This is a genomic window from Bradyrhizobium sp. NBAIM01, assembly GCF_020194115.1.
Taxonomy (GTDB): Bacteria; Pseudomonadota; Alphaproteobacteria; order Rhizobiales; family Xanthobacteraceae; genus Bradyrhizobium; species Bradyrhizobium yuanmingense.
This window is the reverse complement of sequence record NZ_JADYVU010000001.1, coordinates 904865-962535: the sequence shown is the minus strand read 5'-3', so window position 1 is coordinate 962535 and position 57671 is coordinate 904865. Positions and strand designations below refer to the sequence as shown.

Annotated in this window: 42 protein-coding genes and 1 pseudogene (1 of these 43 cut by a window edge); 21 read left to right on the top strand and 22 right to left on the bottom strand. The window is 59.1% G+C overall.

Annotated features, from left to right (window positions below; all coding sequences use genetic code 11):
- Nucleotides 1-717: 717 nt before the first annotated feature.
- The 3 genes from I6F31_RS04365 to I6F31_RS04355 are packed head-to-tail and all read right to left on the bottom strand — an operon-like array spanning nucleotide 718 to nucleotide 6456.
- Nucleotides 718-2790, bottom strand: a complete 2073-nt coding sequence (locus I6F31_RS04365) for a tetratricopeptide repeat protein (RefSeq protein WP_225184782.1) — start codon at nucleotides 2788-2790, stop codon at nucleotides 718-720.
- A 23-nt stretch (nucleotides 2791-2813) separates the two neighbouring features.
- The gene (locus tag I6F31_RS04360; RefSeq protein ID WP_225184781.1) at nucleotides 2814-4553 is read right to left on the bottom strand and encodes a serine protease; all 1740 of its coding nucleotides are present in this window, start codon (nucleotides 4551-4553) and stop codon (nucleotides 2814-2816) included.
- Nucleotides 4554-4569: 16 nt separating this feature from the next.
- Nucleotides 4570-6456, bottom strand: coding sequence for a S8 family serine peptidase (locus I6F31_RS04355; protein WP_225184780.1), 1887 nt, complete (start codon nucleotides 6454-6456; stop codon nucleotides 4570-4572).
- Nucleotides 6457-6683: 227 nt separating this feature from the next.
- Here I6F31_RS04355 and I6F31_RS04350 point away from each other — a divergent pair, with 227 nt between their 5' ends.
- The 3 genes from I6F31_RS04350 (at nucleotide 6684) to I6F31_RS04340 (ending at nucleotide 9981) form a co-directional block, all read left to right on the top strand.
- Complete coding sequence (locus I6F31_RS04350) at nucleotides 6684-7466, top strand: hypothetical protein (protein ID WP_225184779.1); 783 nt, start codon at nucleotides 6684-6686, stop codon at nucleotides 7464-7466.
- Between the two features lie 9 nt (nucleotides 7467-7475).
- Nucleotides 7476-8303: a caspase family protein gene (locus tag I6F31_RS04345; protein ID WP_225184778.1), complete on the top strand. Its 828-nt coding sequence runs from the start codon at nucleotides 7476-7478 to the stop codon at nucleotides 8301-8303.
- Between the two features lie 343 nt (nucleotides 8304-8646).
- A complete protein-coding gene (locus I6F31_RS04340) occupies nucleotides 8647-9981 on the top strand; it encodes a hypothetical protein (protein ID WP_225184777.1) in 1335 nt (444 codons plus the stop codon).
- Nucleotides 9982-10501: 520 nt separating this feature from the next.
- Here the strand turns inward: I6F31_RS04340 and I6F31_RS04335 are convergent.
- From I6F31_RS04335 to I6F31_RS04310, 6 genes are all read right to left on the bottom strand, one after another.
- Nucleotides 10502-13750: a helicase-related protein gene (locus tag I6F31_RS04335; protein ID WP_225184776.1), complete on the bottom strand. Its 3249-nt coding sequence runs from the start codon at nucleotides 13748-13750 to the stop codon at nucleotides 10502-10504.
- A gap of 2 nt (nucleotides 13751-13752) precedes the next feature.
- Nucleotides 13753-15615, bottom strand: coding sequence for a phospholipase D family protein (locus I6F31_RS04330; protein WP_225184775.1), 1863 nt, complete (start codon nucleotides 15613-15615; stop codon nucleotides 13753-13755).
- On the bottom strand, nucleotides 15605-16777 hold the full coding sequence (locus I6F31_RS04325) for a DUF6361 family protein (protein ID WP_225184774.1): 1173 nt from the start codon (nucleotides 16775-16777) through the stop codon (nucleotides 15605-15607). The genes I6F31_RS04330 and I6F31_RS04325 overlap by 11 nt, the downstream gene beginning before the upstream one ends.
- A gap of 3166 nt (nucleotides 16778-19943) precedes the next feature.
- Nucleotides 19944-20273 (bottom strand): hypothetical protein, encoded by a 330-nt coding sequence (locus I6F31_RS04320; protein ID WP_225184773.1) that lies wholly within the window; start codon nucleotides 20271-20273, stop codon nucleotides 19944-19946.
- A gap of 1158 nt (nucleotides 20274-21431) precedes the next feature.
- On the bottom strand, nucleotides 21432-21779 hold the full coding sequence (locus I6F31_RS04315; protein ID WP_225184772.1) for a hypothetical protein: 348 nt from the start codon (nucleotides 21777-21779) through the stop codon (nucleotides 21432-21434).
- A 1476-nt stretch (nucleotides 21780-23255) separates the two neighbouring features.
- Complete coding sequence (locus I6F31_RS04310; RefSeq protein WP_225184771.1) at nucleotides 23256-24125, bottom strand: outer membrane beta-barrel protein; 870 nt, start codon at nucleotides 24123-24125, stop codon at nucleotides 23256-23258.
- Between the two features lie 399 nt (nucleotides 24126-24524).
- On the opposite strand from I6F31_RS04310, the gene I6F31_RS04305 reads away from it, so the two are divergent.
- Both I6F31_RS04305 and I6F31_RS04300 read left to right on the top strand, forming a co-directional pair.
- Nucleotides 24525-25247 (top strand): AAA family ATPase, encoded by a 723-nt coding sequence (locus I6F31_RS04305; protein ID WP_225184770.1) that lies wholly within the window; start codon nucleotides 24525-24527, stop codon nucleotides 25245-25247.
- Nucleotides 25210-26160 carry a hypothetical protein gene (locus tag I6F31_RS04300; RefSeq protein WP_225184769.1) on the top strand — a complete coding sequence of 317 codons (951 nt, stop codon included), beginning with the start codon at nucleotides 25210-25212 and terminating at the stop codon, nucleotides 26158-26160. Before I6F31_RS04305 ends, I6F31_RS04300 begins: the two co-directional genes overlap by 38 nt.
- Before the next feature lie 1174 nt (nucleotides 26161-27334).
- Here I6F31_RS04300 and I6F31_RS04295 read toward each other — a convergent pair.
- Nucleotides 27335-27532 (bottom strand): hypothetical protein, encoded by a 198-nt coding sequence (locus tag I6F31_RS04295; protein WP_225184768.1) that lies wholly within the window; start codon nucleotides 27530-27532, stop codon nucleotides 27335-27337.
- 320 nt (nucleotides 27533-27852) lie between these two features.
- On the opposite strand from I6F31_RS04295, the gene I6F31_RS04290 reads away from it, so the two are divergent.
- Entirely contained in the window at nucleotides 27853-29664 is a 1812-nt protein-coding gene (locus I6F31_RS04290) for a hypothetical protein (RefSeq protein WP_225184767.1), read from the top strand.
- Between the two features lie 346 nt (nucleotides 29665-30010).
- On the top strand, nucleotides 30011-31360 hold the full coding sequence (locus I6F31_RS04285) for a DUF2235 domain-containing protein (RefSeq protein WP_225184766.1): 1350 nt from the start codon (nucleotides 30011-30013) through the stop codon (nucleotides 31358-31360).
- A 201-nt stretch (nucleotides 31361-31561) separates the two neighbouring features.
- Here the strand turns inward: I6F31_RS04285 and I6F31_RS04280 are convergent, their stop codons facing one another.
- The 6 genes from I6F31_RS04280 to I6F31_RS04255 form a co-directional block, all read right to left on the bottom strand.
- Entirely contained in the window at nucleotides 31562-31942 is a 381-nt protein-coding gene (locus I6F31_RS04280) for a hypothetical protein (RefSeq protein ID WP_225184765.1), read from the bottom strand.
- 9 nt (nucleotides 31943-31951) lie between these two features.
- Nucleotides 31952-32719 (bottom strand): hypothetical protein, encoded by a 768-nt coding sequence (locus I6F31_RS04275; RefSeq protein ID WP_225184764.1) that lies wholly within the window; start codon nucleotides 32717-32719, stop codon nucleotides 31952-31954.
- Nucleotides 32720-32860: 141 nt separating this feature from the next.
- A complete protein-coding gene (locus I6F31_RS04270) occupies nucleotides 32861-33874 on the bottom strand; it encodes a serine protease (protein WP_225184763.1) in 1014 nt (337 codons plus the stop codon).
- A 92-nt stretch (nucleotides 33875-33966) separates the two neighbouring features.
- Nucleotides 33967-34650: a matrixin family metalloprotease gene (locus I6F31_RS04265; protein ID WP_225184762.1), complete on the bottom strand. Its 684-nt coding sequence runs from the start codon at nucleotides 34648-34650 to the stop codon at nucleotides 33967-33969.
- Between the two features lie 446 nt (nucleotides 34651-35096).
- Nucleotides 35097-35453 carry an LOG family protein gene (locus I6F31_RS04260; RefSeq protein WP_225184761.1) on the bottom strand — a complete coding sequence of 119 codons (357 nt, stop codon included), beginning with the start codon at nucleotides 35451-35453 and terminating at the stop codon, nucleotides 35097-35099.
- Nucleotides 35441-35983, bottom strand: a complete 543-nt coding sequence (locus I6F31_RS04255; protein WP_225184760.1) for a hypothetical protein — start codon at nucleotides 35981-35983, stop codon at nucleotides 35441-35443. The genes I6F31_RS04260 and I6F31_RS04255 overlap by 13 nt, the downstream gene beginning before the upstream one ends.
- A 130-nt stretch (nucleotides 35984-36113) precedes the next feature.
- On the opposite strand from I6F31_RS04255, the gene I6F31_RS04250 reads away from it, so the two are divergent.
- The 4 genes from I6F31_RS04250 to I6F31_RS04230 all read left to right on the top strand — a co-directional run bounded on the left by I6F31_RS04250 (nucleotide 36114) and on the right by I6F31_RS04230 (nucleotide 40298).
- A complete protein-coding gene (locus I6F31_RS04250) occupies nucleotides 36114-37535 on the top strand; it encodes a phospholipase D-like domain-containing protein (protein ID WP_225184759.1) in 1422 nt (473 codons plus the stop codon).
- Between the two features lie 421 nt (nucleotides 37536-37956).
- Nucleotides 37957-39213 carry an endonuclease/exonuclease/phosphatase family protein gene (locus I6F31_RS04240; protein ID WP_225184758.1) on the top strand — a complete coding sequence of 419 codons (1257 nt, stop codon included), beginning with the start codon at nucleotides 37957-37959 and terminating at the stop codon, nucleotides 39211-39213.
- Nucleotides 39214-39555: 342 nt separating this feature from the next.
- Nucleotides 39556-39831: a hypothetical protein gene (locus I6F31_RS04235; protein ID WP_225184757.1), complete on the top strand. Its 276-nt coding sequence runs from the start codon at nucleotides 39556-39558 to the stop codon at nucleotides 39829-39831.
- Nucleotides 39832-39929: 98 nt separating this feature from the next.
- The gene (locus I6F31_RS04230) at nucleotides 39930-40298 is read left to right on the top strand and encodes a hypothetical protein (protein WP_225184756.1); all 369 of its coding nucleotides are present in this window, start codon (nucleotides 39930-39932) and stop codon (nucleotides 40296-40298) included.
- A gap of 103 nt (nucleotides 40299-40401) precedes the next feature.
- Here I6F31_RS04230 and I6F31_RS04225 read toward each other — a convergent pair whose 3' ends face one another.
- Complete coding sequence (locus I6F31_RS04225; RefSeq protein WP_225184755.1) at nucleotides 40402-41163, bottom strand: hypothetical protein; 762 nt, start codon at nucleotides 41161-41163, stop codon at nucleotides 40402-40404.
- Nucleotides 41164-41471: 308 nt separating this feature from the next.
- On the opposite strand from I6F31_RS04225, the pseudogene exbB reads away from it, so the two are divergent.
- The 3 genes and pseudogenes from exbB to I6F31_RS04210 all read left to right on the top strand — a co-directional run.
- Nucleotides 41472-42176: pseudogene (exbB, locus tag I6F31_RS04220) on the top strand (tonB-system energizer ExbB); the annotation flags it as partial.
- A 4-nt stretch (nucleotides 42177-42180) separates the two neighbouring features.
- Complete coding sequence (gene exbD, locus I6F31_RS04215; RefSeq protein WP_225184754.1) at nucleotides 42181-42606, top strand: TonB system transport protein ExbD; 426 nt, start codon at nucleotides 42181-42183, stop codon at nucleotides 42604-42606.
- The gene (locus I6F31_RS04210; protein WP_225184753.1) at nucleotides 42603-43355 is read left to right on the top strand and encodes an energy transducer TonB; all 753 of its coding nucleotides are present in this window, start codon (nucleotides 42603-42605) and stop codon (nucleotides 43353-43355) included. The genes exbD and I6F31_RS04210 overlap by 4 nt, the downstream gene beginning before the upstream one ends.
- A 24-nt stretch (nucleotides 43356-43379) precedes the next feature.
- Here I6F31_RS04210 and I6F31_RS04205 read toward each other — a convergent pair whose 3' ends face one another.
- Nucleotides 43380-46223 (bottom strand): TonB-dependent receptor, encoded by a 2844-nt coding sequence (locus I6F31_RS04205; RefSeq protein ID WP_225184752.1) that lies wholly within the window; start codon nucleotides 46221-46223, stop codon nucleotides 43380-43382.
- Nucleotides 46224-46775: 552 nt separating this feature from the next.
- Here I6F31_RS04205 and mntR point away from each other — a divergent pair.
- Nucleotides 46776-47252 carry a manganese-binding transcriptional regulator MntR gene (gene mntR / locus I6F31_RS04200; RefSeq protein ID WP_225184751.1) on the top strand — a complete coding sequence of 159 codons (477 nt, stop codon included), beginning with the start codon at nucleotides 46776-46778 and terminating at the stop codon, nucleotides 47250-47252.
- 662 nt (nucleotides 47253-47914) lie between these two features.
- Here the strand turns inward: mntR and I6F31_RS04195 are convergent.
- The gene (locus I6F31_RS04195; protein WP_225184750.1) at nucleotides 47915-48325 is read right to left on the bottom strand and encodes a HipA domain-containing protein; all 411 of its coding nucleotides are present in this window, start codon (nucleotides 48323-48325) and stop codon (nucleotides 47915-47917) included.
- Nucleotides 48309-49337, bottom strand: a complete 1029-nt coding sequence (locus tag I6F31_RS04190; RefSeq protein ID WP_225184749.1) for a DUF3616 domain-containing protein — start codon at nucleotides 49335-49337, stop codon at nucleotides 48309-48311. Before I6F31_RS04190 ends, I6F31_RS04195 begins: the two co-directional genes overlap by 17 nt.
- A gap of 265 nt (nucleotides 49338-49602) precedes the next feature.
- On the opposite strand from I6F31_RS04190, the gene I6F31_RS04185 reads away from it, so the two are divergent.
- Together I6F31_RS04185 and I6F31_RS04180 are read left to right on the top strand one after the other, a co-directional pair.
- Nucleotides 49603-52608, top strand: coding sequence for a DNA/RNA non-specific endonuclease (locus I6F31_RS04185; RefSeq protein ID WP_225184748.1), 3006 nt, complete (start codon nucleotides 49603-49605; stop codon nucleotides 52606-52608).
- 757 nt (nucleotides 52609-53365) lie between these two features.
- A complete protein-coding gene (locus I6F31_RS04180) occupies nucleotides 53366-53890 on the top strand; it encodes an autoinducer binding domain-containing protein (RefSeq protein ID WP_346656457.1) in 525 nt (174 codons plus the stop codon).
- A 109-nt stretch (nucleotides 53891-53999) separates the two neighbouring features.
- On the opposite strand, the gene I6F31_RS04175 is transcribed toward I6F31_RS04180, so the two are convergent.
- Together I6F31_RS04175 and I6F31_RS04170 are read right to left on the bottom strand one after the other, a co-directional pair.
- A complete protein-coding gene (locus tag I6F31_RS04175; protein WP_225184747.1) occupies nucleotides 54000-54629 on the bottom strand; it encodes an FMN-binding negative transcriptional regulator in 630 nt (209 codons plus the stop codon).
- Nucleotides 54630-54726: 97 nt separating this feature from the next.
- Nucleotides 54727-54924 carry a hypothetical protein gene (locus I6F31_RS04170; protein ID WP_225184746.1) on the bottom strand — a complete coding sequence of 66 codons (198 nt, stop codon included), beginning with the start codon at nucleotides 54922-54924 and terminating at the stop codon, nucleotides 54727-54729.
- 322 nt (nucleotides 54925-55246) lie between these two features.
- On the opposite strand from I6F31_RS04170, the gene I6F31_RS36615 reads away from it, so the two are divergent.
- The 4 genes from I6F31_RS36615 to I6F31_RS04150 form a co-directional block, all read left to right on the top strand.
- A complete protein-coding gene (locus I6F31_RS36615; RefSeq protein ID WP_346656456.1) occupies nucleotides 55247-55504 on the top strand; it encodes a thermonuclease family protein in 258 nt (85 codons plus the stop codon).
- Between the two features lie 288 nt (nucleotides 55505-55792).
- The gene (locus tag I6F31_RS04160; protein WP_225184745.1) at nucleotides 55793-55975 is read left to right on the top strand and encodes a hypothetical protein; all 183 of its coding nucleotides are present in this window, start codon (nucleotides 55793-55795) and stop codon (nucleotides 55973-55975) included.
- A 542-nt stretch (nucleotides 55976-56517) separates the two neighbouring features.
- Nucleotides 56518-57474, top strand: coding sequence for a zincin-like metallopeptidase domain-containing protein (locus I6F31_RS04155; protein WP_225184744.1), 957 nt, complete (start codon nucleotides 56518-56520; stop codon nucleotides 57472-57474).
- Nucleotides 57475-57580: 106 nt separating this feature from the next.
- On the top strand, nucleotides 57581-57671 hold the 5' end (the start) of the coding sequence (locus I6F31_RS04150) for a ParB/RepB/Spo0J family partition protein (RefSeq protein ID WP_225184743.1). Its footprint extends 2027 nt past the window's final position; the window shows 91 of its 2118 coding nt (coding positions 1-91); its start codon is at nucleotides 57581-57583; its stop codon lies beyond the right edge, outside the window.

Here is a 57671-nt window from a genome sequence, read left to right as displayed (position 1 = left end):
GGAGTGCGGGGTGCCGGGAAGCGACGTTCAAGTTCAATCCTTCAGCGGCACGAGCTCGGCCGGGACGCGTCCTTCGGGCACCGAGGCCAAGACCGAACCTGAGCCGGAGGAATCATGAGAAAGTGGAGGGTCTCGCTCAGGCTGTCGGTCCACTTCCTGGGCGACGATTCCGGGAGGATCGTCGAGATTCTGAAGGGGGTGGGCGCGAAGGCCGTCCGGACGAAGTGAGCCGAGCATCGTTATGTCAGATTGTTCCAAGCCGCTCTTACAGGCGCAGTCTCGCCTGTCCTTGCGGCGTGTGGGGCGGCACATGAGCAGGGTCGACACGGGCCACCCAGTGCCGGTAACACTGCGACGTCAGCGAACTTCAAGGTTCCAGACCTATCAGGTTTGCAGACTCAAGACCTTCCGCGTTTTCGGGCGAGCATTCGGATTTACAGTTTGTTAACAACGCCGCCGTTTTGAATGATATGAATCATCCATGGACGTAGGCGCGTGTTTCTCCGCAGCGAGTGCTATTGCCTCTGAACAACGCAAGGTATACACTGTCGGAAAGTTTCCGAGGATTTAGCTATTCGGAAACTTTCCGAGGATTTAGCTATGAAGACGATCTATTTGACAATCACGGCTTTATTCCTGGCCGCGGCGGCGGTTTCGGCAGCAAGCGTCCCTGCTAACGCCGGAAATTCGACTTGCGGCGGCGGCTCTGGCTGCTAACTAGCGCGTCGGACAGAACGTTTTCTCCAAGCCTGTTTCCCCTTCGAAGCGATCTATCAGCTGCGCGACTTCGTCCCGCTTTTTGCTGCCAAGTTGCGTGCAAACGTAGAGCCTCAACGTCGCGAAAGACCATTGCGCGACTGTAACGGGCTCCCGACCGTTGGGGCCTGTAACCCATACGATAAGCTCCGGTTTCTTGGGCGATTTGCCGAGCGATCGCTGCAACGCCTCAAGGGCGTTCTCGACGGGGCTCGACCTGATAACTTGTTGGCCTGACAGCTGGAGGAGAGCGGCTACCGGTATGTAGCGATATGTTGTTGCTTTGCTGTCCGGTCTCGGCTCCTCCTGTCCTCTCGAGTATTGAGTTGAGAAAAAGCTGCCAGCTTTCGCAGCGGCCTGAACGTACTGGCCGTCCAAAAACAGGGCCTCTGCGAGTTCAAGGACGACGAGATCGAGCTCCGGATTTTCGATATTCTTGTCCTTCTTCGTCTCGAGCGCCTTGGTAAAGAACAGAACGGCTTCTTCTGTGCTGCCAAAGCCATTGTTCTTGGACTTCGCTACTGCGACGCGACCGCGGACAAGATAGACCTCAGGATCTGGCGCTCTCTCGATGAGCGCATCGAGTGCTTTTTCAGAAGTGGGAAGATCGCGCCTTGTCAACGCGGTGGCTGCAGCTTCTTTGAGTAGCTTGACGATGCGATCACGATCACCATCACCATCATGGCTGTCCGCCAATTGCGACGAAAGACGCTCGACGGCGTCTGTCAGCTTGTTCTCACCAATATCCAGCCGAGCGAGCAGCAACTGAAGGCCCGTTGATCGTTCGCCTCGCTCGAGTGCTGAGACCGCCTTTTCCCGGGCCTCCGCGCGACGGCCCTGGGAATACAGGAGCTGAGCGTATGTTTCCGCTGCTCCGGAGGTGGTGCCGGCGCGCTCAAACTCCTTGGCAGCCTCCTCGAACTTATCTTGTTTGAAGAGAATCTCCCCAAGGTCCCGATGCGCAAGGCCATGCGCGGGATTACCCGCGATAGCCATTCTAAAGGCTCTTTCGGCCTGCCGGGGGGCGGATAGGCTCTGAAATGCTGTGCCTAATTCATAATTAAGATTGGGATTGCCGGTCGCGGCGCGCTGTAGAAATCGCAACGCAAGATGGGGGACATTCCCTCCCAAGAATCTCAGGCCCTGCTCGGACTGCACCCCTATCCCGGCGTCCCTGGAGCTAGATGCGATCTCGACGATATCTGCAGGATATTGATTGATAATGGCGCTGACACCGCGTGTGAGCAAATCATAATATTCGCCCTGATCGTCACGGAATGTGCTTGGTGTGCCGCGATAAGCTACCAGCGGAATGCGCAGCGCCAGTCTTGACAATTGCGGTTCAATCGAGATCCCGCCCTCGTCCGCCGCGATACGTCCATCGATGCGCCATTGGTTTGGGAACTGCTCCTGCGCCTCATCCGAGCAGAAGTCAGACGCAAGGTCCTGCCAATGCACTCCCGGAACCATTACGAGGCGAGACTGGAATCTATAGAAAATCTCCTGCTGGAGCCGAGGCCCCAGTTGACCCGTGCTCTTTACACAGCCGAGCGACAAGCCGGCCGAACTGCCGTCGCTCAGCGAGTTCGTGAACTGAGCGCGGACGAGCTCAGAAATCTCACTCAGCGAACCGAACCGTAAACCGTTCTCGTACAGGATCGCCACCGGACCAAGTCGCAGAGGACTCGATGTCGATGTGCGGGCGAAGCCCGTCCAGACCGTTGCTTCTCCGAGGCGATCTATCTTGCTCGCAAGAAATAACGTGCTTGGCGCAGCTTGCGGAGCGGCGCGGCCGATAGTTGCGATGGTGTCGGGGTTTGCCGATAGTATGAACCTCAAGACCTCGGCGGCCGTCTGAGGCGTGATGCCTTTGTCGGTGAGACGTGAATCAAGGATGAGGGGATCCTCGATGACGACATGTTTGGAAATGGAGGCGCCGGTTGGATTCTTCGATTGTGCGGAGGCGTCGGAAGCTTCCAGCACGAAAAGAATCGGCAGGGCGACGGCTACAGCAAGGCTTCGAAGCAAGGTCATGTTTTCCTCTGTATATCGCGCAGCTACTTTGCCCCTCGCTTCGCGCCGCTTCGAAGTTTACTCCACTCACCATTTATTGCAGTCGCCAACGCTTTCGCGATCTGTCCAAACCCGTCCCTGGCTTCTGGATTCGCCCCAGCCCTGTCGACGGCTTTCCTGAGAAAATCATCCTGTTCATCCCAGGGATGACCGGCCTGCCAATTGACGGAATTTGCACCGATCGAGACACCGATAACATACTCGGCGAGATGATCGGGCCAAGCGAAGCGATCGACTTTCCGCGACTGGGCCTCTCTGCAGATCTTCTCGTTAGCGGACATGAAGTTGACCCGACCTTCGTCTGGCTTCTCTTCGAACGTGGTTTGCAGCTGGGCTGCAAGGCTATCGGGAGCTCCGTAAAACCAATCATACTTGGTGAAGTCGAGGCCTGGGAATTTTATGCAATCGGCGAGCACCTGATTATTCTTGGCAAGGCTTGGTTCCTTGCGGATGATGGTGTGAATTAGCTCTACCGCAAGCGAATCCTGCAGGGCCGGAAAAGACTCGTTGGGGCTGAGGTCTCGCGGCGGGTAGGTTTTGTATCTGGCTTTGGGATCTACAAAGTATTGGACGTCAACGCGCTGACCGTGTTGAGTGATCACAAGCAACGCCGGCTTCAACGTGAAGTAATTTCCGTCCAGTTCCACGCGGATGATCAACAGGTATAGCCGGCTGAAGTTCAGCTTTCGAAGCCACGCCAAGTATTCTTGATCTTTCAGGAGCTCCTTTACTTTCTGCTCCTTTTGCTGGGCAGGTAACGACTGATCCTTGAAGAGCGCTTCTCCTACGTCGCCCCATTTTTCCCTTGCCTTGCTGTCGTCGAACACCTGCGGTGCTGGATTCAGCTTGCCTCTAACGTCTTTGTTGATGGCCTGCGTGAGTGGGACGATTAAATCGGACAATCTATTATTCGCCTCTGGCGCTAAGGTCTGACGAGAAAAAAAGATATCGATCCTGACCGGGGCAGGAGGAGCTTCTGTGAATTTGACTTCCTTGCCCTTGAGCCATTCTTTTATGGTAGCGGCTGGGCGTATGTAGCCCGTTTGTTGATTCGCAACGCCTTGCACGACGATTCCTACGAGGTTTCCGGAACGGTCGAATAAAGGGGAGCCGCTAACGCCCGCGTTGATTGCCGCCTTCACTTCCAGAACATCCTCCTTACCCGCAGAGATCCGGGCATCGAGGCAAACGAGCGTCTTCTCAAGTCCAATAGAGTCCGTCAGCACCCTCAGAACATCGTTGGTCGGGCTGAAGCTCGTGACAAGCTCGGGGATGTTTTCCGGTGCCACACCGCCGAGTGGCCCTTTGACCTGCAACAGCGCGAGATCGACTTTCTTGTCCGCATTCTTGTCGATCAAAGCCAGCGGAACGGATTCAGTCTGGTCCCATGGTCCAAGACGCCCGCGTACAGCGTCGGGGGGCAGCCCCTCGATGACATGCGCAGCGGTAAGCACATGGCCTTGGGGGGAGATTACGACACCGAAACCCTTTACGGCACCCTGCGCGTTCTCGATCCGAACGACCACGGGACCGCGGATCGCGTTTAAGGCCGCGTCATCCAGGATATCGGCTTTCGCCACGGCGCAGTAGAGGAAGGCCTGCGCCATCGGAATGACGAAGAGCGAAAAACGGAAAATTGCGCCTGCGCGGCGGCCTCGGGCGATGCTCCATCGACCCCGGTAATGCCGCGGGCTCTCACTTCGTACTCGACCAAAAACGGTCATTTCGCCTAAGCCTAATTTACTCGTCCAATATCAGTCCAGAAATCGCCAATGCGATCGTAGGTTGGCCGGATAGTCCGGAGCCGCCAAGCTCGACTGTCCAATCGCCCGAAACCGGGCCATCCACATCGACGCGCTGTACGTTGTCCCGTTCGTTCCACCCGGTTCGTTTCGCGCCCGCAGTCGGATTGTTCGGGTCCAACGACCAAGGGTAATGTGGAGCGCCCCGATTATCAGCTAGAAATAGTTTGATGTCCATTACTCGCGCGGGCTGGCGATCATTGAGGCCGGCTGCATTCGGTTTGCCGGCCGGATCGATCCAGGCCACTGTCACCCGGATACTCTCACCGAATGCCTTCCCCTTGAACCGCAGGGGTTGCTGGTTGACGAGTGACACCGTTAACAATTTTCCCGAATCGCCTGCCACGAGCTTGCCGGCTGCCTCGGCATCGATGGCCCCCCAGCCGATCTGGTAGGTCGGTCCCTGAAAAGGCGAAACGGCGGTGTGTATCAATGCGGCCTTCAGTTCGTCTGATCGCAGCGGCTTGTTCCGCCGCTTTTCGCTCAGCTCCACGAGCAGTGCACCGATGCCCGAAGCTGCCGGCGTGGCCTGAGAGGTTCCACTCATTTGTTGGTAGGCGTGATTGTCGAATCCTGTGACCAGCCATTGCACCGTAGGGGAGTTGAGCTGGGCGCCGTTCGCGATCAGATCAGGCTTGATCCGGCCGTCGTCGGCAGGCCCCCAACTGCTAAACTTTGTCACGCGAACGCTCTCTGCCGTCACCGTATTGACGCCGAGTGACACGTCCTCCATGGCGCCCACTGTGATGACGTTCTTGGCAAGACCGAAGCCTTCCAACGTGTCGTATCCGTCATGCTGGGCGTTGGATGGCCGCTTTGCGTTCGAATAGTCGTGCAGCTGCGGCACCCAATGTCGCCCATCCCACCCGGCAGATGCATGGGGGTCGAGAGTTTCGCTGCGTTGGTTTCCCGCCGCGACAAAGATGCTCGTATTGGGATGGCGAAGTGCAATATCGTCGATGGCAGCGGAGTCGGTCGAGTACTTCCCGAAGAGATAATCTTCGGTCTCGCTGACGGCAGGGGCACCGCACCACAACCAATTGCCGGCGGGAGACCAGCCACGGCGAGACGTATAGGAATGATTGGTAACCTGAGGAGGCGCTATTCCGCCGAGCACGCTTTCAATCTTGTTCAAGTCATTGTTGTAATCGTAAGATATAACGTGGACCTTTGGAGCCATGCCGCCGGCCTGCTGGTCCTCTGCTACGCCTGCGGCAGCGATCGTGCCGGCGACGTGGGTCGCGTGGGCATTCGGTTCTCCTGGGTCGCGCACTTCCACTCGTCCAGTGAATTCGGCATGCGATGAAAGCACTGGACCTTCGTCCCAGAGTCCGACCGTCACGCCCTCGCCAGACAGGTCGTAGAGCTTGCGAAGCGCTAATACATTGTGGGTCAGGTTCGCATTGTAGTTGAAGGGAACTACAGACGACGTGACAATTGGCTCGTTGATCCTCTCTGTGGATTCCTCGACAAATCCGACCTTCTGGTGGGCGATCAATGCTGTGAGCAGCGGCAATTGTTGCTTCGTCTCAATCGACAAGACGCTCATGGCGTGACGTGTCACCTTCGAAACCAGTGATGCCAAGTCTTGGGTTACGCCCTCGATGTTGGATGGGGACTGGAGGGTGACAAGATAGGTGCGTTCGCGAGAAGCGGCGGAAGCTGGTGCTGTATCGGGTTCCGGCGATTTCGAGGATGTGCTACTTGTCAGCTGGCGGAGTTCGGCTCGAACCGCTGCAGAAAGCTTTTTATCGGCGCTCTCCTCTGCCCGACAGTCGGTCATCAAGGCTCCCAAAAGAAGGATGAAGATGAAGAGGGTTTTCATCACTTGGCGGTCCTGAAACAGCAAATGCCTTTCTCAACTGAAGCGCCCGGCCGCAATCGCTCCTCCGCTGTCTCCGGAATCTGACATTTAGCGATGGCCGAGCTTGAATTGAGGCTTCATATAATGCGAGTATCCGGCTATATTGCAACCATAAACGTGCGCCCTATACTCTGGCCAATTTGCGCTAATCGTCAGCTTCGTGCAGCGTCTTCCGTGGCGAAAGTGCAATGAAGGTTTCACGTAGAGGGCAAGTTTACGCGAGTTTCTCCCGGTGGATGCTTGTCGCAGCCAGCGTTGCGACGAGTGAGTTTTTTACGCCTGTCGCAACCATGTCGATCGCGAACGAATCTATCAAGATCTACGGCGTAAACGTGCATTTGGGCCCCGACCCTAAATGCGAGGTCAGCAATTTTAGTCGTGAAGTCCGTACCAGGGTTGCGCCCTTTGAGCAGAGTGCCTCGCTCGGTGAAATCATTGGCGAGCTGGCGCTGCTAGCTCGGGCGCAAGGGGCGAACATGCTGCACTCGATCCGTGTCTTGTCCGCAGTACCCTATCAGGGAGCCGATGTCGCCGGCGTAGCAGTGCGGTGTGAAGATGCGGATTCAGCCCAAGCAACCACGCTGCCCACCCGGGACAAAGAACTTGCCGCAGTCGTCAAGGCAGCAACCGGTGCCGTCGTATACGCGCTACCAGATGCAGCCGACCTTGGCCCGGAACGTTCGATCGATCAATCGAGATTGGTTATGATTCGCGAGCTCGATGTCGCCGCGACTGAACAATTGCGTAACCTCATTGCTTCCGCCGATGCCGCAACCGGCCCGGTCAAATCATGCCCTTTCGCTCCGAGCATTGCTTTCAAGTTTACGGCCCTCGGCACCGAAGCTTGGTGGCTGGTTTCGTACAACTGTGAAACCGCCATCTTAGCGCGCCGCAACGACAACTGGCGGGGAATTCAGCCACTCAATCTCAAGGCAGACGTACTTGCAGCATTTCAGAAGCTGGCAAAGTAGGGGGAAACGATGACGCGAATAGTCGTTTTGATTGCGGTGTGCTGGTGCTTGTTGGCGGCGAGCGCTTCAGCTCAGACGATCCATGCCGTCCTCGTTGGGGACACGACGGACCCCACAATCGGGGTCGGGATCACCGAAAATCTCAGGAAGATGCGGAATTTTTTTCGGCAGGCGCAAACCGAGGGAGAACTGAACATTGTCGTGACGGAGGTCAAGGATGCTGCCTTCAATTGCCCGTCGATCGTGAAGGCGGTGAAGGCCTTACCCGTGCAGGCTGACGACACGGTGGTCTTCTATTACTCAGGTCATGGATTTCGACGCGTTAACACGCAGACGCAGTTTCCCGAGTTTGATTGCCGACGAACCCAGGATCCGGATCGTGCCGAACTGGCGGGCGTGGCCAACCTCGTCTTGAAGCCGCCTGCCGGTTCGACGACGCCACCGCGTCTCGTGATCGCGATTGCCGACACTTGCAATCGGCAGATCGAGTTACCTGAGCAGGCGGTGGGGCCCGCAGCTGCCGGCGTAAGACCGAGCCGCAAGGCCGCGTTTCGCCGCCTCTTTCTGCAATACAGCGGGACGTTGATGATGTCGGGATCGACGCCAGGAGAGTTCTCCTGGTACATGAATTCGGGGCTGCAAATCGGCGGATTTTTCACCAATCAGCTGCTGCGCGCGATCGACAGCAAGATGGCGACTCAAGTCGCAGACGTTCGCTGGGAAGATATCGCAACGGACGCCAGCAAGAAGATATTCATTCCCCGCCCGGAGGAAGAGACGACGCAGACGCCGCAATTTGCGATGCTGAATTTAAGCGCCCAATCGGCGCCGCGCTGAATCGTATCGAGCGGGTTGGGCGGGCGATCGCTAAGCGCCCGCTTGCATCTGGCGGCGCCGACTCCGAAGATCGAGAGGAACTTTGGAGCCGCTCATCGGCACCCAACTCATGTCGAGGTCCCTTTGTTCTGACCGCCCGGCGAGCGCAGGTTGCGAAGCTTCCTCGGTGCGCTGGTCGCAACGGAGAGGTCTTACTGCAGAAGGCAGTCCCGGTCGCTGCGAAGGACCAACATAGTAGTTGACCAAGCGGCGGCGCGTCTGGCGCGCGGCAGAAGAGAGAATCAATCGTCGGCCCCTAAAGGTGCCGACGTCCCTTAACAACTCGCAATGAAGGGGGAGGATTATGCAAGTGGTACCAACGAAATTTGGTGTACTTGGAATCACGGCTTTGTTGCTTTACTATCCTGTGGGGGTGGTGCAAGGCGCCGATAAACCCAGTAGTTATGCCGCGTTTGTTACGGCGTTGAACGCGCTCGCGGTGTCAAGCGAAGAGGCGATTCAGAACGAACGCAACGCAGCGCGTCTGGAATTTGTCAGGCAGCAACTGACAAAAAAGCTGCTGGCGGCATTTCCTTCCGATCCCGGCAAGGCGCGAACTACAGATCCGAACGATACATTATCACTTGACGGATTGAATGAGTCTGCCCTTCTGTGCAGCTTCCGCGCCGAGAAGATTGAGGTGGTAAAGGGCATATCCGGTCGTGACAGTGGCGCGTCGGTTACGATTGACCACCTCAGCACAGTCGCGCAGCAGAATTATTTGACTGCAGTTGCCGGGCAGCTGCAGGCTCTCGCCGCGCCCAGCAAGGCGGACGATATCTTTTCCGCGTTCAAAATGCTATTCGCGAACTACCAGGTTTCGGTGTCCGCCCAGCCGACAATTGCAGATGCCGATCGGATGAAGATAAAGAAGAGTTGCGAGGCCGACTTCAGGGAGTTCGATATTGCCTACTTTGGTGAGAAGATCCCTGAACCGCCCCCAACGGGCCCGCAAGCGGCCGCCGTAGCGATAGGGCCGGAGCAACTGAGCCTTTTCGGACCGATTGGCTCGTTTGCCGGAGCCATCGTAGGCCTTGTTGAGCCAATTCTTGTCGGCTTTGCGAATCTTGCTGACGAGTTTGAAAAGAAGCAAGCCATTCAGACTTTCCTGAAGAATCCATCAAACCAAAACAAGCTCCGCGAAGCCGGAGTTGGTTTGGGACGAACAGGCTCGGATTTTCTGTTTGTCAAGCGGCTCTCGTTGACCGGGACTTTCGCTGAACAGATCGCCGCAGTGAAAGGCGACTCACTCGATTTGAAGTCGAAGCCGATCCAAGAAGCCTGCCCGGCACCCTATTCGGCAATGTACGCTCGCGGTGCCGATGGATTGCCAAGTGCCCAGTTCAGGCGATGCTACCGTGCCGTATGGGGCCATTTCGAAGACGGCATTCTCGCGGCATTGAAGACGGCGACTATGTACGATCAGCTTGCTGACGCTGGCGACACTTCAACGCAACTGAATGGCTATAAGGCCATGATGGGCGATTTTTCGAAGATCGTCGATGATAGCGGTCAGGTCGATCCTTGGGGAACCGTCTCGAAAATGCTGACCTTTGCCGGCGCAGTCAAAGCTGCATCCTCCGAGGATAGTCTGAAGAAGCTAAAGGATTCGCTGGATGCGGTGGCCAAAGGAAAGTAGTTGCTTGCGTCAAGCAGGTGCGAGTGACCGTCGCCAAGAATATGGCCGGTGTGCTCACGAGAAGGATGACACTCGAGTGTTGCCCGATTCGATATCCAGCCGCTTGAGAACCTGATGTTCGAACCCAGAGGCAGAGCGCAGAGGGGGGCACCTCCCAACTTGAGGCCGGCCTTTAGAGGACCCCGAGTCGCGGTTGACACTGATTGTCCAGAATCCCCAGTCCCGCCTTGTCTACACGGTGCAACGACAAGCCCGGTCGCGATGGGGTCCGCACATAATCGAGGAATATGGCCTTGGTGGCCGTCTGCTCGGCGTTAGTGAGCCGATTAGGCCGCGTTGAAAGGTGTTCGCGAGCTAAAGCACGTTGTGCGCTTCTGAGCTCGTTAGTCCCTGCATGGATGTTCCACGCCCAGGGTTCGCTCAGCGAAAAATCAAGTGCTCCGCTGACTGATGTTCGGCAAGACGACCTTTGCGGCCAACAGCGGTCGACCGGATCGTTGAGCCGGAGCCCCGCGCTCAATCATTCGGACGGCGAAATGACCTCACCTTCACGGACTGGCGCTTCCAGGCTCCGGACTAAAATGTCGCTAATGGGCTGCTTCTCGGTAATGCGTTCTGGAGGCTCTAAACGAATTTGCAGGTCATCTAGATCGTGGACGCCTATCCCGTCACCAGCGAGCTTTGCAAGATACTCCAGTAGATCATCCTGTCGCGGCTGTCCGAATGCGAGCCGATAGATGGTCAAACTTTGCTTGAGCCACTCCAGCCGAGTGACCTCGCGGCTGAAGGGCAGCATCGGGACTCGTCGTTCGATGCGAACAGAACCCTCATAGATCCAATACGGGACGATATCAGCATGAGCTTCTGACTCCGATCTTGCCCGTTCGAACATGTAACTCCATGGATCGAGCGGAGCCGTAGCGCTCGCCCTTACGGACCCGATCTGACGTTCGGCCAGGTTCAAACGGACGGCGTGGTTTTTGAAACGATGGATGCGCCCTTCACGCTGCTCCAGGTCGACCGGATTGCTCGGCAAATTCCAGTGATAGATGCGGTAGCAATATGGATGGAAATCGAGACCTTCCTGCCCGACGGAAGTGGTAGCCAGAACGAAGGGCTTAAAGGGAGAATTGAACGCCTCCCGCACGCCACTAAGCCGAGCCACAGTGCCTTCCTCATCGCGATAGTCAGCGAGGCGCACCGCAAATCGACCACGCATCTGGAATTTTGTCAGCTTGACCAAGTCTCCGTCGAGCTGAACGTCATCCACGTCGATCTGCGAAGGCCGCACTGACAGTGCCGATGCCATTGCGCGTGATACGCCTAGGGCCCGCTCCTCGGGCCCGAGTGAACTCAATCCCTCCGCGTCGACCAGATAGTGCGCGTACTCGTCAAGGACTGCCTGGAGATTGTGATCCACGCCGTACGTCAGCACGCGATGCCAATACCGGTCGTCGGTGCCTCGGCGCAGCAGAGCGATTGCATCGGGCTGATTGAACAATGAGCGAAATGCCCAAGCAATCTCAGCGGATGCCCGCAACAAACTTGGGTGGTCCCAAGAGAGTTCGGGCGCGATCCGCCGCAAGGCACGTAGACTGCAAATGGCAGGGCTTCCCAGCGACAGGTCGACCAGCAAGTCAAGCTGATCGCTAACGACGCCTGAGAAATCGCTCCTGATGGCCGCTGCACCGAGTTCGGCAACATGCTCTCGGAAACCATCTTCGTTCGCTAGTCCGACGATGCCATCCGATGACGAGAGCCACGCGTCGACCGAAGAGCCAAGCAGGCGATCGATTATTGCAGGGGCAGCCCATTCGGGAATGAGGACTCCAGCAGCATCTTTACCGGCCGCCTGTTCGAGCGCGGCGAGCGCGGGCCGAAGCCGTTCCGCAATAGCCTCTCGCATGGCTTCTTTGGTCAACTGCTCTTGTCTTTCTGCGAAGACCACGAGGGGATCGGCCAGTTCGGCGAGCTGCGGACTAGGATAGATCAACAGGAGCGCCCGAAGGCCAGCCAGTCTGCCTTGATCCTGCCGAAACTGTAGCGGTCGCAATCTGTTTTGCTCGAAATATGGTCTGCCAGATTCTCCGACACCCATCCGTCGCTCAGCTTCGTAGGACAGGAGTGCCGCCACTGCATCCGGAACCATCGACCACGACGAGAAGACGAGTGATTTCGTGGGCGGAGGAGACGATCGTGCCGGTCCATAGTAGGGCATGGACGCCGGTATCCAGAGATGCTCCTCGAGCTTCGAGTTGAAAACGTCGTCAATCAAGGCCCTCATCCGACCGTTGGCGGGCTCCAGCGGCTCGTAAGCATCGAGGAGCTCGCGACTGAGCATTTGGGGCCGGGCGACTGCCAGAGCATCGCGCAGGGCGGCTGAAGGTTTGGCCGCCTGCTCCGCGAGAAGACGCTTCAAACTGTAATCGCGCATGAAGTTCAGGAGATAAGGCGCGGACTTCCAGTATTCGACGATTTCCGGAGCATCCAGAACGCGCGAGATGCTCGAGACCACGGCGGCCTGCGCGAGGTCTGCCGGTGCGATCGTGAGCGACATCTGCGGCTCTTCGACCATCGAGTCCCGGTCCTTCGTGCTTCCGACCCGCTCGGTCCGGGCTATGACACGCCGAAGGCGCTGCTCGATGCCAGCGCGACATTCGATGGCTGCGCCATGGGAGGCGGGCAAAGCCTGCAGCATCGTTCGGAACATCCGCATTTCTCGCGAAAGCTCCGCGGCCACGACCGATCCCCGGTCGCGACCATAGAGAAAGCTCAGCGTTTCGAGAAAATCCGCGTAATGGTCGCCATCATCGGGTGCATCGCCGGCTAGGGTCAGCATGCGGTAAGGCGTCGCCGACAAAAGCAGTGTCCTGGCAGCATGACCCTCCGGGCTAGAATAATCGAAAAGCTCCCGAGCGAGCATCGCCGCATCGGAATCCCCATGGAGAAGATCGCGGAAACGCTGAAACTCGTCCATGATGATGAGATCCGGCTGGAGCGCATCGACGCAGGCGTGAGATAGCTTAGCGCGCAGTTTAGCCACCACCGCGTTGCGTGGTTGGGTCATTTCGATAGGATATTCTTTTCTTCGACGCGGGAACATGTCGCAGACCCGCTCCAATTCCGCGAAGAGTTCGGAATCGTCGATCACCTTCCCTCGAAAGCGCTCGATTATGTGAGTGTCTACGCCTTTCAAGCTCATGTTGTCGACGGCACTGTCCCAACCATCGTCACCGGCGGTCACCTGAAGGAGATTGCAAAGTCCGCGCGGGCGTGACACGGCGTCGGCAAGCAAGCGGAAGAGCAAGGCTCGTTCCGGGGCGATGCCGGTGGACGAGCGCAGATCAAAGGTCGTTCCCGGGGTCAGACTTATGAAATTGACCTTGTTCGAGTTCAAACCTCCGTTGCCCAAGCGCGACTCAGCCTCGCTTCGCAGCTGAAGAGGCAGCAAAGTCATGCGTGTCGGCAGGGACAGCTCACGACGGCCGAGAACATTCAGCCGATTAATGTTCTGTGCGGCAATGGCCTGGTTCGAGCAGATGTAGAGAATGTCGATCCGTTCCGTCGTATCCCAGAGATGCTCGATCATGCGGGCAATTACGCCCCGAGCGACCATCGTCTTGCCGAGTCCGACCTCGTCCGCGACCAAAAATTGCAACGCGGGATCCGCCTGACTGTAGAGACGTTCGAAAACATAATCGACTGTGCGTCGCTGAAATGCCTTGAGCGGCGCCAAAGCGGACGCGGCCTTGAAGCGTTCGGTAACCATGATTAGCTCTCTACAACTTGCGCCTGGGACTTGGTACGCAAAGCAAGCCGAAAGGTTTGCCAAAGGGCGTGGAACTCCGGAGGTATTGGGCTCCCGGACCCAGAATCGGTTTCTTCCAGCCGTTCGACCAAACGCTCGATCGCCTCGAGGCGATCCTCTCTTCTACAGAAAGCGCGCACCATCTCTTCGAGCAGAGGCTTGTCGTCCTCGCTCGAGCGCCAGCCTCCGTGCCTCGCGTCCTTCTGTGCAGCCAAGGCAGCCGCGAAGGGATCGCCGAACTCGGCAAGAAGCAGACGGAGGTAGCGAAAGAAGGCATCCTGGTTGTGGATTATTGAGCGTAAGATCGCTGCATTTCGTCCAAGCGGCAGCCCTTCTAGAGTCAATCCCGTTGCAAACAGCAACGAAGCCCCCGTCTCCCGGTCGACAACATGGCAAGCCAAAAAGTGCGTGAGATCGATTAGGGGCATCGCTCCAAGATCGACGGATTCGCCACATTTCAGATTTTCGAGCGCATTCTTCTCGTGAGTTTCTCCTCGGGTGATGGGCCAGACGCGAAGTGACCCAACACCGCCAAGGAGCAGAGGCTTGGCCGGCTGCACGGTCATCTCCCACAGACCTGCAGCTTCGTCTTCCGAGCCGAGCCGCCTGCACGCTAGCTTCAATCCGCCGCCGCATATTTCGTGGCGCGCTTGATCGAGTCTTGCCTCGGCATTCCGTTGTGCTTCGTCTTCATTCCTCCACTCTTCAGGGACGAATAGGCGCGTAAGTCTGCCGAACCCTTTATCGCCAAATATACCCTCGATACTCCCCACCTGCGATCGCCTGCCGCTCAGGGTCGCAAACAGCTCGACGTTGCGCCCCGTGATCAAGGCTGGTCGGGTCGCATTTCCCGAACCAACCGTGACCTCGGTATCCCAGCCCCGTTCGACGACGAGGATTTTCGCGTGCAATCCTTGCAAGCTGCCGGAGTCGGGTTCCTCTCCATCCTCAGCCGTCGTTACTTCATCCATCACCGCGACCCGGCTGAACCTATTCAACACGTCGCTCGACAAGCGACCGAGTTCGTCCGTGCGGCCGATCAGGAGAGGAGCTTCCATGCCGGCACGGTCGGCAAGCATGGACAATGCGTCCTCGTCACAAAAAGGAGAGACAATGCCCAGCCGGGCGCCAGGGTCGGGTCGCCACGGCGTACCTCCGAAACCGTTAGCGGCGAACGAGACCCGCTCGAAGGGCTCTGGCAACAACCAATCCACCCGGCGAATGTCTTCGACAAAGCCGGCCACCAGTTCGGTGGCGCCCGATGGCAGATGAGCCACTGCCAGCCCCGGAAGGCGTCGAATGAAATCGGCAACGGGACGATTCGTCGCTTGAGGCTTTTTGGCGACCAGCCCATCGAGCGTAAGCGCTACATCCCACGAGCGATCCCGCGTCAGATTTCGAGACATCACCAGCAAGCGGACGCGCAGTGGTTTATCACCGTTCGTGGACTTGAAACGAAGAGCCCACATCTTGGGATGAAAAGCTCCGCCTTTTGGGGCTGCAACCTCGACGATGATCTTCTCCAGGAGCGAGCAGAGCCGCGAGTGCGGGCGGGTCTGCACTTGGATATGTCCATGATCTGCGAAGACTAACAGGCGTCCCGCCATACGTTCAGCTCCCTCTAGAAGAGCCAAGGGGTGATCCAGGATTTCGTCACGGCTTTCTGCCGCGGAGAGGGCCAAGCTCACCGGGACCGCCAGAGCCGTCTCGAAATCCAGCGAGAAAGTGGTGGCGATGGCCGCGTCGAGCGCATAACCCGCGGGCGGCTGTAGGCTTGCTCCATAAAGCGTGCGACAGTCGGGATCTAAACTGGCCTTACTCTGCATCGATGAGATCCTTGAGGTGAGACTTAGCCTGATTCCAACGGAAGGTAAGGCGGTTCACGCCCGAGGCTCCGGTCCAGCGATCCCTCACGGAACGATTGATATATCTCGACTGCGTGGTTTTCAGCTGTCGTTCTCGCCTTTCCACGAGCCGGCGCGCCGCCGGTAGGTCGGCGATCTGTGGTGTGCCGTCTGCAATGAGTTCGAGCCACTCCGTGACGAAGCGCTTCGCGGTCGGCTTGATGCTGTGACCTGGATGCTTGACGGCATCCCAAAATTCGCCCAGCGACCAGCCGCGTGCAAGCGTAGGCCAGACCTCTTCGCTCCAAGCGGCCATTCGCCTCCGATATTCTTCGGCCCAGTCGTCCCGCTCGCGGAGCTCGCTGAGAGTTAGGTTGTAGAGCAGGGCGGCCCCATGCATGACCTGCGAGAAGATTTCGCCGTGGCCAACTAAGCGGCGCGCGAACCCTGGAAATTCGACGAGGCGCGGGTGAGCCCAAATGTAGTCGCAATCCACTTCCATCGCTTCGCGAGCGAGAAAGGCGATCAGCGATCCCGCTTGAGCGTTCACGAGGCGGTCGACGATAAACTGCGCCTCCTCGACAGTTAGTTTGAACGCAGCTTTCTGCAATAGATCGGCTGGCGCCGCAGGTAGTGTGCGTGCCCAGACTGCATCGAGACCTTCGCTGCCTCTGATTTCATCTGATTCCTCGCGCCCTCGCTTAAGGGCCGGTAAGGATGCGAACAGACTGTCGATGGAGCCTGGAAAAGTCCGAATGCGCCACTCGCCGAGGCCAGACCAATAGACCGAACTAGGTAGTCGTTGCAGGCGGGCGCCAGCGTCTCTGCCGATGATTCCTTTTCTTTCGCCGCCCGCGCTTAGTGCATCGGCGAGCCGAACCTCCAACCCGCGAGCTTCGGTCCTCAATTGGTTTTCGGAAAGGTCACGCCCCTCAAGCATACGCAGAATCCAAGGGACGAACAGCATGTACCGAAGGCGCGTTTGAATGGTGCTGGTGCCCGGAAATAGATGATCGGCAATTGAGTCGCGTATGCTTCCTAATCCAAGCTCGTCGCGTCCCTCCCGTTCATCCAGAAGAGCCATGATGCGGAGGGCGCGCTGCCGTTCCACTTCGTCGAAATCGATCCAAGCAAGAGATGACATCCAACCTCCCGGCACCGGCCCGAAATTTCGCGCAAGGGTTAGTCGCACGCCATCGATATGGAGATCGCTAAGAGAATAATGTGCAACTATTTCGGGTTGTGCTGCGCCGACGGTATGCCCGATTCGGCGAGAAAGCCAAAGGGGGCGAGGAGAATTCTCAGTCCAGGAGCCGCTTAAGAGGGGTGTGGGAGCGCGATCATTTCTTCTTGGCTTGGCTCGGGGGCTCGAAGAGGTTTGTAATGATCAAATCAGCTCATCGCCAATTCGTTAAGGATTAGAATACCCAGCGGGAGATGAACCTCAGCTTGCCACGGCAATTGCTTTGATGCATCCATTGCCGAGAATGTGGGCTTCACTCACTATATCCTCTGTATATCCTCTGTCTTGAAGATCAGCAGCGCGCTGCGATCCTGTTGGAGTTGACCGGTCGAAATGCGGCTAGTCCGCTAAGTCAAGCGGAATCGGCTATCTGTCGCTGATCAGCGTTTAGGGTGTGCGAGCCAGAACGTGCTCACAAAAGTGGAGCATCGAGTGGTTGCAGGAGTTTCCTTGGGAGATTGAGCGCGTATTGATAGCCTACACGCACCATTGACCGACATCCTAAAGGTCTGTCAGCTTTCAGCAAGCTAGCCCCGATACATGTCTCTTGGGTTTAGCGGGGGTGGCGCGGACGGTGCTGTGGCTTCCAGAGCAGTCGGGTGGAGTGTCACTTTCCGCTAAACTCACCAGCAGCGCGGATGCGGCAGGGCCGGACCTTCAACGCAGCCCACCTCGTCGGTGGGCTCCAAGCCGCGCCCGCACTGCTTCCCAACTCACGGGCTAAAACCCCGTTCTAGTTGATACGCTCCGTTCGACGAGCGATGACCTCTCGGTCAGTTTCTTCCGCTGCTTGAGGCTCGCTGTGTGGGAGTTAGCGGCGCGTCGTAGGGACAGCGCTTCCCCTGTGTATGCGTGGGGGCTATTCGAGCGCCGAGTTCAGGTGGCCGCTAACTTGATTGGTGCTGGGGGCGGGGCGGGGACAGCGCCTGCCCCAACCCAGCCCAACCGAAGACGTCGAGTTGCGTTCCCACTACCTGCCATCCGAGGCTGATCGCCAAAAGGTCGCCGCTACCTATCTTGGTAGTTGTTCTGGGGCATTCTTCCGGAGGATACATCCCCGCCAGCTTCTTGCGCTGCTTTGAGGCTGGCAGTGTGAAGTTGGCGGCACGTGGCAGGGACAGCGCTTTATCGGTCCACTTCAAAGCGCCGAGTCACGTTGCCGCTAACTCTCCCGCTGTTTAGATCGAAGGGCTATCGCCTTGAGCGGCCTGTCAAGCCCGTACTGGTGTGATCCTTCAGGCCATCGATCACCTTGAGCGCCGGTTCGAGTTTATCTCGAAGATGCTTCGCAATCCACAGAACGCCGCTCGCAAGCTCCTGGCGCTGATTTCCGCGCAGTGGGCGACTTTTTGTTCCAGGTCGCGTGTAGCGTCGAGAATCTTGTGCATGGCGCTTACTCCTCTGAGCAAAGTGGAGGTCAGCTCGAACATTGCAGGCTGACCGCATATTGATATGATATGCAAGTTGATGTGTGAACCCACCGATGCTGGTAGGTGTCCTCCGGTACTTCTCCGCCATACTGTTGGTGGCCGCTTGAGGAATTTGGGCCTCTTGGGAGCAAAGGTGGCCAGCTTACAGTCTGCGAGGACGGGCTGGCCGCCAAAGTTCGCGACGCAAACCAATTGGGCAGTCGGGGCCAACGGATGCGTATATTCGAGCAGCATATCACAGCCGTACGGTCGCAAGCGCTTGCGGTGCTTGCAGCCAATCTGGCCCGCGCGGCCGATCAGTCTCTGATCCTGGCAGATCGCCAAGTCGCGAAATTTGATGCCGAGGAGGCTCAAGCCGCATTAGGCACACTCGATTCTGTGAAGCCCAACCTTACGCCGAAGGAGGCAGGGAAGATCGCTGCTCGCACATGCGCGCTTCTACAGGGCGTCTCGTGAACGCAAACGCTGCTCGTTCTCAATCTAAAAGCGCTTTGGCAATCAACAGCCCTTCGCGGCCTCTCAAAATCGACGCAGCGGAGAGGCCCCTCGAAGGACAATTCCACACTGAGGTACTTTTGACCTTGGCTACATTCTAGCGGGCCGAGCTAGGCTCCGCTTCGGTTGAGGGGTGCTACCGGGGACTTGGGTGGAAATGAAGGTGCTGCTTATTACTCGCTAGGTGCCAAGTTGACACCCTTTTATCAATCTCCGGACGCCATCGGCGCTCGATACTTTCGGCGGCCATTTGTGCGGGATGGCGGTCGTCAGACCGCCATCGATGACGATCTCGGAACCGGTAAGATCACTAAACGCGTCGCTGAGCAGGAAAGACCGCCTGCGACACTTCGTGCGGCCAGCCTGCCCGTACCAGTGGGATCGGCAAAAAGGAGGGGTCGAAGCCCTCAGTCATCGGCGTGGCAATTAAGCCGGAATGGATTGAGTTGATGCGGACGCTCGAGGCCGCGGCCTCCAGTGCAGCGGACTTCCTTCGTTATGCCCCGCACGCCGAACTTGGAAGCGACATAGGCATGACGCCCGGCACTGCCTCGCAGCCCCCGGCGGGGCTCGCGGAATGGGTGCCGCGCATGCGCGCGTGTTGGTAGCTGAGGCACCAGGATGACTTTTCCGTCCACGCGTCTCATGACATAATCTTGTTCGTTTGTTCATCGGCGCCGCGGGGTGCCGATCTCGGTTTCGAGCAGATTGGGTAGCGGCGAGCCGCTTGTGGATCGGAGCGCGAGGAGAGGACGCTCGGCACGCGAGATTCTCCGGGAGAGAGCGAGCGAGATATGCTGTGCAATTCGCGCGCCGGCTAAAGGTCATCCGAGGTCTGCACCAGCCGACTCGGATGTTGCAGCTCGCGACCGCCACGTCGCTGTCTCGTGGGTTGCGTTTCCGACCATAAGAATGCGCCTCGGTTAATCTGGACAAATCAAAGCCGGTCACCCCCAGCAATGGCGATGTTGTTGCAAAACCTGGTGCGAGTGCTCGCAAAGAGAGCGCAAGGGCGCCCGCTCTCTAACCCTTGTTATGTCAGGCCTCTGACATCTAGATCTTCAATCGGACAAACGACAAGCCCAACAAATCCTGGATCGGAGCTAGATTAGTGAAAGCTGACGAGACCTTTTGACCGTCGGTCAGTGGTGCGTGTAGGCTATCAATACCCGCTCAATCTCCGACGGAAATTCCTGCAACCACTCAGACACGCTCTCAAAACTGTAAGCCGTCACGATTTCAGGATCACCCGGATGGTTCGGGCTGCTGATCATTGAGAAATTGTTGTCTGCGGACCACACCATCGTATCCTCATGGTGATACTCCGCGCCCGTGAGCGGACTGGTCTCAGTGTAGCGCCGAATGGCGAATGCGATGCTTTGCGCTAGCCCATCCGTCTGCTGGCCGTTTTGCCCTGCCATGTTCGCATGCTCCTTTTTGACGAAACCGGCCCTTCGATTGGCTGAGAGCATTCCTTGAATCCCAGCAAGTCTTCAATTTGGTATTACTGCGGATTGACGAAAAGCGAGCCTCTGATGATTATTGCAGCCACAGATTGTATGGCTGTATTGCGACAGACATTACAGGACCGAACGACTGAGCGAATTACTGTGCGCGGAAAGTAGCGGATGCGACTCGGCGCCCTTTATCAACCTGGGAGCCTTGATAAAGGCGCTATCCCTGCCGCATCCGCCCTTCCGGGGAGAAGTCAGTGGCTAGCCCTCCCCTGGAGCAAGGAAAGCAACGGTCCCGTTCGGGTACCCAACTAACTTCAGCAGTCAGGCTTGCTAAAGAAGCCAACCGCCCGGTCTTCCCGCGAGTTCGGTCACGGGATACGGTGGGTTTTAGCGGGGAAACGGTCTTGGGTGACCTACCCGTACTAGTAGACAAAAGTGAGCGACTTAACGGCGCTCAGCCTGTCAGTCTCACAGAACGAACAGAGCGGCGCGAACAGCGCGCTGATCTCACCCTATCTCTGCTTCAGTTGCCGCCTTCTGTGAAGGCCAAGCGCTCGCTCAAGCATCGGCTCGCCGCAGCATTTCATCACGACCGAATGACGCGAGCCGGAATGTCCTGCCAGCGTGAAGCCGCCCAAGCCAGGAACGGCAACGCGACTTCGGGCAGCTCATCCGTCAAGCGGAGGACGTCGATTGCATCGCCCCCACATTGCCGAGTGCATGCGCGAGGACATCGGAAGCATCAGTCTCGACGGCCGCAATGCGAGGTGCGAATTCCAGCTTGACTACACTGCTCATTCTAGTCGCTGCCGAGTCGTACGACCTTGACTTCGATACCCGAGATGTCTGTTACCTCGAAGGCTTCACCCGTGCGAATGAGCGTGACGCGATGGCCTTCCAGGAATGGCCACGGCAGCGCCTTGTAGTCGACGTGAAGATGGGGACACTTGTGGTTATGAACGGGCTCAGCGAATGCCCCCGCGCTGCACCTTATTGTCCCCATCACCACGGTTCAGATTTTCGCCATGAAGGTCACCGTCACAGCCCCGTCAGCCTGAGGCTCTCCGGGACTTAGGCCTCCCCGGAGTCACGGTATTGCAACTGGCTCACCGATATTGTCGGCTATGGTGCGCGACACGCTGCATGCCTGCGCGCCACGATTGTGGGATAGCATCATTCTTGTGATCCTGTCGGCGCGCCTTGCAGAGGCTTAACCGAGTTATTGCCAGGCCCGTGCATGCTCGTGCCGAGCTGGCCGTCGAGTTGGACGCGCGAAGCCGCCTCGGCGCGAGCCACAACGGCTTGCAGGTATGCGCTCGGCTCGACGGCGACCGTGATGTTCTGATGCATCTCAGCCTCGCCGCTTACACTCCCCTGCACCGGCAGGACGTTGACACCTGGCCGCCACCCCACGCCTGCGAGGGCCGCGTTGATCCCGCGCCGGCCTGAAGACTGAATGCCCGTATCGGCTAAAGGCAGCCGGCGGATGTCCGGCCTCAGGATAGCATCAGGATGCAGCATTCTACGCCCGTCGCCAGTCTTGGATTCGGGTTGTCAGAGTCGTAGTCCCAGAGAATGTCTGTATTGATCATGCCTAGGATCACCTTGCGACCGGTTAGCGCTCGAAGGCGGAACGCTCTGCAAGAACAGGATTGTCTCTAAACCTCGCACGGAGCAGCGTAGCCGCCGTGCCGACGCTGGCGATCTTGCCGAGCTTACTCGCGGCCCCTGCCGCGCCCACGGCTGCGTTTGCGCCACCCGCAATCGCGGCGCTACCCGCCGTCGCTGCAAGGCTGCGGACGCTTCGACCGCTGACGGGCTGAGCGTTGCGAACGCTTTGACGAACATGCCTCCCTTAGTCAGCGCAGCCACGGCTGTAGTCCCGCAGCGAGCTGAGTAGCAAAGGACTGCCTAGACGGGCTGAGCAACGCATTCGCGACCGCCGTGGCCCCGTTTACCACTGGGGTGATCCAGCCCTCCGAAGCTTTGACTAGCGTGCTTTGCAGGGCATCGAACGAGGCGGATAGCCGGTCCGTCGCAGCTGCAAGACCTTGCGACATTTCCTCGAATGCCTTTTGGGTCTAGCCGTCAGTGTGAAGCTGATCGTCCTTCGCCTCATTGTATTGCTCGCGAGCACGCTTCGTCAGGTCGAAGTAGTCGTTCGCGGTCTTGGTCAGGTGCTTACGATCAGTCTCTGAGAGCTTTTCGCCATCAGACGTTCGGGACTTGACGACTGCTTGATGATCGAGCTCCTCGAATAGTTCGCCCCGATCTCCCCCCGCTCCGGAGAGGTCGATCGTTCAGCTCGACCAGGAGCGCGTGGATTGCCTCGTTGAGTGCGATGAGCGAGAAGAAGCGGCGGTTGCGTAGGGCGCGCCAGAATCCATAGCCCGACGATTGGACACCGACTTCGACGCTGGCTTTGTCGCGCGAACGGTACAGCCGCGCCGGGACGATGGCGGTGCGGTAATGACGGGCGAGATCGGCATAGGTCCGGGTTGACCATCGGCTCGTGAAGGCAGGCCCGGGTGATTGTCGGTCACCGTCTGCCGAGCCCTCGCCGCTGGCCCGATCGGAAGGCGGCGGAAACAGGCGGTTCTCGAGCTGGATGTCGTCATCCAGCTCCGGCGGCAACGGCCAGGTCAGGCTGCTGCGGCGGGCTCGGTTGACGTACTTGCTGACCGTGCCCTGGCAAGACCGAGGCTGCGGGCAACGGCCCGTTGCGACATGCCGACGTTGCAGTGAGGCGTAAAAGTTCGCGAATGTGACGCATGGACAGTCTCTCTGTCGGCATCTCGATCCTTCGCGGTTGGGCAAAAGACCGAGCTACTCCGGTTGCACACTGTCAGCGGTGGGCGCCTCTTGGTTGTCCCCGATCACGATCGCCTGCAATCGATAATCACGATCGGCTGGAGCGCGCAGTCAGCAGCCACTTCGCCGCCACACGCGCGCGCTACGATGATTGTACAGGCAACGTCAGATCAAAGCTCCTGCCGGTCAGAAGTGGTAGTTTACGCCAACCCGGATCGTGTGAAGCTCTTGCTTGAAGGAGACGGGCGTCGTGACTCCAATAGCGATGGGACCAGGCGCACCGTCGCCCGTGTTCACACCGCCCGCTACCGAAACCGGTAGGGTTACGTCTTGCCTGCCGAAATCGAAGTAGTCATACTCAATTTTGGCTGACCAGCCGTGCAGAAAGGCATACTCGATCCCGGCACCCAATGTGCCGCCAAATATGTTCTTGGACGCTCGGCCATCGGCGGCACCGTTAGCAGCAAAGCCGGTCCCCAAGTTCGATGTAACGGCAAAGGACTGGTTGATGCCGATGCCGGAATCAGCCCAGGCCGCGCCGCCCTTGATGTAGACGAGGCCACCGTCCCCCACCGTGACGCCGACCCGTCCGGTGATATCGGCAATCCATTTGGTGTCGTTCGTGCAATTCAAGGCCACAAAGCAGCTATTGCGCCCCTTGATACCACTCCATAAAAAATCGCCTTCTACGCCGTAGACCAGCACACCGGACTGGAAGTTGTAACCGGCTTGTACGCCGCCGAGGAAGCCGTTCATCTGCACCTGCGGCAATGGCACATGCAAATCGGCAGCGCCGCCGATGAGCTGGTTTACAGTCTGGCTGACGGGGGCGCCAATGAATGTATTGCCCACAGTGAGGTCCGTCTGGCTGGTCCCCCAACCGGAGCCTACACTGCCTCCGATGTAACCTCCAGTCCAGCTAACGAGAGGAGGAGCGGGAGCCGGCGCTTGGACGAAAGGTGCCGCAAGCAAATCAGCAGCTAAACTTCCGCTCCAAAAAGCGATCGTACCGCACACAATGAGGCCCGCGAGCGACATTTTCTTGTTGCGCTTCATCCTAGAGTCCTCCTGCTGGGCACGAAAAATTTTGCGTAGCTTGGCGCCAACTTGCGGTTAGCTCGATAGTTCGAGCTGGCAGGCGGATCATCTCTCTAATCTGGTAGGGGACAGCTTTTTGTTGCAACCGCTGCAGCCGCTTCTTGCCCCGTCCATTCCAGAGAGGCGAGCAGGCTCTGCTTTCGAGCTTGTACGACCTGCTCAGCAATCCTTTGGCGAAGATCCGTGACACCGCCGAATATGCTATTTTTAGCCACAGCATGATGTTTCTCGCGGCCCCCTAACTGGACCGGCACGTCGGCCGACGTATAGCGCGGTATATCGTTAGTGGCTGGGCGTTGATTGGTTGTGTTCCACGCGTGCTCTTGATGCGACTCGCGATGGGGAGTAGTAGGTTCGATGTTTTCCACCACTCGTGCGTTTCATGTCATTGTCGTCCGGGACGCGTATGAGATGTATGTCCTTGCTCTGGTCACTCAAAAAGGCGGAAGCGGCAAGAGCACGCTGGCGGCCGGAATTGCAGTCGCAGCGTTGGGGAACGGGCAGCGCGTCGCAATTGTTGAGGCGGATCCACAAGGCACGATTTCAAAATGGAAAGAGCGGCGCGGCCATCCAGATCCCCAGGTCGTTCGGGTCGCCGATTCGGCCGAAATAGAAGGGGCGCTCGTCAGCCTTGAAGCCAAGGGGATCTGGCTTACGGTTATCGATACCGCCGCCACGAACAATGCACTGGCCATGCGCGCGATCGCGAGGGCCGATCTTTGCCTGATCCCGGTGCGTCCGAGTCCGGCCGACATCGAAGCTGCGATACCGACGCTGATTGCTATTCGTAGGCTCCACCGTCGATTTGCGTTCGTTCTCGCTCAGACGCCACCGCGGGGCTGCCGCGTGAGTGAAGCCGCAACGTCGCTCAATTCGCTCGGGGTGCTCGCGCTTCCCTATGTCGGACAGCGCAATGACCATCAGGACGCGCTTGGGGCAGGATTAGGCGTGACCGAGTTTGCGCCAGAGGGAAGAGCCTCGGCTGAAATTCGTGAGCTGTGGCGGTGTGTCTTGAAGAAGCTTGTCCAGGGGGCGCCAGATCATGAGCCACACGCAAGAAATGAAAGAGCCGCGTACTAGGCAGACGCGCTGCGCGCGACGCTCGCTCGTGGAGCTTACCGCGGCGGCGAGCCGAGCCGTTGACGATGGCCTGTTTGTGTCGTCGCTTGGGATTGCTGCTTCCAATCCGCGATCAGAGCACACAGGCGCGAATACGTCTGATCAAATCGTTTCCGATACTACCACCGAGATGATGGCGAAGGTCGCCGAGGACTCTCAAGACAGAGCTTCTGGAAACATCAAAGCCGGCCTGAATGCTGCGTTGGACCATGCAAAGGGCCCCTTAGAGGCACGAGTGGGAGGCAAAGCGGCGTCGAAAAACACCGACCGTTCCAGACCTGAAGGCAGTCTTTCGACCTTTTGCAAAGAACGCGTAGTGGGGTTTCGCGCAGATGCGACCGAACTGAACATGCAGAAGGAACCAGCCGACAGCGCGGGGCAGTCGCAACCGCGATATATGCGGCGGCTCACTGACGAGGCGGTCAGATTGCTCGACGATCTTCGGAGCGGCAAGCTGGAGCATCAGGCGAACTTCATCCTGAGCGAGTGCTTCAGGGAAGCTGCCAGCGCGTTCTCTATCCTCAATCAGCAGCTCAAGCGCGACGGCTATCCGGCGAGCATTGATCCATCAATCTTCATTTGGCTTGCCAATATCGCCGAACCGGAGACCCGTGATACCGGGACCATGCGACTTGAGATCGTACCCAACCACCGAGGACGTCCGAGCACGTACACGCGCCAGGTCGCTCAATTCATCTGGCATCTTGTCGAGGGACAGGGCTGCCGGCGACAGGCCGCTTATCGGGCGGCGCTGACGAAGTTCACCGTAACCGCGAGTTTCGTCGAGAACGCCTATGCCTTTTGGGAGCCGATCTTCAAACGGGCGGGACCCCACGTGAGGATGCTCACCCGCATTTCAGATCCAGAAGTGTAAAGCTAGGCAGCGTTGGCGTTTGGAGTCCGATTGAGCCACGGATCATCAGGTGGGGCGATTATCTGGTGGGCTTCGACCAGGGTTGGTGTGCCAGCCTCGATCGCAGCGATCGCGTGATCTGACCTTCAGTCTGTCCGTTGGACATAGCGAAGTGATCGCCGCCCGTGCCGCCACCTCATCCTTGCGACGCCGCTGGCGAACGAGGCTACGAGACTGGAACGGGCGCGCTCAATCCAAGGAGTAAGTCCCGCCTCGGCATCAGGCGCGCGATCGTTTCTGGCTGACGGAATCCGCTGAAGGTTTCGTGCGTCGGCCTTTTCAGCCCGTCGTCTGCGGGTCGCCCACTCGCTGATGGCGCGGAGCGAGCCTCGGAAGCCATGCGCTGTTGAAAGGCGCCAAAGTTCAGCCCCGTTGCGATAGGCGGATGCCCACTGATCGTCGAGGCATGGCAAATGCAAATCGAGCGAATTTTGCCGGGTCCGGAAGACGTCGTTGGATACCCCGCGGATTACCTGCCGTACCAGCTCCTGCTATAGGCCAGTCTGGCGCATGATCTGCTTGATGGGTATGCCGCTCTTCGACCGAGCCAGGATGGCCGCATTGGTCTCACCGTGCGCAAGCGGGAGCCGCCGCAAGGGCTGCGGAGACCAGGGCCCCAATCCTGGTCGAGGCTAAGCCCCATGTTGATGAACGTGCACTTCGCATCGTGCACTCCCACCGGTGGAGAAAAGCACCCCCCAAGCATTCGCGGCACTCGCCCGGCGAGCACGAGAAGTCTCTTCCTCTTCCCTCGACTATATCCTCTGTCTTGATGACCAGCAGCGCGCTGCGATCCTGTTTGAGTTGACCGCTCGAATGCGGCTCGTCCACAAGTCGAGCGGGATCGCGAGCTATCCGCCGTTGGATAAGCTTTTAGGTGTGCGACCCACGTGCTGCGAAAGTGGAGGGCCTTCGAAGAATACGGCTTCGAACAGGGGCAAGCCAGAGGCCTAGCTTTGCTGCTAAATCCGCAAAGCCTGAAGCTGGATCAACAGGCGCGGTGATTGAATGTATCAGTCGTTCGTGAGGGTGGGGTGTATTCGAGTGCACGAACGAAGGGTCAGATCGAATCGGCATCGGCGAATTGTGCCGAAGCAGATTCAACTGAGTCGGACGAGCAACAAGAAGTTGCCCGTCACCACCGGAATCTGACGCTCATTCGATCGGCTAGCCAGTCGACCGTTTCACGCACTTCCTTCTCCCGATCGGACGCGCTGACGGTCGTGCCCTCTGGAAGGCCCCTTTCCTGAATGGAGTTGGCAATGCTCTTGATCAGAGCCTTGTGCTCCTTGTCGACGTCTTCCAGGTAGTGATCCTCAAATGTTATCGGCATCGTAGCCTCCGTCGGCCGGCCGTTCCAAGTACCCGAGTTTGGCGGCCTTGCAAACGCAGTACCGCATCGGGCTGTTCCGGTTCGACCTCAAGCAATTTCCTGCAAATCGGTTAACATATTGTTCTCGCGGCAATATTAGAGACTGTTGCATATATACTACATAATGCCGAATTGTGGCCATTCCAGCAATAGCAAAACTCACATTTCTCTGAAGCTAGTCACAACCCTAGGTGAAAAGCGCGAAAAAAGCGGCTCTGAATAGGAACATCCACTGATTCAGGATTGACCTCAAAGTGCCCAGAAATCCGACAGCCCTGACCGTGGGCAATGTCTTGAGACATGTTCTGCCCGAAGGGACGAGATTCGAGAATGCAAAGGCGGCCGGCACTCCCTCGAGCCGGAAGGTCACCGATTGGAAGAAGGCGCCCAATTTTCCACCAGACCTCTTCGCCATATCGGCGTATCTGCTCGATCATGGCGGTGCCTACAGCTACATCATGCCGGACTCGGCGGGAGCGTTGGACGATCGTTGCTACGTCCGCATAAGCCAAGACGAGATCGAGCTTTGGATCGCCGCTGCACGAGCCATCCGTGACGCCCCCACGCTCCCGGACACTCTTCCGGCCGCGGTCGACGAACTCTGGAAGGTAGTCTGGGAAGCCGCTTTCACCAAGAAGCTCCCGGTCTACGTAAATCTCGCGAGCTCCTCCGAACCTCCGGCATGGTGGCGAGCGGCTTACGGTCTGATGGTCATAGCGGACGAAGCTTGCGTCGATGTGGGGTACGACGGTCATGCGACCGACAACGACCAGGCGCTCTCCTGGATCGCCAAGTTCGTGAAGGCGTCGTCGATGGCCATAGCTCTCAACAACGCGAGCCGCCGGGGCGGCGTGGACGACGTCAGAATGGAATTCAAGCACGTAACTATCTCGCCGTTGGCGGACCAGAGCGTACTATGCGTGCAGCCCAAGGCCCGCACTCCGCGCGTAGGTTGTACGCTACGATCGCTTACCCACAATCTCGCTCTGCTTCCCCCGGCCGGAGTCGTGACGACCCATTGGCAGCGGCCGCCGGCGACACCTTCGGACAGCGATGCCAACTTGAATCTGCTCCTCGTCCCGCTGCCTTACACCATACATCCGGGTTGGTTCGACGTCGGAACGGACAAGGGAGTCGGTTGGTTTGAGCTGCGGCCAAAATGGCTCCGCGAGGCTCGCAAGATCAGGCTCTTCATCGATGAGCTCGTGCAAGCAGCCAAGAGGCGTGTGGACGGCAAGATCCACGGCGTCATCTTTCCTGAGTATTCGCTGAATTGGCCGCTGTTTAAGGAGCTGAGGGACATGCTTGCCGAGCACGATGTCGAGTTTTTGATCGCGGGGTCGTGTCAGAACTGTTCGCGGGACCAAGAAAACCTGGAGGTGGACAACGTCGATAGCCGAGGTAACTTCGTTCTAGTATCGCAGCTCGCGAGATCTGCCGACAATTCCGCGACATCGGTGACCACCAGCCGTCCGAAGCATCACCGTTGGGGCATCTACGACGGACAACCGGACGCATATGGATTGCGGACCGTCTTTCCGGACGGAAGGATAGTCTACTGGGAGAAGATCGGGCTGCCGCGTCGTGAAATCGACCTGCACGTCTTTCGCAATTCCTCTGTCTTCGCCACGATGATCTGCGAAGATCTGGCCAGGAGCGATCCTTGCCATCAGGTACTCAGATCTCTCGGTCCCAACATCGTGTTCGTCCTGTTGATGGACGGTCCGCAACTTCCAACGCGCTGGCCCGCGCGATATGCAAGTACGCTGGCGGACGACCCAGGGAGCGCGGTGTTGACGTTCACCTCCATGGGGTTGGTTGATCGGACAAACGCTACAGCCGCCTTTCCTGCATCGAGGGCCATCGCCATGTGGAAAGATGACACCGGCCGGACGAGAGAGATCGTTTGCCCATCGACCGCGCAAGGGGTCGTGATCTCATTGAAAAGCCAAGAAGCTGTCGACCAAACGCTCGACGGCCGTCGGAACGCCGACACGTGTCAGTGGCTGTTCGATTTTCAGCGTCCCATCAGCATAGATCGAGACCAGGCGGCACTTGCTGAAGACGTCTGCTGGGCAGGGATCGGCGACTGATCCAGTGGAGCTGGGTCCGTCAGGCAGCGGGCAATCGACTGCGGTGAAAATCGCCAGCCGGAGCGGCGCACCGCATCGATGTAAATCTACTCCCATCCTATCGGTCCTCCCTTGAGCGCCCTTCGCACGGCACTCGTACGCATTTAATCCATGACCGGAAGTGGCGCCGCATACCATGCCAAAGGCGGCAGCCGGACCTAGGGGGTCTCCTAGCACCGTTCCAACCTGCATTGAGCCATCTTCCCGAACTCAGTGCCGCTTCTCCAAGAGGCGCGCCTGACGTCGCGAGGATGGTGCCGGGCGGCTTTCCTGCGATTGCAGCGGCCGGCCTGCTCAGGTTTTGCAGATGACGAAGCGCATCATCCTTCTTTTGGACGGTACATGGAACGATTCAGACTTCGGATCCTACGATACGAATATCGTCCGGATACGTGAGGCAATCTCAAGGACGCTCCGCACAAGCAGCTCGGCACAATCTGAAATAGGCCTCAAGTCCGTTCCCAACGAAAAGAAGGTGGAAGCGACTGTCACTGAGCAGAAGAACAACATCGTGTTTTACGAGAGAGGGGTAGGAACCGGGGCGTTCTTGAATAGGTGGTTTGGCGGCGCGCTCGGTCAGGGATTGAGCACGAACATCCGCCGTGCCTACAAATTCCTCTCCTTCCACTACGAGCCCGGCGACGAGATATTCATCTTCGGGTTCTCTCGAGGTGCTTATACGGCCCGGTCGTTGGTCGGCTACCTGCACGCTGCAGGACTTTTGCGCAGAGAGTGCTGTACGCCCGAGCTGGAACAGACCGCCTGGAGCTTCTATCGGACCTCGCCGAACGATCGTCTGCCGGGGATCTGGTCTTCGCTGCTTCCACACGTTCACGACCGATCTCAGTTACGGATCGCGCTGCTCGGCGTCTTCGACACCGTCGGTGCGCTCGGTATACCATTTTCGACCTTCAGAGTAGCCAACCGCGACAAGTACGAATTTCATGATGTGGAGCTTTCGGCGATCACAGATGTGAATCTGCACGCGCTCGCAATCGACGAGCACAGACTGCCGTTCGAAGCTGCGGTCTGGCGCAAAAGCAAATTCAAGAATTTCGCAACCAAGACGGAACAGGTCTGGTTCGCCGGCGCGCACGCAGACGTAGGCGGCGGCTACGTAAACGAGGACGCCATTGAACGCCAGCATGCTCTCGAGGACATCACCCTAGATTGGATGATCAAGCGCGTGCGGCACTATTATCCAGACTTCCCGATAGACGCCAAGGGCTGGAGGGACCTGACACCAGACGAACTAAGGGAGCGATCGCGGGCCGAGCTGCACGACTCGCGAACTTTCGCCTACAAGTTATTCGCATTCGCCTATCGGTCCATTTCAAACTATCGGGTCGAAACCAGCCGCCGTCGCCTGCCTATGACGGTAAACGTGAGCCGCGACAGGCACGCTCAACCCATCGAGGAAAGAGTTCACGTGTCTGCCTTGTACCGCGCATTTTGCGAGCCAGAACTCGAGTACGACGCGCATAATCTTCGCGGTGTCGTCGACGTGCTAGCTCGCAGCTTCGGCAAGGAAGCACCCGAGATCGGAATTGTCGGTTGGGACGGCGAATTTCTCTCGCCGGACAGCTACGACGGCAATCTACTCGCGCCTTACTTCAGTCGTGCTACGACGCCGGCCGTGGTGCAAAAGGTTTGCTGATCGGGCGCTACTCCCGGCGGGCAGTCCTGGGCTCCAAGAACCGCCCGGACGCTTCCGGCACAACGAGAGCGTCTCTCCGCCATTTCTATTTGAGGCAGGGTCAACCATCAGCACTTCGAGGATGGTAGCAACAACTTACATCAGCATGCACGCCCGAAAATCAGGTCTGTTCAAAACTGAGGCTTGCGAACTATACGCGGATCAGTTTCTTGGTCGGGCGCGCTGTTGCGTCAAGGGACGGCCAAGTGCCTCCACCGTTGACTTCTCTGCTTTCCGGACGCTCTTGTTTTCCGCATCTCGGTCCTGAGACATATCCTCCGTTCCCGGGCAAACGGTGCCAGCCTCATCTGCGCACAAGCAATAGGCGCGCACGGTCATGGTATTGACCTTGTCCATCCTTGCAATGAGCTGGTTGCCGATGGCGCGGCACGCTGCGGGGCTGCGGGTTTCGACTTGGCTTGTGCTTTGGAGAGTCCAGTTGATTCTCGTTTCCAAGTCCCCCTTGTCGATGCCCTTTGGATCAGCCGGAGGCTGCCCAATAAAGTACAAAATCAAGAGGGTTGCCGGTAGTGTATCCGCCATGGTGAACCTCTATTGGCCGACTGCGCGCAGATTTTGCAATTGTTGCCGAATCTGCTGAAGTGAGACTTGTTGATCTTCGAGGATCGAAATGGTTGACGTAACCTGGCGCGCGCGATTTCGTTTGAAACCAGCGCCACCTTCCGGTAGCGTCACGAGGTCATATTTCGCGACGACCGCCGGCTTCTTCGTGAAGACGATGCTCAAGGTCTCGTCGAGCTGATAATACCCTCCCAGTGTGAGAAAATCGGTGCCTGGTGGGAATGTGTAGGTGTAGCTCGCGGTCCCGTTGAATTTCACGACGACCTGAGCCGTGAATTTGGGGTTGTCGATGGCCGAGCCTGCGAGAGCCGTAGCCTGCACGGAGCGATAAAGCCAATCCTTGATAGCCAGATTCTTTGTGAGCGAATGATAGGAAATCGTTTCGCGCTCGCAGGGCAGGGCACTATCCAGAATCAGTTTCTCAGAGTCGAAACCGAAATCGACGCTCCCGGTACGGTTGCCCCTCATATCAAGGGTGACGCCGTTCCCACCGCCGACGACCCAGTTCGAGAAGCGTGTCGTCGCCGTAGCGGGGAGCTTCCGCGTCAAGCCGGCTCCCGGAACGATATCGGCTTCTGATTTTGGATTGAGTGTGACCGCGATCTTCCAATTCCGTGCATTGAACAGTTCATGCGGTACCTCGCGGTCAAGCGTGCCGAGGGCCTCCTGGAGTTCGCAGGCCGAATGGAGCATGATCTCCCGCATCGGGAGAGCCCAATCTGGGGCAATGTCGGGCATGATGGCACACCCGCCGAGCCCGCCCGCCAGCACAAAGACTATTCGCCGCGATCCTGTCACGTCCGCCCCCCTCGTTCGTCCACTGCCGCATGCGAGATCACTTCTCGCCACCATCCGGCCCTATGCAGCTGCCCGCTTGCGCTATTGCGAGCCATCCCGCGCGATGCGCTCTTGCCGCAACGTCACGTACCCGACCCACCATCCGCGCCACCGATCGACAGCGGGCCCGCTTTCCAACCGATACGCAAAGACGGCCGAACCGCCTCCGGTATCGATATTGCAGGTTATATCGTGGGCATTGTTGTCGCTCTCTGCCTTGGGTGTACAGGCAACAATCTTGTAGCCGGGCTCTGCGACAAAACGGGACTGGTAGTTACGTGAATGCGACGCCAGGACGACGGGGTGATCGTCCTTGGTCTCGGAAACCGTGTAGCTTCTGTCAAGCTTGGCCGGGCCGAGAGGCGCTTTCGATGCCGTGCCGTCGACTGTAATGGTGGTGTTCGCATCGACCACGAGATCGTCCTGAGCCACACGCCAACACCGTTTGTCCTCGGCAATGTCATTGATGTGCTTATATAAAGGGCTTGCGACTAGCTCCCGCGCGGGAATGAAGAAGTTCACACCGTTGACGTTGCGCGTTTCGCCGCCGAAGGTCCACTGGACAATGCCGCCGGCTGCGATACCCAACAGAAGGCCGTGATCTTCGAAAACCGGGCCCCCGCTGTTGCCCGGGTTCATCACAGTGTCGGTCTGCCACCGCAGTTCATTGGGAGGGGAGCCGTGGTTACTGATCAGACCGCCCGACAAGCTCAGGTCCTGGTTGAGCGGAAAGCCCAATACGAGCACCGAAGTGCCCATCGGAGCCTGGGACGGCTTTAAGACAACGGGAATGGGGCAGCGCTTCCCGCCCGCGTCGGAAACGGGTGTGCTCAGTTGGAGCAGCGCTAGGTCACGGTCCGGATCGCGCGCCAAAACCGTAGCGGATACGGGATTGTTCAAGCGGGACTTAAGCCGGATGAAGATTTCAAGCCGCTTGTAGTTGTTGGCATTCGGAACAACATGATTGTTTGTGATGATCAGCGTCTCGCCGACCAAAAGGCCGGAGCCGGCTTCGACTTCTTGCTTGTCGTTAAACAGAGTCCCGATCGTCTCCACATGGGCGACGCGGGCATCGTATTTTCCGGCAACCCTGACCGCCGCCGCGTCCGCAAGGGCGCCGACGGGAACGCATAGCGCAGACAGAAGCGCTAGCCAGGCTTTCCATAGAAGGTTTGTAGAGCTTCTCTGTCTAAGTCGCTCAGCTTTCCGTCGCCGTTCCATATCGGATTACAATAGTTCATGATTGATTGGGGATCGTACTTCGTGACCTTGTAGTCGCCATCGGTGCCTTGAGCGTCCTTGTGGCATTCAAGCGGGGCGTCATCACGGTTTTGTTCATGCGTAAAGCCCAAGGCGTGCCCAAACTCATGGGCCGCGACGGCATAAACGCAGAACTCGCGTGTTGCCTGACAGCTCTTGCTCCAGTTCTTGAAGGTGAAATTGAGCACCATTCCATCAGGGCGCTTGTCCAGATACTTGCCAAGCGCCTTTGTGTGGGCGCCTTCGTCCGCAATGCGAATATGGATGCCGGGCGTGTCTTGCGCACATTTTCCCCAGCCCTCGAACGTGATCTTCGAGTAGCGTTGCCAGGTATCCTCCGCTGCCGAGCGCACGATCAGGCGGTAGGGGGCATCCTCCTTCACGGGATTTTCCCAGCAGACCTGAATGTTCAGCCTCTCCCACTTTGAGGCTTTCAGGACCGTCCCGAAGGACTCTTCCTTAGAGACGCCGGCCGGAAGGGCCGCTTGGCCTTTCGCGCTTGGCAGCTGAACCACGCCGCAAAGGACGACGGCAAACAATCCGAGACCTAAAAAGCGGCTGAGGGAAGGCATACGGCAGACAGCCTAAAAACAAGATCACTCAAAATCAGAGAACAACTAAGGCTTGCATAAATCTTCGGTGCCCGCAAGCGGCTCTTAAGCGCTTTGCAAAGGGATCTGGTGAAGAGAGGAGTAGATTGGGCGACCTTCGCTCGCGTCACCAGCCCTTCTTGTTGTGACAATCCCACGAGCCACACGTCTCCCGTTCAGGGGCTGAGCACTGGTATGTCAGTCTCCTACCGCCGATTCATCCTCAGGGTCCCGATCTTGAGGGGCTCCGCCGCGAGTGCGAAGGAGAGATTCTGCTGGGATGTCTTCTGATGGCCGCGAAGCGCCTTTATAATGGATGGGTGGTCCGTGGTGAAAAGAAGTTTTTTTATAGAGGCAGGCCTCAACCTCTTTTTTGGGCCGATTGTCGGCTACGAGGCCAAACATCAGGATGGGGCGGATCGCCGGTTTCACATTGATGCCCGGCGAGGTGGCGCGGGCATCACCCATGACGGGATCCACTTCCAATATTTATCGGGATCAAAGAAAACCATGGGGGTTACTTCGTCGAGGGTCTTTGCATAGTAATTCCGTTCTACGTCCTGATAGATCTCCCGCATCGTGCCGCCACCGCCCCGGCCATAGACAATGCCGGCACGCGAGTTGTTGACGAGGGCCTCTTCCCTCAAGCTGTTCTGGAAATACTTGGCATAATGCGTCGCGAAAGGCATGGTCGGCTCGGCGCCGTAGAGCCAGGTCGGGATCGCGAGGCTAAGAGGAAGGATTTCCGGCGCCTTGGCTCGCACCTCGAGTGCTACTTCAACCACTTGCGCGCGTCGTCGATGGCGCTGAGCTTATCGTCCTTAATTGTCCAGGTGTCGGTAAACAGGTCATCCAGAATGGGCGCCTTCGCTACAGCGCTTATAAGGCCGATCGCTTCGTCAAGGCGGCCAACGCTCTCGAACGATGAGAAAGCGACCCCCAGATGAGCGGCCTCCATCACGCCCGGTCCGCCGCCCGTGACCAAGAGAAAGTGCTCGCGGGCAAGATCGCGCGCCAGATAAGCAATCGCCTTATAGGCCGCATGGTCACGCGGAAGGCTGTGGCCTCCCATCACGCCCACAAGCGGTCGTTGAACCGTCTTCAAAAAGATGCGTAGCGCGTCGGCAATGGCGGCGTCGTGCGCGGCTCGCGCGGCGCGGACGGTCAGCGAGGTAGGCACCGGCCCGCCTTCGGTCGCGAATTCACGGTAGATCGCAAAGTCCCGGGAAAGCGTAAAGCCCATGGGGTCCCACGGGTTGAAGCCTCCTAGCAGGTCCTGAGCGGTGTACAATTGGTTAGGTACAGTGACGCCCATCGCAAAACCTCCAGCGAATATGACAAAAGTAATTCAGCGCGAGACGTTTCCACGCGCGTTATACACGTGGCGCACGTATTGCGCGAGCGTCGTATTCGTGCATGATGCGCCTCAAGTGGTGGGAGTGATCATGGTCACGGCGGTGACGGTCAAAGCTTATGCTAGCCCGAGCTGCGTGCTCTTGACGTTCGACGGGAAAGACGGCCCTGAACACGACGATTTCCTTGGGTTCGCCATCCAGCGCAATCCGGGTTATGGGCGCGACGGAAAGCCCCAATTGTTATGCAACAAGCTCGACTTTGTTCCCCTCGCGGAGGACGCCCGCCCCAAGGGAAGCCACAAGGCGCCAATTCAGAAGTCCAACTGGTGGGACGGCGGGATCAACATAGACGATCAGGGCCGGACGTTCGAATATACGGTCATTCCGGTTCGTGGCACCGGCGCGGACGATCTGCAATTGCAGCACGGCGCGGCCGCCAAAAAGTCGGTAACGGTGCCAAGGTCTCTAGAAGGACAGATCGCCACATACTTCAATCGCGCGGTCGTCAGCGCACAGGGTTTTGCAAAGCAAAAGGACAAGCCGCTTGAAAAGCGGATGGACTGGTTGGCCAACGGCTTACAAAATGCCGTCCCTCAAATCCTGAGCGAGAGCAACGCATTTGAATGCGCCATCTATCATCTGTCGGACAACCAATGGATTGTCCCGGCTTTTGAGGCCTTCAAAGGGCGTGGCTCGATCATCTATTTCGACAAAGCTGACGACGCCAAGTCCTGCGCCGCTGCGCAAAGGATCGCGAAGGAGCGACCCAATATCTCGATCCACGAGCGCGATGTCGTTTCCAAGCTGATGCACGACAAATTCATCATCTCCTATCGGAAAAAGCGTGAGCAGGCGGTCTTGATGGGTTCCACCAACTTTACGCCTGAAGCCGAAACGATACAGGCCAACCTACTTCATGTCATCCATTCTCGCGAACTTGCCGCGCTCTATGCTCAGCGAGCGAACTTGCTGGCCAAGAACCTCGGCAAGAAAGATATGGGCCCGCCAGACTGGAACGACGTCACGGACGTTGACGGCACCGAAATGCGCGTCTTCTTTTTGCCCGAGCCCGGCGAAAGCCGAAAGCTTCTCGAGACCGTGACCGAGGCGGTCAAGAAAGCCAAGTCATCCGTGCTGTTCTGCATGTACACGGCGTCCGACAAGGACCTCATGGAGGCAGTCTTCGCCAAAGGAGACTCACCTAAGCATCTGATCTACGGGCTGCTCAACAGCATCGATGATCCCGACAAGCCGACCAAGAAGGGCGAGAAGCGCAAGCTCCCCGAGATAGCGGCGACCGTTTCCACCGCTCGCAGAAAAACCCGGACACGCTTCCTTACGGCGCTTTCGGCGCCAATGCGCCCCGAGGCTTCCTGCCCGAGCTCAAGACCATCGATACCTCGACTTTTGACGCCTCGGCGGCAGAAGGCAAAGCAAAGCCTGCAAAAAAAGCCGCCAGGAAGAAGTCGGGTGGTCCGCCGCCTATCCACGTACATCACAAATTCATCGTGATCGATGGGGATACTAAGACGCCCGCCATCTACACAGGCTCGCCGAACTTCAGCAAGGCATCGGAAAACTCAAACGACGAGAATGTCCTTGAGATCAAGGGCAACACGCATCTGGCCCAAGCTTATGTTGCCGAGTTGATGCGCCTCTACAATCACTATAGGGCCCGCCCGATCTGGAACAAGACCCACGAAAAGGCAGGCAAGAAGCCGAAGCCGGGCTCGGAGCCCGATCGATCGAAACGCCACGCGCGAGAGCGTCCTGCGCGGGGAGGGCGCCACGGGAGAGCTGCCCAATGGCTGCGTCGCTGGCAGCCTATCCGTCCGGCCGGCATGCAGCCCCTGAAAGCAAAGGGAAACCATCACAAGTGCGCTCGCGCCAACCTGAATAGGCCGGGTCTGTTGCAAACGTCTGGAGCATTCATATGACTATTCGCCAATCTGTTCTGATCGCCCTTGTCTTCCTGCTCGGCGCAACGCCAGCGGCTCACGCGCGGGAGATCCGAATTGCGACATGGAATCTCGGTTGGCATATCAGTCAGAGCGAAGCGAAGGAGTGGATTCGTGATTGCGGTCAACCTTTCGCCCTCAATCCAGCGAGTGGATTGTTTGAACCCGCAACGACCGGAGCAACCAAGCCGGGCTGGGAGCTCAAATGGGGACGGAACGCCAAGATCAAATGGGACATCGCCGTAAAACCCCCATGCGACGTTTACCAGGCCAATTTCAAGATCGTGCCGGTCACCGAGGCCGCCTACCAAAAACGAGCCCAGCAACTTCAGGACTTCATCCGAACGAACCTCGATCCTGACATCATCACCTTTCAGGAGGTCAGCGGGGCCACCGCCGTTCGCGAGGTTTTGCCTAACAAGGGTGCCGACTACGAGATTTGTTCGTTCGACACGTTCAAGGTCCAGCGGCTCGCGATCGCGTGGAAAAAGAACCTTGGGACGGGGTCCGATTGCAGCGTCATTGCGCCCCTATCCCTCCCGGATCTCGCCACTGCCGATCAGGTGCGGCCTGGATTATCCCTGACGTTGCAGATTGATGGCAAGCCGTTGCGCGTCATGACGGTGCACCTCAAATCCTCCTGCGTGAGCCCGCTTGAAGACCGCGGCAAGCTTGACGGCGGCGGCGACGCCTGTGCCATCCTGCAGAAGCAGGTGCATCCACTCGAGGATTGGCTCGAAGCGAGCTCTGCGAGCATGCCGGTCGTTTTGATGGGCGACTTCAACCGCAATTTCTCGCACGAGAAGAATTCGATCCCCAAATCAGCTATTCGCTCAGACGGAAGCGATTCCGCTTCCCCCCTTCCGACCGGTGTACTGGTCCGCAGCCTTTATGGCGAGGTCAATGATGGTGCCCCCGCTTCCAGTGCCCTTCTCCATCTGGAGCCGGAATGCCAAGTCAACCCTGTGGCCAAGCAACTCTGCGAACGCTCGACGCGTGAGCTGTTCGATCAAGAGGCCCTCAAGCCGCTGACAAAGGCCGAAAGTCTCGGCTGCCGCAATCCCGTGGGCCTTGATCAGATGCTCGTGAGCGCGAGCCTCTCGGTTCCAGACCCTGCCATCAAGGTTGCAATCGGGCGCTTCGGCGGAACGCGCCCGGCAGGCCCAGGCCATCCGGATCCTTTGCTGGCCATTTCAGATCATTGTCCGTCCAAAGCAACGCTTCGTTTCTAGTGCAAGGGTAACCGGACATCCATTGCGCTCTACCCGCTGGTCGTACTTGCAACCAGACCGTCATAAGCGGCACACTATCGATCGGGTTCGTTGATCTCGCTGCGTTTTGTTCGAGCTCGATCGCGTTCGTTGCGGTTCGGTCACGCCGTTTCTGGTGCGAAACTGGTGCGGTTGCCCGGTTCCTGACCATCCAAGGCGCTTACGAGTTTGGCGCGTTATGGAGGCCCAAGGGCGTCGACGCAATCTAGAGCTCAAGCGACAACGTGATCGGAAGAATGTCGACAAGAGCTTCAAGCCAGCAGGCCTCGTACGTGCGCTGTCTTCTGCGTTCCAGTGCCAGCTTTGCGGCCACTGCTCGAACGGGGCGCGACGGGACTCGACGTCGACGTCGTCCCGATCCTCTACGACGGCGACCCCGACTGGTACGGCAATCTCGTCAGCCAGGACGACGGCTCGTTCCTCAAGACGAGCATTCGGCTGCATCTGGAGTTCGCCGCCAAGCCCAAGCGCTTAGGAGAAGCACTTCGCGCAGATCGTCCGACTCGTGAAGTTCTGGGCGCGGCGCATGAAGCAGGAGCGGGACGGCTTCCGCTTCAAGTCCTTCATGACCGAGGATGATCCTTCGCCAAGCTGTGCGACGACGGGCTGGATTTCTCGGATTACCCGGAGGCGCTGCAGCACTTCTTCACCTAGGTCGCGCGCAGCGGTCGAAGATCGTGCTCGGTGACTACTATGCGGCGTCGTCGGTCCGCGCGTTCAGCGATACGGTGCAGATCATCGACCCGGTGAACGCCGTCAACAAAGGCGCGTGCCTCTACACGGACGCGAATGCCGGCGCGATCGTCGACGCCGCGCTCGACGCGGCGCTGGCCGCTCCCAACAAGCAACTGACCGTCGCCTATTTTGTAGAAGGTCTTCGGTTCCTCCTTCCAGGCGTGAGGCCACCATGTCCGACAGCTACAGCTACACCGCCCGCGACCTTGCCGGCGCGTCCGCCAACGACGACGACCCTGGCAGGCATCCACCCCGGGGGCCGACGTCAGCGGCGCTTCCTTCTGCAGCTACATGACTACACGCCGGCGTAAACCGGCTCAGCCAGGCCGAGCGCGACGCCTTCAAGGCCACCTTGCCCCTCGCGCGCAACGGCGCCGCCGCCGGGATTTCGGGCTACCTATCCCACGATCGCACTTATTCATCCGGAAGAAGATCCCTCGACCGCGCCACGTCAGGAGATTCTGATGTACACCAAAGCCGACTCTCGACGAGTTCTTCGAACGGCGCATCACCTATCCGAGATATCCGCAGGCGCGGCTCGCCCGGCTCGTCGGTCTCGACGAGCAGAAGAACCGCCTCAGGCCAGGCGGTCTCGCCGATTGGGCAAAGAAGCACCACCCATCGCGTCGGAAATGGCCTCTCGGATGGCACCCCCAAGAGCTCTGCCGGCGGGCACCTAGCTGCCTCCGCATACTGCGTTTCAGCGAAATGATCTACATTTAGGACGAAAAACGGCGCGTGGACTAGCGAGCGCCACGAACTCCCCCGTGCATCATCACGAACTCGCATGACCATTGGCAACGTCGCGCGCCATCGGGACCGCAACGGAGGGGCTTCCGATTTTTGTAAGTTCAGCGCCGTCGTGTCGAAGCGATGCCCTTTATTCGTGAACAGAGATTCTGAAAACTGGGCAATAGAGGGCGTTTTTTGAAATGATTCCAAACCAAACCTTGTCATTGGCGATTCCATCAAGTCTCGAATCTGCAACCCGAACGTTATAAGGGCGTGCTTTCGGTTGATTGCGATCTCGCTCGTCCTGCGTGTTGAAATCACTTCTGGTGCGAAAGCGGTGCTGGTCGCAGGAGCCGTCAGATAGGCGCGAAAGCGCTGCCATAAAAATGAAACAACGGCCTGCGACCACAAGCGGCATGGAACGTCATTCGGCCCACTGGCCATCTGAATCCCGAGGTTCGAGCGTTGATGATGCAGTGGCGTCGGTCAACCCGCATCGTCAACTCGATCTTAGCATTTGCAGCAATACGTAGCTGATGCTACATGATGATGTAGAAGCATTATCGCAACTGCTGGAGGGCTTGGTTTCAATGCAATTGTCGACAATCGCGCGCCGTTGCGTCCGTCCAGTTGTGCCGATGTGGGCGCCCAGGACCGGCTTTGCTGGCGGCATCTTGGCCGTCGTGCTCTGTTTGGCCGTTGCCACGAGACCGACATACGCGAAGAGCCCGTCCGAAGGCGCGGCAATCGGAAGCGCCGTCTTGCCGCGGGACCTCAGTCCCTGGGGCATGTTCTTGCAGGCCGACATTGTCGTAAAAGCCGTAATGATCGGACTTGCTTTTGCCACTCTCGTAACTTGTACGGTATGGCTGTCCAAGACCATTGAGCTGTTCAATGCGCGCAGGAACGTGAGGCGCTCGCTGCAGGAACTCGCGAAGTCAAGGAGCGTCGAAGATGCGGTGCGGACGGTGCCCCCCGGGGCCGTAGCGCAGTTGCTTGACGGCGCTGTCGCAGAACTAGGGCTCAGCACTGATCGCATGGATAGCGAGGGCATCAAGGCTCGCATCATGTCGCGATTGCAGCAGATCGAAGCCGGCGCAAGCCGGCGTGTCGCGCTCGGCACCGGCGTGCTGGCGACAATCGGTGCGACGGGCCCCTTCGTCGGCCTATTCGGCACGGTCTGGGGCATTATGAACAGTTTTGTCGGGATCTCGAAGTCCCAGACCACCAATCTGGCCGTGGTGGCGCCTGGCATTGCTGAGGCGTTGCTGGCGACCGCGCTTGGGCTCGTCGCGGCAATTCCGGCAGTGGTGATCTACAATCTGTTCGCCCGTCAAATCGCCGCCTACCGGGCGCTGCTCGGTGACGGCGTAGCGGAGATCGCGCGGCTCGCAGGCCGCGATCTTGACGGCGGCGCAATCGTCGTGCCAAGAGCGCATCTCGCGGCGGCGGAGTGATCCGGTGGCAGTCAATCTCAGCCAGTCCGGCACCGAGCTTGCCGAGATCAACGATATAAACGTGACGCCGTTCATCGACGTCATCCTCGTATTGCTGATCATCTTCATGGTGGCGGCGCCGCTCGCCACTGTCGACGTCGCCGTCGAGCTGCCGGCTTCGAACGCGCAGCCGCACCCGCGTCCGGACAAGCCGGTCTATCTCACGGTGAGGCACGATCTCTCGCTCTCGGTTGGCGAGGCGACGGTGAGCCGTGCGGCGCTCGCGGCCGCGCTCGATGCCGCGATGGAGGGGCAGAAGGACAGCCGGATATTTTTGCGCGCCGACAAGGCCGTTCCCTATGGCGAGGTGATGCAGGTCATGAACGGCTTGCGGACGGCCGGTTACCTGAAGGTGGCACTGGTCGGCCTGGAGCAGTCGGCCGCGCCATGACGGTTTTTGCGGCCGAAGACGTTTCGGATGTGAGGCGCTGGGCAGTCTCATGGCTTGTCGTGGTCACGCTGTACGGCGCTCTCACCCTCTCCCTGATCGCATGGCGCGAGACCGACTATCTCGAGCCGGCCGAGCCCTCCGGCGCGGTCGCGGTCGATCTTGCGCCGGTGTCGGCGGCACCCTTGACAACGCAGACCGACGTGGCGCCAGGTCCCGAGCAGACGCTTGCCGAGGCCCGGTCAGAAGCGAAGCCCGACACGCCGGCACCGGAGGACACGCCGGAGCTGCCGCCGGCCCAGAATCCCGAGGCCGTCGTCGATGCGCCAACCAAGGCGCAGCCCGACGCCGCGGCGGAGCAGCAGGCCGCAGCCGCCACGACCGCACCGGCGGCAGTTGCAGACCGCGTTGCGCCGGTCGCCGCCGCGCCGGCGCAGGGGCGGCCGGACCTTAAGGCCGAGCAGGCAATCGCCACCTGGCGTTCGCAGATCCTGGCGTTGGTCGAGCGCAACAAGCGCTATCCGGAAGCCGCACGGTCCCGGCACGAGCAGGGGATCACGCAGGTCCGGTTCATGTTGGACCGCAAGGGGCTGGTCAGCGATGCGCAGGTCACACAAAGTTCCGGCTCCAGTGGGCTCGACGACGAAGCCATCGCCTTGCTGAAGCGTGCGCAGCCGTTTCCTGCGCCGCCCGACACGTTGGCAGGCCCCTCCGTGGCCGTTCGACTGCCAATCCGCTTCACCGTCAAATAGCAGTCCGTACAGCCTACAGACCCGTCAATTCTTGGCGAACACACGCTCACCGGCACCGAAGCGATAGTTGACGCCGACGCGAACGGCATCTGTCCTGACCCGCGCGTCGGTATCGACCAACGTCACCGCGCCATCGGGCAAGGTTGGCGTCGCGCGGAACGCTCCGAGATCGGAGTGCTGGTAGTCGATCGTTGCGGTCCAGTTGCCCGCCAGCCTGGTCTCGATGCCCGCGCCAACGGCCCAGCCGAAGCGGAACGTATCCACGCTGTAACGCGTCGTGAAGTCAACGCCGGCGGCGGTCGTACCGGACACCGATGCGGAGGCCGCGACCGTGCCTAAGGGAACGCCGGCCGAGACATAGGCGAGGGTTTCCGGGGTGACCGCCACACCGATGCGGCCGCGCACGGTTGCGAGCCAGTCGAGCCGGTAGGAAAGATCGGCTGACATCGGCGCATCGAGCAGAGTCAGCGCCGGGTTGCAGACAGCGCCCGGACACGTGCTTGCCGAACGGCCGCGCTGGTTTCCGTAAGTGAAATGGCCTTCGATGCCGGCGACGAGGCGGCCCGCAGTCCAGTCGTAGCCAGTCTGGATGCCGACGCCCGCATGATCCAGGCTTGCGAGCTGTGTGTTGCCGAACAGCGGCGTTTCCGTCGTGGTTTCGATGAAGCCGGCATGAGTCTTTGCCGTACCCCAGGCGTAGCCGACATGGCCGCCGGCATGGAAACCGCTCCACGTCCACGCCGTCGCGGGCACCGCCTCGGTGAAGAAGGTCGTCGCGTCCTGTCCGCGCACCGCGCCGATCGGCGCATCGGCTGGCGCCTCGACACCGTACTTCACGTTGAGGAACAGCTTGAACGTTCTGCCGGGCAGCAGGATCTCGTCCTTGTGGAATTGCACGGAGTTACGGATGTTGGCGTTCAAAAGATTGTCGCCGATCAGGCCCGTTGCGACTTCGACCGGCCCCCAAGTCGACGTCCGCCATCGCTGCCGGTGCTCGATCTGAAGCTTGAGCAGGTCGTAGCCAGCGGTCGATGTGTCGAACTCTGCAAAGTCATTTTGCCTGAACACATGCAGATAATGCACCCTCGCGTACCAGTTGTCGTTGCCCCAGTAGATACCACCACCGGCTCGCATCGGCGGGATGCGCGGCACGTTGGTGCCGTCGGTGAAGGTTGCACGCACGAGGTCGAACTGTCCCTCCACGCCGAAGATGCCACTTGTGAGCGGGGCCACGTCCCACTGCCAGGTCAACTCGCCGCCGCGGAAGATTGCATCGCCCTGCGAATAGGCGACCTGGATGTAATCGCCGCTGCTGGCGGGCGCGCAGGTCGAGAACTCCGCACCGCAGAAATTGCCCGTCGCCTGGCCATAAATGAAGTTGCTGTAGCGCGTATAATAGAGATTGGCGTCGAACCGGACATCCCCATGCGTGCGCTTCACGCCGACTTCCACGGTGTTGGCGGTCTCGAGCGTCAGATCGGGATTGCCGATCTTGAAGGTCTTCTCGGAATCGTCGGGCCCGCTGGCAAACAATTCGAGCGCGCGCGGAGCGCGCTGGATCCGCTGCAACGTCAGGCTCGCCTGCAGGTAGGACGGCAGATCCTCTATCGTTGCAAAGCTGAAGCTTGTCGGCAGGAAGCTCGATCGGGACGGTGTGCTGCCCGGCTCGTTCGGCGGCGGCAGGTAATTGGACGGAAATGCGAACGACGTGCCGGATACCTCGACATGTTCGAGGCGGCCGGCGAGCTGCGTCCGCAGCGTCTCGGTGAGCTTCAGTTCCTCGAAGAAATAGGTGGCGGCCGTCGTGGTTTGTGCCGGGCGCAGGATCGCCTGGCCGACCGTATCGAGGCGCTGATAGGCGCCCTGGGCGCCAACGATGCTGCTCAAGGCTCCGAACGGCGTCGCAAGCGGCTGCGTTTCGAACTCGAGCTTACCTTCCGTCTGGCGGTTCTTGAACGTTGCGCCGATGGTCTGGAAATCGCCGAGGACTGCGCTGTTGTTGACGACCTCATCGTGGCGGTAGTCCGAGTGGCCAAGCCAGTAGCGCACGGCCGCGAGGGACGCGGCGTCGGGGCGGTATTCGCCCTTGCTCGCGATCCTGGTCTGTTCGAGCTGGTTGTGCTGCTTGGCCTCGGACGTGGCAATGCCGGGAATGTAGTAGTCGCTGGTGAAGCGCGAGATCGACAGGCCGGCATAGCCGCCATCGAACAGATGGGAGCCGCCGATCGATGCGCCCGCACTCTGCGCGGCGGAGTTGGGCTGTCGTCCATTGAACGTCGGCGCGGGATCGGGCGGAACGAGATAGGGATAGCTGGGGATCCGGTAGTCCTTCGCACCGCGGCCGTAGACATCGGCATGCACGGCGGCATTGCCGCTTCCGGCGTCGAGCAGCAGGCCACTTTCCCAGCCGCTGTCGACCGAGGTCACGGCCGATCGCAGCTCGGCGGCCAGGCCTCCGATCGGCGCAGCGGCCGGGATGCGATTATTTGTGACGTCGACGACGCCGCCGACCGCCTGCGATCCGAAGCGCAGCGCGCCCGGCCCGCGAAACACCTGCGCGCGCTGCAACGCCAGCGGATCGATCGGCACGGCGTGATCCTGGGCGATGTCAGAGACGTCGACCGCGCCGACGCCGTTTTCCTGGATGCGGACCTTGGCATCCGACAGTCCCCGCAAGACCGGCCGCGAGGATTGGGTCGAGATGCCTGCCAACGTCGCGCCCGGTGCGGTGAAGAACAGATTGCCAAAGCCCTGGGTTGGGCTCGCGTGGATCTGACCACTCGTCATGGTCGAAGGGGCGAGGGTCGGGTTGCCGGAAGCCTGCGTTGCGGATTGGGGGGCCGCCGGCGCCGGCGGGGCCTGGGTCACTCGCCGGCCGGCGGCTTCTCCGCGATTGGCTCGGCGTACCGGCCTCTTCTGCCTGCCCTCGACCGTCACCTGCGGAATGTCCACCTCGGCGGGCGAGCTGGCTGTCTCAGGCGAGGCCGCCGTGCCCGATGATTGGGAAGCCGGTGGTGCCGCCGCTTCGGATGGGGTGGATGTCACGGTAGCGCTAGGTGCCGCAGGAGGCTGCTGGCGTGGCGTCGCTTGTTCAACCGGCGGAGCGGACGTCACCCCGGGTGAGGTTGGCTGGGCGCGGGCCAAGCCGCTCAGACACATCATGACAATGGACGTCGTGCCCAGAAGGGCCGAGCGAGTTACGCGAACGTGCATTTTCAATCCCCCGCGGCAGCACCGCGGGCGAAGCGGTACTTAGTAGGTACACTAAAATGTAGCTAAAGCTACAAATGCGCGGCACCGGCTACAATGTCAAGCCTGTTGCAATTGCGAAGCTGTTGCAAGAAGGGTCGGGCAATTGCGTGAGCTTGCAATGCCGATACAGAGGCCCCATGGTCGGTGTAAAGATTCTGGATTTTTCACATGCGTCAAAAGCCTTCCATGGATGTCGCAGCATCGCTTCACGCGCTCCCCACCGAGCAGGCGCAGGCGCGGCGTTTTGGCAAGGCCCGTTCGGCGCGCTCGACCGCCATCCTCGAGGACTACGTCGAACTGATTGCCGACCTGATTGGTTCGTCAGGTGAGGCCCGCGCCACCGATATCGCACGAAGGCTGGGAGTTTCTCACCCGACGGCGATCAACACGATCTCGCGGCTGAAGCGCGAAGGCCTGGTCGTGGCTCGTCCCTACCGAGGTATTTTCCTGACCGAGAAGGGTGAAGCGCTCGCCAAGCGGGTGCGCGCGCGCCACCGTCTCGTCCTACAAATGCTGCTCGCGCTTGGCGTGCCTCGGGAGACCGCGGAAGCGGACGCCGAAGGCATCGAGCATCATGTTTCAGACGCGACGCTCAAGGCATTTTCGGAGTTTCTCAAACGATCGAGGGTGAGCAAGGCCAGCTGACGCTCCGTGCCGATACCGATCAGTCGGCTTAGCAGCCTGCCGATCTTGAGACGGGGGCCAGCGATAGACTCCCTGCGCGTCAGTTCCAGAGCGGCTCGGCTTGATCGATCTCGATCCGTGGCAAGTTGAGCGCGAACCGCCGCAAATCCCTCCAAGACGAGGCAGGCCAACTGCCGAGCCGCCGATGATGCGAGGTAGTTGGCACAAGCAGGCGCGGAGGCGGTCGCCCTCCTGCACCGTCGTGATACGCAAATGCGGCCAGCGTCCGCTCAATCCGGCCGAGCTTGCAAGCGCCGTGCAAGATGAGGTCTTTGCCTACGAACTGAACGACTTCCCCGAGGCGGGCGGCTGGGCGGCTCCGCTGCCGTCTTCGGTTAAGCTACCTATTCCTAACCTTCAGTCTTTGTCGACCGAAATGGTCGGCCCAGGCGTGGATGCCGTTTCACTCGCCTCATCACGCGGCCGCTTCAAGCGCGCGGGCCGGGGACTTTGGAAGGGCAGCTACGTCAAGCCGTGGCTCTATCGTGCATGCATCCGCGCGGACGAAATCCGTCCGCCTGTTCGGACTATGCAAATGCCCATCCTTGATGGGATCCACTGCGAGGCATCAATCCACAACATGCGATGCCGATCACACACTTGCGCAGGTAGCTCTGGCGTGGTTAGGGCGGACCCAACGCTACCCTATCATTCCGAACCGCCGCAAGATGGTGCGTTCGGCCGCAGCCGTCGTCGTGTCTTGACCGGTCGTACCGTTCGAGCAGAAGAAATGAAATGGCACCCTGCAGTCGCATTTGGACGTCAGGCACTGGCAGCTTCAGGCGCGCGGCGAGACGCAGACAAAAGAATTCATTCTCCAGGCTGCCCTCCGGCGCTTGGTCCGGGCCGCAACCTTGACATTGACGCCGAAATAGCTGCCGGCGACAGTCGAGATCGGTATGCTTAGATATCCGGTCGCTTTGCCTTGGGCCCGCTGCAGAACGCGATCGACCTGAACTAGAGGGGCGATGGCGACCAAGAAAAGCAGCCTCATGTGGATCCTCAACGCGTGTTGCATCAGGGCGCTGTGACATTGACCGGAGTTGGAGCGCCGTCCTTGTCGCCGTCGAACAAGATCAGGACACGCAGCTCCAAGCCGCGTTTTGTCAAAGGCAGCAGAGCTTCTGGCTTCCGGGAGGATTGAAAAGATAGTTCGGCTAGCAGCTTGACGTTTTCCGTCCGCCCATCCCAGGAATAGACGGCATAAGTCCCTGCGCCGTCCTTGGCCGGCCCTGCGAGGATCAATATCAAGTCGCCATGGGTGGTAAGATCACGCACGCCGCGCCCATCCAAGGGAAGCTGGAACAGCTGGTGTGCCGTGCCTCTTCCGCCAAAGAGGGTGTCGATCTCGACTGATACGATCGCTGCTCGCGTGTCCTCAAGTATCGGGCCGCGAAAGCCTGCATAGAGCCGGCCCTCCTTGACTGCGCCCCCTTCAATCGTCAGGCCATTGTCCTCCAGCCGTTTGTCCAGATAAGGGGTGAGAACCTGATCAGAGGCAATGATCTCTCGCAGCCTTGGTGTCCGCTCGATGTCGACCGCAATACTGTGTTTCTCATCCGGGCGAAAGCGCACGACCTGACTGCTTGCCCGGATGCGAGCCCTGATTTCTTCGGCATCCCTGATGGGATCGAGTTTGTGCTTCTTGTCACGCGGGTGGCCGTGCGAGCCGATGACATAGTACCAACCGCCGCCAAACGCGACGCCCTCGCCATCGAGCTCGAGCGGCTTGCGCTTGAACGTATTGTCGATGAGCTTGGCCGGCTCACCTGCTACAAGCTTGCCCTGCTTGAGGGTTACGAATTGGGCCTCTTGCAAATTGTCATCGATTACAAGGCAGTAGCGGGGAAATCCATGCTCCGCCGTACACGCAATCCCACTGACGTCTCTGGACTTTTTGCCGTCCTTGCCGATGAGCTCGTGCTTGACGGGCCAGCCGTTGTCGGCTCTCGCTAGACAAGACGTCGCTGCAACGGCGGAAACAACGATCCCCAGCGCTGCAAAGCGAACGACCGCGGCATATGAAAAACCTATGACAGCAATCATCGTGAGCGACAAAAAGTAGTAGTTGTATTAGGCTACGATACACCGAATACTCGATGACACAATCTTTCGTTTAGAGCATTTGAGTCATGTTGTTTGTTGATCGCAGCTTGGGGATCGCAGTCCCGACAGCGTTTCTGACCATTCTCGAGGCCATACTCCGGAAGATCCGGAGTAGCTGAGACGAGGGTACCGTTTGCACGGGGTCCCTCGCGAAGCTCCTTCTCTCGCAATTCACAAACGTATTCTGACCTTTAGGACGATCACCATGACCGCAGAAATGGATAATGATCCTGACTTCAATTCCGTCTTTCTGGAGCGGGCAGCAGAAGCTGCCAAACGATGGCGGGAGCGCACCGCAGTCCGCGAGCAAAAAGCCATAGCCGTCGAGGAAGGACGTGCGCTCGCCGCCGATACGCCGCCGCGCGTCGCCCTTCGCTTGAATAGATTGATTGACCAAGTACGAAAGAGCGTAAGCGATGGTCGCCTCCCTGACAACCCGACGCTTCAAGACTTGATCAATCGCCCAACGCCGCTCGCCGCTGAAGATCTCAACGAGCAGCTCGTTCAGGAAGTCGTCCTTGGCGTGCGCAACTTCCTGTCTGTCGAGTTCCTGGCTCGCGGCATACAAGCAAGCCGGCGCGTCGGCCGCATTCTCATCGATACGGGCGGAGGCCTTCGAGCGCGCGGGACCGGCTTTCTCATTGGCAACGGTGTTGTTCTGACAAATGAGCACGTGCTTCGTACGCAAGAGCAGGCCGCGACTTGCTTCATTCAGATGGACTATGAACAAAATCGCTTCGCGCCAAATCCTCAACCGCAACTTTTCGCCTTCGAGCCGGACCGATTGTTTCTCAATAGTCGAAATCTGGACTTTGCGATCGTAGCCGTAGCGCCGAGGAGCAATCAGGGCGCCGGGATCGACCAGTATGGCTGGCTTGCTCTGAACGAGGCTCAGGGAAAGATCACGGTAACACCGGATGACTTCGTCAATATCATCCAGCATCCTCTCGGCCGCGAGAAGGAGGTTGTCGTTCGCGATAACCGGCTTCTTGACCTTTCGACGAGCAGCCAGGAAGCCAACTCTCTTGGCCCATTTCTTCACTACGAGGCTGACACCGAAAAGGGTTCGTCGGGGTCGCCGGTCCTCAACGATCAGTGGGAGGTTGTCGCCCTTCACCATACGGGTGTCCCGGTCGAGGATGCGGGCGGGCACTGGCTCGATAAGGAAGGCAAGGTCTGGGACGAGAAGACGCAGTCTTCCGCCGAGATTGCCTGGCGCGCGAACGAGGGCGTCCGCGTCTCGTCACTCATCGCCGAGCTCAGCCAATTACAGCTTTCAAGCGAGCAAAAGGCACTGCTGGCCCCTGTGTTGAACAAGACGCCGCCGCCTTTGGACGTGCGCAAGGAAGCCATCGAGCTACGCAAAGCCAACGAGCCGGTCGGCCGCCGCGCGCCCGACCGGCTTGAACGCGAGCAAGTTGCGGCGATCCAACCATCTGTTCGAACGGCGCTCGAACTTGAGATCCCATTGCGTATTTCCTTGGCCATTGGCGAAGCACGTCAACCGCTTGCAGGAACGCCGATTGCATCGGCACCTGTGCGAGTTCCAAGCTTTCGGGGTGAAATTCTGGAAGAAAGGCTCGAGCCGGAGGAGTATGCCGACCGTGAAGGCTACGACCGGCGGTTCCTCGGGGTGAACGTCCCGTTTCCAACCATGAAGGCGCAGCCGCGTTTTGGGCGCGCGTTGCGCGTGCCTAGGCCTGCACGACCGCGCGATACCACCGAGCTTCGCTACCACCGCTTTAGTATCATCATGAACGAGCGGCGGCGCATTGCCTATGTGTCTGCATGCAACGTGAACTTCAATCCACCAGAGTCAGTTTCGCGGGACGAAGGCGGCCAGTCTTGGCGGCTTGATCCACGTATCGATCCGCAAGACCAGCTCGGGGCGAGCTACTACAACGATAATGACTACGACAAAGGGCATCTTACTCGGCGTGACGACGCCGCGTGGGGCAGCGACAAGGAGGATGCCCTGGCAGCGAATTGGGATACGTTCCACTACACAAATGCCGCGCCGCAGCACTATCTGCTCAATCGGTCGACCGATTTCACCGGCGCAGATCTCGATCTGTGGGGTGACCTGGAGAACTTCATCTCGGAGCAGGGCGGCCAGCAAAGAACGCGCTTGTCGGTCTTCAACGGCCCCATTTTCGGGGACCGGGACAAGAAATTGGACGATGCTCGCGTCCCCTGGGCATTCTTTAAAATCGTGATTTGGCGCGACCGGAACGAGCGTCCCGGCGCGATCGGATTCGTTCTCAGCCAGCGTGACCTGATCGAGAATTTGGCCGAGGAAGCCATCGATCCGGGCCGATTTTCGATACGGCAGAAGCGCATCAGCCAGATCGAACGCGATCTCGACATCAGCTTCGGTCCGGTGACCGAATGGGACCAGATGTTGCCACGCGGCGCAGAAGAGAGTCTGGACGAAGAGGGCATTGAGATCACACGTGTCTCGGATATCCTAATCCGATCTGACAGGCCAACGTCAACGGCCGTTGCCGCGACACTGACAGCGAACGTTCGCAATGACGCACTCAGCGAGGCCATTGACATTCAAGGTGGGGTCGTCCAACTCGATCAATTGGCGAGGGTAGAATACCACCAAAGTCTGCAGGAGATCGTTGCCGAAAAGGACAAGGAAAGAGCAGCTCGGCGTCTGGGACGTCTGGTGGGAGTGGTGCTCAAAGAGCCCTTTGCAACCCCATCAGAGCTGAAGGAAAAATCTCGCCGCACTTCGGCATATCGAAGCTGGGAACTGAAGCCACAGCAGGATTTCGAAGCGGCGGCCAAGACTCACCCCGAGGCCTTGAAGCGATTGGAATGGCTGCGTGGAGAGCTGTCGAAGCAGGGTATGATGACCACTGATTCCTATCAGCTCGCGCTGCAGGCACATCATGAATCCGGCTTCTTCGCTTTATTGATGCGGGTTATGCGCGGCTATATTTGCGGTGATCCCAAAATTCGAAAGATGATCGACGAGGCCTTCAAGAAGATCGGAAAGCTCGGCAAAGCACCGACGCCAGAAACCGTGGTCGGGGCCGGGGGGCTAACTCTCGGAGCCTACCTCGTGCAGTTGATTCCGGCGTTGGGTATGCTGGGGGCGCCCGTCATCGCAGCCCTAATTCTCATCCTCTATCTCCTCGGCAGCAAGGCGTTCTGCGAGTGGTCGGGCCAGCTCAATACGACGAACGAAGAAGAGGGTTAGGCAGCAAGGACTCGACCGCAAGAGAAACCGGCGGGATCTTACGGTGCTCTTGCTGTCGTTCAAACTCGATTTTGGATGCGATTTCGTGTCGCCGTTAGCGGTCGTTGCGGCGGTATTCGTGCTTTCATTGATGGGTACTGTCGAGCGGGCGCGGGCATTCGAAATCCGAGCGCACAGAAAAATTGTGCGCCATCGCGGCATCGATCTTGGCCACTCGGTGACGAAATCTCAGCGCTATAGGCCCACACACCAGCAAAGACCCAGCTCCAGGAGAAAGGCAATTAGGCCGGCGGGAGGGCAAGATAAAAGCACTGGCGGTACGGAGCGCTTAAGTCGTTGTCTGCACATCCAGGATTTGGCGCTTCGTGGATCTTCGCCGTCACCAGGTTCGACCGAACGCAATGGCGAGCTTGGGCAATTGCGTCTGCGTCCTGGCGATCGCTAGTCGGCTTCACATATCGGCGTCTTCTCCAAACATCGGATGCGAGCCATGCGAGAAATCGACGACGAATTCGAAGTGAAGCTTGACGGATCGGTAACCGGAGAGCCAGGGAGCGACCAAGCTTCCTTCGACGCATCCGTCAGCAAGCGGCCAAGTCCGGCGCCAGTGTGTGGGCAGGTTCATCGTTTACCGGTAGCCGCATCGGCCGCGTCCACGCGCAAGGCGCAGTGCTGGCTGGGCGGTCGAAGCCAGGGCCCGCGCCCTCTCGTGGTCTAGGCACGGATCACGCGGATCAAGTCAGGTGACCTAGGTGACGTGCGCGCTCACCTCCGATACGTCCAGCGCGACGGCGTCGCACGCGAGCGGGTGCATGCATTTGAACGCATTGCTGAACGGCTGACGCAAAAGCTTGGGTTTCGACGATTTGCCTGTTTGCGCCTAGACGGGGCCAAACCTATGTTGATCTCGTCCTACCCGAAATCCTGGACGAGCCGTTACTACCAACCTGGGTATCAGCAGCTTGATCCTGTGGTTTTGCGCGCCAAGGTGGAGCCTGACCTCTTAGTTCGGGAGGTGCAGCGCGCGCGAGTGCGGGGAGGCGCGAGCAGCGTCGCTTCTTTGATCTTTGATGAAGCAACCACATTCGATATTCGACGCCAAGGATGTCTTATCGAAGGAAATGCGGAGCCGGCCCAAGTGAAAGCCTCCGCGCTCGCCATGACGAGGGTGGAGAGGCCGGCGGCGCCAGCTAGTACGTGCACGAGCCCACCGCGACCTAGGCCGACGCTCGACACCAAACCTTCACCCCTGCAGCGAGCAAGCGGTCGCGCAAGGATATAGAAGATGCGCGGTCCGGCGTGACGGCCACGAGCAGCGCCGCTGCCAGGAAAAGGAAGAACTGGTAGCCGAACACGGCTTGGCCTCGCCTTGCGGTCAGAAGCGTCGTGGCTCAGGCCAGCGTTGGGACCAGGATGCTGACTTCCTGATCGCGCGGTTCTTGGCTCGCGGCAAGGCCGGTGACGACACCGATACGGTCGGCAAGAGGACGGTTCTGGCTCATCTTGCGCTTGCCGTCGTACTTGGTAACGGGAATGCGGATGCCGACAATCCCACGCAACTGGGCGGCGATGAACTCTGCCGGAGCGTCGCTGACAGACCAAGGTGCCGCCCGTGAGCCCTCATGAATGTTCGTCAGTCGGGTGACCACATCAAGCAGGCGTTGGGTATCTTCGAAGAACTCAACCGGACCGTAAGCATGGACGGCGATATAGTTCCACGTCGGCACTACCTTTTCGGTTTCCTGCTTGGTGGCGTACCATGAGGGGGTCACGTAAGCTTCCGGACCCATGAAAATGGCCAGGGCTTCGCCTATCGGCGCCGAGCGCCATTGCGGATTAGCCTTGGCCACGTGGCCGTACAGGACTCCCCGTTGGCCTTCCATCGCGTCGAGGAATAGCGGAAGTGGTGTTGCGAGCGGCCCTTCTGCCGTGGCTGTGATCAGGTTCGCCAGGCGTGCGGAGCTAATGGTCGCTCGGATGTTCTCGATGTCATCATCTCGGAAGGCGGGGGGCACATACATAGCGGTTCTCCGTTCTCCGCTCCAGAATAGCCCGCGCCTGGCACGTTTAGAAAGGCCAGTTCGTCAAGATTTCGCTGGTCCAGTTGTTTCGCGGTTGTCACCTTGAACGAAACTGGTCCGCCGCTTGCGCCAGGAGTTGGCAGCCACTCTCAATCTGACGAGCCTCCAGCGCGGCATAAGCCATGATGAACCCGATGATGTTCGATCCGCGCCGGCGGTCCGGCTGACGTTGATCGAACAGGGGCGAAGAGGTGATCTTCGGAATGCGCTGCAAGGAAGCCGTAAAGTACGCCATCGTTACGGGCTCTGGATGGTAGGAGGCGTCGCTATTATGAAATGCGCGAACTCCACGGGACTTTCAATTGGAAGAAATCCGCCGGACGACGGAGAAATGAGGCATTTTTTCCGAGGCGATCTCGTAACAACCACGAAGCCTTCCAATCCATCGCCGCTGCCCAGACGGAGGGGCAACCGTGCTGATAGCTCTGCCTTCGCTCCGTACGCCATGATCAAACGCCGTGTCCTTGTGTTGATCCTCCTGCTGCTATCGACCCCGGCTGTTGCCGAAAGCTTTGTCGGTCAGACCAGCGTCACTGACCGCGACACGTTGGAAATTCATGGAAGGTGGATCCGCCTTTGGGGTGTGGATGCTCCGGAGAGCACTCAGCTATGTCGCGGCGAGGACAGTATGCATTACCGCTGTGGTTCGAAGGCCGGGAATGACCTCTGACGCTTTCATTGCCCGGCGCCCCGTCAACTGCGTCCCGCTCAGCCTCGACCGGTATGGCCGCACGGTGGCAACTTGTTCCGCCGCGGGTAAGGATCTTGGGGAATGGCTTGTGCGCAACGGTCTCGCGCTGGATTGGCCTCAATAGTCGAAGAGCAGATATCACGAAGCTCAGCGGCAGGCTGAGCGCGCGGGCGAGTGCCTCTGGAAGGGCAGCTTCGTCGAGCCGTGGCTCTATCGTGCATGCATCCGCCCCAGCAGAAACCCGACCGCCTGTTCGGACGATGCAAATGCCCAACCTTGATGCGTCCATTGCGAGGCGTCAATCCACAACGTGCGATGGCGATCAACGTGCTTGGGCAGGTGGCTCTAGCGCGCCTTGGGCGACTCACGCTACGCATCATTCTCAAAGACCTCACTGCACAATGGGAATGAAATGGTTGCAGCCAATCGTGAACTGCCGGCCTCTGGTTACGCACTTGAAGTGGACGGCCGACTCAAGTGCGAATTCGCAACCAGAGACGGCGCCAGGGCAGGTAGAGAAGAACTAAAGAAGCGTTTTCCCATGCTGCAGATCAGGATCTATGACACGCAGACGCATGCGCGCGAGGAAATCTAGATCCTCGGACTGGCGGATTTTTTCCGCTTCGCGCGTGCGGCTTCCGCCGCACCGGGCTCTCGTGAACCGAGCCGCTTTGCGTCTCGGCCATCCGGCTTCGATCCCTCGCGCAAAGACATGCGGAGCTCCTCGCCGGGAGCACTCGGGAAAGGGGCTCGCCTCTCGGCGATCGCTATTACTGCCCCGATCCCGGGTGCCCTTTTAACCGGTCTCGTCGCTGCACTCGGACCCGCGTGTCCCTTCGGGCCGCTATGCTCACGCTCTCCGGGTGCCATTTTGCGTTGAGGCGATGCGCTTTGGCGCAGGCCTGGTCGGGCCTGCGGCCCTAAAGCACTTCAAGGCCAAGTCACGAAGAATGGAACGGAAGGCGGAGCGCGTAAGCAGATTTCGCATTCCATCATTTGTGCGCGTGCGGCGCTCTCGCAAATCACGCGGCATCGATTCCGCCTGAAGAGGCCGAGAGTAAGAGTGCCGGCCGGGTTTTGCCGTGACGGGTTACAGGCTGAGAGAGAGGCTCGCCGCGCCCGTCGCGGAGATCCGCGATGTCCAGACACCATCCTCGGGCGCGCACCGGCGAAGACCGGAAAAGCCTTTACGACGAAATTACCAACAAGATCATTGCTGAACTTGAGGCTGGCCGCGTGCCGTGGGTGCAGCCCTGGGGTACCGCGGCGGCGACGGCGTCTTTGGCCATGCCCAAAAGCGCCGCGACTGGCCGTCCATACAGCGGCATCAACGTTCTAATCCTCTGGGGAGCTGCCACCGAACGTGCATTCACAGGTCAGAGCTGGCTTACCTTCCGCCAGGCGCTGTCGCTCGGCGGCCACGTCCGCAAGTGCGAGCGCGGCACCACCGTCGTCTATGCCGACCGCTTTGTGCCGGCCGACGAAAAGCGGCGCGCCAGCGAGACGGGCGATGAAGCGCAGGCCATCCCGTTCCTCAAACGATTCACGGTCTTCAACACCGATCAATGCGACGGCTTGCCCTTGGAGATCACAACGACGGCGCCGCCTCCGCCGCCAGGCCCGATCGAGCCAAAGTTAGAATACCTGATCAAGGCGACCGGAATCGACTTCCGCATTGGTGGCAACCGCGCCTTCTATGCACCGGCAGAAGATTATGTGCAGGTGCCGCCACCGCAAGCCTATTTCGAGCCGATCAACTGGCATCGAACGGCCTTGCACGAGTTGGCGCATGCCAGCGGCCATGCATCACGTCTCGACCGCGACTTGGGGGGCAGCTACGGTACCAAGAAGTACGCCTTCGAGGAGCTCATCGCAGAGATATCGTCTGCGTTCAGTTGCGCTTCGCTCGGTATTGTGCCGACCGTGCGACACGCCGACTATATCGGCTCCTGGCTTGACGTGCTGCGAGAGGACAATCGCGCGATTGTGCGAGCTGCCTCGCAAGCCAGCAAGGTTGCGGATTATCTCCTTGGATTCTTGCCGGAAAAGATTGTCGAGATGACGACGGAGACAGCGGAGCAGGAAGCAGCGTGAGGTTGTCCTCGGCCACCGCGGGTAAGAGAGTGAGAGGCGGGTCCTTTTTCGCGACGGGTTGAAGGCCGAGAGAGAGGCTCGCGGCTGCCCGTCGTGGAGAATCGACATGACGAAGGCTGTCCAAAAGATCACCCTGTCGCCCTCACGCGACATTCCGTTCGATAAGCTGGTGCTGAGCCAATCCAATGTCCGTCATG

Coding starts and splice junctions, on each gene's coding strand:
- I6F31_RS04190 (WP_225184749.1), bottom strand. CDS start 49,337: ATGATTGCTGTCATAGGTTTTTCATATGCCGCGGTCGTTCGCTTTGCA.
- I6F31_RS04295 (WP_225184768.1), bottom strand. CDS start 27,532: ATGCCGATAACATTTGAGGATCACTACCTGGAAGACGTCGACAAGGAG.
- I6F31_RS04330 (WP_225184775.1), bottom strand. CDS start 15,615: ATGCAGAGTAAGGCCAGTTTAGATCCCGACTGTCGCACGCTTTATGGA.
- I6F31_RS04265 (WP_225184762.1), bottom strand. CDS start 34,650: ATGCCTTCCCTCAGCCGCTTTTTAGGTCTCGGATTGTTTGCCGTCGTC.
- I6F31_RS04365 (WP_225184782.1), bottom strand. CDS start 2,790: ATGACCTTGCTTCGAAGCCTTGCTGTAGCCGTCGCCCTGCCGATTCTT.
- I6F31_RS04175 (WP_225184747.1), bottom strand. CDS start 54,629: ATGTATGTGCCCCCCGCCTTCCGAGATGATGACATCGAGAACATCCGA.
- I6F31_RS04285 (WP_225184766.1), top strand. CDS start 30,011: ATGACGAAGCGCATCATCCTTCTTTTGGACGGTACATGGAACGATTCA.
- I6F31_RS04360 (WP_225184781.1), bottom strand. CDS start 4,553: ATGACCGTTTTTGGTCGAGTACGAAGTGAGAGCCCGCGGCATTACCGG.
- I6F31_RS04250 (WP_225184759.1), top strand. CDS start 36,114: ATGGTCACGGCGGTGACGGTCAAAGCTTATGCTAGCCCGAGCTGCGTG.
- I6F31_RS04275 (WP_225184764.1), bottom strand. CDS start 32,719: ATGCCCGACATTGCCCCAGATTGGGCTCTCCCGATGCGGGAGATCATG.
- I6F31_RS04300 (WP_225184769.1), top strand. CDS start 25,210: ATGAGCCACACGCAAGAAATGAAAGAGCCGCGTACTAGGCAGACGCGC.
- I6F31_RS04155 (WP_225184744.1), top strand. CDS start 56,518: ATGTCCAGACACCATCCTCGGGCGCGCACCGGCGAAGACCGGAAAAGC.
- I6F31_RS04355 (WP_225184780.1), bottom strand. CDS start 6,456: ATGAAAACCCTCTTCATCTTCATCCTTCTTTTGGGAGCCTTGATGACC.
- I6F31_RS04210 (WP_225184753.1), top strand. CDS start 42,603: ATGACGGTTTTTGCGGCCGAAGACGTTTCGGATGTGAGGCGCTGGGCA.
- I6F31_RS04315 (WP_225184772.1), bottom strand. CDS start 21,779: ATGCTGCATCCTGATGCTATCCTGAGGCCGGACATCCGCCGGCTGCCT.
- I6F31_RS04255 (WP_225184760.1), bottom strand. CDS start 35,983: ATGGGCGTCACTGTACCTAACCAATTGTACACCGCTCAGGACCTGCTA.
- I6F31_RS04240 (WP_225184758.1), top strand. CDS start 37,957: ATGACTATTCGCCAATCTGTTCTGATCGCCCTTGTCTTCCTGCTCGGC.
- I6F31_RS04195 (WP_225184750.1), bottom strand. CDS start 48,325: ATGTCACAGCGCCCTGATGCAACACGCGTTGAGGATCCACATGAGGCT.
- I6F31_RS04225 (WP_225184755.1), bottom strand. CDS start 41,163: ATGGCCAGTGGGCCGAATGACGTTCCATGCCGCTTGTGGTCGCAGGCC.
- I6F31_RS04335 (WP_225184776.1), bottom strand. CDS start 13,750: ATGGTTACCGAACGCTTCAAGGCCGCGTCCGCTTTGGCGCCGCTCAAG.
- I6F31_RS04170 (WP_225184746.1), bottom strand. CDS start 54,924: ATGGCGTACTTTACGGCTTCCTTGCAGCGCATTCCGAAGATCACCTCT.
- I6F31_RS04350 (WP_225184779.1), top strand. CDS start 6,684: ATGAAGGTTTCACGTAGAGGGCAAGTTTACGCGAGTTTCTCCCGGTGG.
- I6F31_RS04320 (WP_225184773.1), bottom strand. CDS start 20,273: ATGCTCTCAGCCAATCGAAGGGCCGGTTTCGTCAAAAAGGAGCATGCG.
- I6F31_RS04305 (WP_225184770.1), top strand. CDS start 24,525: ATGTTTTCCACCACTCGTGCGTTTCATGTCATTGTCGTCCGGGACGCG.
- I6F31_RS04310 (WP_225184771.1), bottom strand. CDS start 24,125: ATGAAGCGCAACAAGAAAATGTCGCTCGCGGGCCTCATTGTGTGCGGT.
- mntR (WP_225184751.1), top strand. CDS start 46,776: ATGCGTCAAAAGCCTTCCATGGATGTCGCAGCATCGCTTCACGCGCTC.
- I6F31_RS04280 (WP_225184765.1), bottom strand. CDS start 31,942: ATGGCGGATACACTACCGGCAACCCTCTTGATTTTGTACTTTATTGGG.
- I6F31_RS04345 (WP_225184778.1), top strand. CDS start 7,476: ATGACGCGAATAGTCGTTTTGATTGCGGTGTGCTGGTGCTTGTTGGCG.
- I6F31_RS04160 (WP_225184745.1), top strand. CDS start 55,793: ATGGTTGCAGCCAATCGTGAACTGCCGGCCTCTGGTTACGCACTTGAA.
- I6F31_RS04340 (WP_225184777.1), top strand. CDS start 8,647: ATGCAAGTGGTACCAACGAAATTTGGTGTACTTGGAATCACGGCTTTG.
- I6F31_RS04185 (WP_225184748.1), top strand. CDS start 49,603: ATGACCGCAGAAATGGATAATGATCCTGACTTCAATTCCGTCTTTCTG.
- I6F31_RS36615 (WP_346656456.1), top strand. CDS start 55,247: ATGGAAGGTGGATCCGCCTTTGGGGTGTGGATGCTCCGGAGAGCACTC.
- I6F31_RS04325 (WP_225184774.1), bottom strand. CDS start 16,777: ATGTCATCTCTTGCTTGGATCGATTTCGACGAAGTGGAACGGCAGCGC.